The following is a 57,554-nucleotide window of genomic DNA, read 5'->3' as shown; positions in this document are numbered from 1 at the left end:
CGTGTCGATGAAGACGTTCACGGCGCGCGAGCCCGACCACAGCGCGAAGAGGAACCCGATCGAGATGATGTCCGGGCGTCCGCCGCGCATGACGTCCTCGAGGATGGGCCGGGCGATCTCGTTGACGCCCCGGTCGGACAGGACGGTGCGGGACGCCTCGAGCAGGTTCGTCTGCAGGCTGGCGATGGTGTCGGCGCCCGTCCAGTCGTCGACGTAGCCGAGCAGTCCGATCATGCTCAGCAGCAGCGGCGGTACGGACAGCAGCGTGAAGAACGCCGCTTCCGCCGCGAGACCGAGGACCCGGTACTCCATGCACGAGTCGACGGTGTCCTTGATCAGCAGCCAGGCCGTCCTGCGCTTGGACACGTTCCGGTACAGAGCGCGGGCAAGGTGGAGACGGCCGGACGGCCGTTCAGGTGTTTCTTTTGCCTGGTGCACCTCCTTACCGTATCGATATGGCAGCCACCACTCACACAGTGACCAACCAGCCTCCGCCCCTGGTCGGACATGACGTCTTCGCGGTCGACCGGGCCCTGACCGAGGCGGTCGAGCGGCACGTCGATCCGGAGCTGCTCGACGAGGTACGGGACGAGCTGTCAGGCCTCGGCCGGACCGCGGGCTCCGCGCAGGCCCAGGAGTGGGGAGTACAGGCCAACGACAACCCGCCGAAGCTGCGCACCCACGACCGGTACGGGAACCGCATCGACGAGGTCGAGTTCCACCCGTCCTGGCACCGGCTGCTCGCCAAGGGCGTCTCGGCGGGCCTGACCGCGGCCTGGACGCGGCCGGCCGGGCATGTGCGGCGCGCGGCCGGCTTCGTGGTGTGGTCGCAGGTCGAGGCCGGGCACGGCTGCCCGCTGTCGATGACGCACGCGGCCGTGCCCGCCCTGCGCGCGGAGCCGAAGCTGGCAGCCGAGTGGGAGCCGCGGCTGACCTCGCTCGTCTACGACGAGGGGCTGCGGCCCGCCGCGCAGAAGGCAGGCGTGCTCTTCGGCATGGGGATGACGGAGAAGCAGGGCGGCAGCGACGTACGGGCCAACACGACGGCCGCGCGGCCGCTGGCGGTGGACGGCGAGTATCTGCTGACCGGGCACAAGTGGTTCTGCTCCGCGCCCATGTCGGACGGCTTTCTGGTCCTGGCGCAGGCGCCCGAGGGCCTGACGTGCTTTCTCGTGCCGCGGGTACTGGAGGACGGGACGCGCAACCCGTTCGCGATCCAGCGGCTCAAGGACAAGCTGGGCAACCGCTCGAACGCGTCGAGCGAGGTCGAGTTCGACGGGACGTGGGCGCAGCGGGTCGGCGACGAGGGCCGCGGGGTGCGCACCATCATCGAGATGGTCGCGGCCACGCGCCTCGACTGCGTCCTGGGCGCGGCCGCGATCATGCGTCAGGCCGTCGCGCAGGCCGTGCACCACTGCACCTACCGCGAGGCCTTCGGCGGCACGCTGATCGACAAGCCGCTGATGCGCAACGTACTTGCCGATCTGGCACTGGAGTCGGAGGCGGCGACCACGCTCGGGATGCGGCTGGCCGCGGCGTACGACCGGGCGGACGGGAGCGCCGGCGAGCAGGAGAGGGCGTTCCTGCGGCTCGCGGTGCCGGTCGCCAAGTACTGGGTGACCAAGCGCTGCACACCGGTGGCCGCCGAGGCGCTGGAGTGCCTGGGCGGCAACGGGTACGTGGAGGAGTCGGGCATGCCCCGGCTGCTGCGCGAGTCGCCGCTGAACTCCATCTGGGAGGGCTCGGGGAACGTACAGGCCCTGGACGTCCTGCGGGCGCTGCAGCGCGAGCCGGGGGCGCTGAACGCGTTTCTGCAGGAGGTCGGCCGGGCCCGCGGCGAGGACCACCGCCTCGACGCCGCCATCAAGGACCTCCTGACCGAACTCGCCGACCTGGACGGCATCGAGGCCCGGGCGCGGCGGCTCGTGGAGCGCATGGCGCTGGTGCTGCAGGGCTCCCTGCTAGTGCGGTACGCGCCGCCCGCGGTCGCCGACGCGTTCTGCGCGTCACGCCTGGGCGGCGACTGGGGCGCGGCCTTCGGCACGCTGCCGCACACCCTGGACCTGGGCTCGGTGGTGGAGCGGGCGCGGCCGGTGGCGTGAGAAGGCGCCGTGGCATCGGGTTTCGGCCCGTGTGCGGGCCTGGCGCGCGCGTCCGCCCGTGCCGCGCGCGCCGGATCTGTGGGGGCTCCACCCGCAGCAGCGGCGTGCTCATGCCCGCAAGGTGATGCGTCACGGGGGTGGTGCTGCGCCGACACGGCACCACCCCCGCAGCCGTGGCTCCTTTCCCAGGAGCAGCCCCAAGCTTCCGACACCGGACGGCCGTTCGCCAGAGTTGCAGAAGGTTGCAACGTATCCGCGGACTGACGCCCTTTCAGGGGGTGTGAGAGGGGAGGATGTGTAGCGGGCTCACAGCCCGCTCCGTGCCCGGGAGTCGACGGCTTTGGGGAGGATCCGGTGACGACTCCGACGATCGACCTGGTCAGGATTGCCGCGATGGACGCGGCCCAGGCCGCGCGTCTGCTCAAGGGCGTGCGCGCTGCCACTCTCTCCGGGCAGCAGCCGCCGCTCGTTCCGCGTCCCGTGATCGGGGAGTCGTGGGACCGCATGCTGCACAGCGGTGTCGACCCCGACCACGACTTCCGTACGGGCCTGCTGTCCGTGGAGGAGATCGAGCAACGCCGCAGATCGTCGCCGGTCACGCAGGTCCTGCCGGTGCTGCGGGAAGGGCTCGTCTCGGTCGCGGACGCGGCGCAGCACATCATGGTCGTGACGGACGGCGAGGGCCGCGTCCTGTGGCGGGAGGGCAGCACGTCGGTCCTGCGGAAGGCCGACGGGTTCGGTTTCGAGATCGGCGCGGAGTGGACGGAGGACGTCGTCGGCACGAACGGGATCGGCACGCCGCTCATCACCCGCCGGCCCGTACAGGTCTTCTCGGCGGAGCACTTCGTCCGCACGCACCACTCCTGGACGTGCACCGGCGCACCGCTGACCGACCCGCGGGACGGCCGGCTGCTCGGGGTCATCGACATCAGCGGCCCGCTCGACACGATGCATCCGTCGACGCTGGCGCTGGTCACGTCGGTGACCCGGCTCGCCGAGGCGGAGCTGCGCCATCTGCACCTGTCGTCGCTCGACCGGCTCCGCTCGGTCGCCGCTCCGATGCTGGCCCGGATGACCGGACGCGCCCTCGCCGTCGACGTACACGGCTGGACGGCGGCCGTGACCGGGATGCCGCCGGTACGCAGGCTGGCGCTGCCGAGGACGTTCGGTGCCGGCAGTACGTGGCTTCCCTCGCTCGGCACGTGCACGGTGGAGCCGCTGCCGGGCGGCTGGCTGGTACGGGCCGTGGAGGGTCCCGATCCGGAGAGCGTCACCCGGGTCGTGCTGGACGTGAGCAACGCCCGCCGCTGGTCGGTCACGGTGTCGGGCGGCGCGGGCACGTGGTCGCACGAGCTGAGCCCGCGCCACGCCGAGCTGCTCTACCTCCTGGCCACGCGCCGGTCCGGGCGCAGCGCGGCCGGTCTCGCCGAGGACATGTTCGGCGACCGGGCCCGCACGGTGACGGTACGCGCCGAGGTGTCACGGGTCCGCCGCTACCTGGGCCCGCTGCTCGCCCACCGCCCGTACCGCTTCCGCGAGGACGTCGACGTACAGGTGATCACACCGGACCACCCGGCGCACCTGCTGCCGCACTCGGTGGCCCCGGCGGTGCGCCGCGCACGCGTCGGCGCACTGTGAGGGCCGCCTGGAGCGCGAGGCGTCCTGCTCATGACCGGGGCGCTTGAGGTGGGCGGCGCGGACGGCGGTACGGTCGTGGCGGATAGGGAGGCCGCGCGGGCGGCCGGAGTCGACTGACCGCTGCCTCCCGGTCGCGACGGCCCTTCGTGGAAACTGGTGATGATGGCGAACGCCCGCAAGAGCCGGAGGCCCACTCTGGCAGATGTCGCCCAGCGGGTCGGCGTGAGCGCCAAGACGGTCTCCCGGGTGCTCAACGAGGACGGCCCGGTCTCCGAGTCGACCCGAGTGAAGGTGCTGGCGGCGGTCGAGGAGCTGGGTTTCCAGCCGAACCTCATGGCCCGCAACATGCGGATGGGCACCCGGGACTCGACGGTCGGCCTCATCGTGCCCGAGGTGGGCAACCCGTTCTTCGGAGCGCTCGCGGGCGGTGTGGAGGGCGCCGTCCGCGGACACGGTCTGACGCTTCTGATGGCCGCGTCGGAGGAGGACGAGCAGCAGGAGCACACCCTCGTCACGGCCTTCCTGGCCCGCCGTATCAGCGGTCTGCTGGTGGTTCCGGCCGCCGGCAGCAACCACCGCTATCTGCGGCGCGAGCGCGACAGCGGTCTGCCGCTGGTGTTCGTCGACCGGCCGGCGACGGGCCTGTCCGCGGACGCGGTCGTGTCCGCCAACGAAGAGGGGGCACGCACGGGCGTGGCGCACCTCGCCGCCCACGGCCACCGGCGTATCGCCTTCATCGGCGACCGCCCTGCCACGCTGTACACCAGGAAGATGCGGCAGCGCGGCTACGAGTCCGCGCTGGAGGCGGCCGGCATCCCTTACGACCCGTCGCTCGTCGTCTCGGCCCACGATCCGTACACGGCGGGCGTCGCGGTACGCCGGCTGCTGGATTCCCCCACCCCTCCGACGGCGGTCTTCACGGCCAACAACGTGGCATCCCTCGGCGTCCTCCCGGCCCTCGCGGAGGCGGGCCGCCGGGACGTCGCCCTGGTCGGCTTCGACGATCTGCCGCTGGCAGGGGTCCTGCAGCCCGGCCTCACGGTGGTGGCCCAGGATCCGGCGGCCATCGGGCGGGCGGCAGCCGAGCAAGCGCTGGCGCGGCTGCGCGGCGAGCGGGGCGCGGCCAGGACCGTGACGGTGACGGTCCGCCTCGTCGAACGCGGTTCGGGTGAGCTGCCGCCGCCGAAGGCCCAGCCGTAAGGCCGAGGGCCCGCCCTAAGGCCGAAGGCCCAGCCGTAGCGCCTCGGCCGTCCCCGGGCCCGGGACCGTACCGGTGTCGGCCCGTGCCGCCTCATTCCGAGCCGCAAGGCAAGAGGCGCGTGTCGTGCGCCACGCTCCCCCAATCGGTCAACAGCGCCCCACGATGCCGCCGCGTCCACTTTGGAGCGAGGGGTGGCCACGTGGTTCCCTGGCGCGCATGAGCATCACTGTGACCACGTGGTCCCTTGAGCAGACCTCTCCGGCCGATCTGCGGCCCTCGGCCGCCCCGGAGGGCGACGTCCGGATCGTACGGGCCGAGGTGCCTTCGCCCGAGTTCAGCAGGTTCCTCTACACGGCGGTCGGCGGGGACATCCGCTGGACGGACCGGCTGGGCCTGACGTACGCCCAGTGGCAGGAGATCCTGAACCGGCCGGGGACGGAGACCTGGGTCGTGTACGAGAAGGGCACCCCGGCCGGATACGTGGAGCTGGAAGCCCAGGACGAGGGCGTCGTCGAGATCGTCTACTTCGGGCTGATCCCGGCGTTCCGCGGCCGTGGACTGGGCGGCCATCTGCTCAGCCACGGCGTCGCGCGCGCCTGGGACCTGGCCGAGCGGTGGCCGGGGCGCACGCCGACCAAGCGGGTGTGGCTGCACACCTGCAGCAAGGACGGCGAGCATGCGATGGACAACTACCTCCGGCGCGGGTTCACTCTGTTCGAGACCAAGGTCGAGGAGGAGCCGGAGGTACCGATGCCGGGCCCGTGGCCGGGGGCGCACGCCATCTGAGCCCGTCCCGCACGTCCCTCCCCGGCCTTCTCCGCCCTCTGGCGCCTCTGCAGCCCTCCGGCGCGCACGGCGGCGCGATGTGACCGGCGACACCCTTGTCTCGCTGACCGAGACAAGGGTGTCCACATTTTGGATGACGGTGGACTGTCCGGAGATCCCCGTGACACGCTTCCGTCATGTCTCGAGCTGGAATTGCCTTGGTGAGTCGGCGGCACGTCGACCTCGGCCGCATGTCCAGCGCGATCTGTCCGGCGGGCTGACAGTCCAGCAACGCCGCGATCTCCCCCTGCCTCACACATTCCTGCGCAATGACGCGCCCGCCTCGAGCACCTCGAGCATGCGCCCATACGCACAGGTCAGAGCCGCTTTCCCGCTGTCCCGAAGGACGTACAACCATGGCCGCCACCCCGCCGAACCCCTCCGCCGCGCCCCGCCGCAAGGCGAGCCGTCACCGTGGTGAGGGCCAGTGGGCCGTGGGCCACTTCACCCCGCTCAACGGCAACGAACAGTTCAAGAAGGACGACGACGGTCTCAATGTGCGGACACGCATTGAGACGATCTACTCCAGGACCGGCTTCGACTCGATCGACCCCAACGACCTGCGGGGCCGTATGCGCTGGTGGGGTCTCTACACCCAGCGCAAGCCCGGGATCGACGGCGGCAAGACCGCCATTCTCGAGCCGGAGGAGCTGGACGACGAGTACTTCATGCTGCGCGTGCGCATCGACGGCGGCCGGCTGACCACCGAGCAGCTGCGCGTCATCGGTGAGATCTCCCAGGAGTTCGCGCGCGGCACCGCCGACATCACCGACCGGCAGAACGTCCAGTACCACTGGATCCGTATCGAGGACGTTCCCGAGATCTGGAACCGCCTGGAGGCCGTGGGTCTGTCCACGACCGAGGCGTGCGGCGACACCCCGCGTGTCATCCTCGGCTCGCCCGTCGCCGGGATCGCCGAGGACGAGATCATCGACGGCACCCCGGCCATCGAGGAGATCCACCGCCGGATCGTCGGCAACAAGGATTTCTCGAACCTGCCGCGCAAGTTCAAGTCCGCGATCTCGGGTTCGCCGCTGCTCGACGTGGCGCACGAGATCAACGACGTCGCGTTCGTCGGTGTGAACCACCCCGAGCACGGCCCCGGCTTCGACGTCTGGGTCGGTGGCGGCCTGTCCACCAACCCCAAGATCGGCCAGCGTCTCGGCGCCTGGGTCCCGCTGGACGAGGTCCCGGACGTCTACGAGGGCGTCATCTCGATCTTCCGCGACTACGGCTACCGCCGGCTGCGCACCCGCGCCCGCCTGAAGTTCCTGGTCGCCGACTGGGGCACGGAGAAGTTCCGCCAGGTCCTGGAGGACGAGTACCTCAAGCGCAAGCTGATCGACGGCCCGGCGCCCGCACAGCCCGTGGAGCGCTGGCGTGACCACGTCGGTGTGCACCGGCAGCAGGACGGCCGGTTCTACGTCGGTTTCGCGCCGCGGGTGGGCCGCGTCGACGGCACCACGCTGACGAAGATCGCGGAGCTCGCCGAGGCGCACGGCTCCGGCCGGGTCCGCACCACCGTCGAGCAGAAGATGATCGTGCTCGACGTGGCGGAGTCGCAGGTCGAGTCGCTGGTCGAGGGCCTTGAGGCGCTGGATCTCACCGTCAAGCCCTCCCCCTTCCGGCGCGGCACGATGGCCTGCACGGGTATCGAGTTCTGCAAGCTGGCCATCGTCGAGACCAAGGCGCGCGGTGCGTCGCTGATCGACGAGCTCGAGCGCCGCATTCCGGACTTCGACGAGCCGATCACGATCAACATCAACGGCTGCCCGAACGCCTGTGCCCGTATCCAGGTCGCGGACATCGGTCTCAAGGGCCAGCTGGTCCTCAACGACAAGGGCGAGCAGGTCGAGGGCTTCCAGGTGCACCTGGGCGGTGCGCTGGGCCTGGAGGCGGGGTTCGGCCGCAAGGTGCGCGGTCTGAAGGTCACTTCCGAGGAGCTGCCCGACTACGTCGAGCGTGTCCTCAAGCGCTTCCAGGCGGAGCGCGAGGAGGGCGAGCGGTTCGCCACGTGGGCGGCCCGGGCCAGCGAGGAGTCGCTGTCATGAGTGAGCGTGCCGCCCCGTTCTACTGCCCGTACTGCGGCGACGAGGACCTTCGGCCGAGTGAAGCCGCCGAAGGCAGCCACGGCGCGTGGGAATGCGCGGCATGCAATCGAGCCTTCCAGTTGAAGTTCCTCGGACTGCTGGCCCGGGGCGTGAGCCAAAGGAGCGCGACGGTGTCGAGAGGCCGAGCGCGCGGAGGCCCCGACGAAGGAGGGGCTGAGCACGGTCGGCCTCTCGACACCGGCTTTGGCGCTTCGGAGGCGAACGCCCCTCGAAAAGGCAGCCTTCAGCGCCATGACGGCGGAGGGGACGAGATATGACGACGATTCAGGCAGACCCGGCCACAGACGACCTCAAGGCGCTCGCCGAGCAGGCCGGGCGCGACCTCGAGGATGCCTCCGCTCCAGAGATCCTCCAGTGGGCCGCCAAGACCTTCGGTAAGCGTTTCTGTGTGACCTCTTCGATGGAGGACGCGGTGGTCGCCCACCTCGCGTCCCGCGCGATGCCCGGCGTCGACGTCGTGTTCCTCGACACCGGCTACCACTTCCCGGAGACCATCGGCACCCGGGACGCGGTCGAGGCCGTGATGGACGTCAACGTCATCACGCTCACGCCGCGCCAGACGGTGGCCGAGCAGGACGCCGAGTACGGCCCGAAGCTGCACGACCGCAACCCGGACCTGTGCTGCGCGCTGCGCAAGGTCAAGCCTCTGGAAGAGGGGCTGGCCAAGTACGACGCGTGGGCGACGGGCCTGCGTCGCGACGAGTCCCCGACCCGCGCGAACACGCCGGTCGTCGGCTGGGACGAGAAGCGGCAGAAGGTCAAGATCTCGCCGATCGCCCGCTGGACGCAGGACGACGTGGACGCGTACGTCGCCGAGCACGGCGTCCTCACCAACCCGCTGCTGATGGACGGCTACACGTCCGTCGGCTGCGCGCCCTGCACGCGCCGCGTGCTGGAGGGCGAGGACGCGCGCGCCGGCCGCTGGGCGGGCCGCGCCAAGACCGAGTGCGGGCTGCACGAATGACGAGCACGGCGCACGAGACGAACGACACCTACGACCAGGGGCAGGAGAAGCACGTGACTGGGGCCACCATCTGGCTCACGGGTCTGCCGAGCGCCGGCAAGACCACCATCGCGTACGAGCTGGCGGGCCGGCTGCGCGACGAGGGCCACCGCGTGGAGGTCCTGGACGGTGACGAGATCCGCGAGTTCCTCTCGGCGGGCCTCGGCTTCAGCCGCGAGGACCGGCACACCAACGTGCAGCGCATCGGCTTCGTCGCCGAGCTGCTCGCGTCGAACGGCGTGAAGGCCCTGGTCCCGGTGATCGCCCCTTACGCGGACAGCCGCGACGCGGTGCGCAAGCGCCACGAGACCGAGGGCACCCCGTACGTCGAGGTGCACGTCGCCACGCCCGTCGAGGTCTGCTCCGTCCGTGACGTCAAGGGCCTGTACGCCAAGCAGGCGGCTGGCGAACTCTCGGGCCTCACCGGGGTCGACGACCCGTACGAGGAGCCGGAGACGCCGGATCTGCGTATCGAGTCGCACAACCAGAGCGTGCAGGAGTCCGCTGCCGCGCTGTACGCGCTGCTCACCGAAAGGGGTCTGGCATGACGACCGCGGCCACTGTCCACGAGGCAGCCGGCAACTCCGAAGGCGCCGGCCCCTACGCCCTGAGCCACCTGGACGCTCTGGAGTCCGAGGCGGTGCACATCTTCCGTGAGGTGGCGGGCGAGTTCGAGCGGCCGGTGATCCTGTTCTCCGGCGGCAAGGACTCCATCGTCATGCTGCACCTCGCGCTGAAGGCGTTCGCGCCCGCGGCGATCCCGTTCTCGCTGCTGCACGTGGACACGGGGCACAACTTCCCCGAGGTGCTTGAGTACCGCGACCGTACGGTCGAGAAGCACAACCTGCGGCTCCATGTCGCGTCCGTGCAGGACTACATCGACCGCGGTGTGCTCAAGGAGCGTCCGGACGGCACCCGCAACCCGCTGCAGACGCTGCCGCTGACCGAGAAGATCCAGAGCGAGAAGTTCGACGCGGTCTTCGGCGGCGGGCGGCGCGACGAGGAGAAGGCCCGCGCCAAGGAGCGGGTCTTCTCGCTGCGCGACGAGTTCTCGCAGTGGGACCCGCGTCGTCAGCGGCCGGAGCTGTGGAACCTGTACAACGGCCGGCACGCGCCGGGCGAGCACGTGCGCGTGTTCCCGCTGTCGAACTGGACCGAGCTGGACGTGTGGCAGTACATCGCCCGCGAGCAGATCGAGCTGCCCGAGATCTACTTCGCCCACGAGCGCGAGGTGTTCCAGCGCAACGGCATGTGGCTGACCGCCGGTGAGTGGGGCGGGCCGAAGGACGGCGAGACCGTCGAGAAGCGGCTCGTTCGCTACCGGACCGTCGGCGACATGTCCTGCACGGGCGCCGTCGACTCGGATGCGGTGACCCTGGACCAGGTCATCACCGAGATCGCCGCGTCCCGGCTCACCGAGCGCGGCGCGACCCGCGCGGACGACAAGCTCTCCGAGGCCGCGATGGAAGACCGTAAGCGCGAGGGGTACTTCTAAGCATGAGCACGATCACGCCCGAGGAACTCTCGGCCACCACCCTGCTGCGGTTCGCCACCGCGGGCTCCGTCGACGACGGCAAGTCCACGCTCGTCGGCCGGCTGCTGCACGACTCCAAGTCGATCCTCACGGACCAGCTGGAGGCCGTGGAGCGCGCCTCGGCCAGCCGCGGCCAGGAGGCCCCGGACCTCGCACTGCTGACGGACGGCCTGCGGGCGGAGCGGGAGCAGGGCATCACCATCGATGTCGCCTACCGCTACTTCGCCACGCCCCGGCGCCGGTTCATCCTGGCCGACACGCCGGGCCATGTGCAGTACACGCGGAACATGGTCACGGGCGCGTCGACGGCCGAGCTGACGGTGATCCTCGTCGACGCCCGCAACGGCGTCGTCGAGCAGACCCGCCGCCACGCCGCGATCGCGGCGCTGCTGCGCGTCCCGCACGTGGTGCTCGCCGTCAACAAGATGGACCTGGTCGGCTACCAGGAGTCCGTGTTCGCCGCGATCGCCGAGGAGTTCACGGCATACGCCACCGAGCTGGGCGTCCCGGAGGTCACCGCGATCCCGATCTCGGCGCTCGCCGGAGACAACGTCGTGGAGCCGTCCGCGAACATGGACTGGTACGGCGGCCCGACCGTCCTGGAGCACCTGGAGACGGTCCCGGTCAGCCACGACCTGAGCCACTGCCACGCGCGGCTGCCCGTGCAGTACGTGATCCGCCCGCAGACCGCCGAGCACCCCGACTACCGGGGCTACGCGGGCCAGATCGCCGCCGGTTCCTTCCGCGTCGGCGAGGCGGTCACCGTACTGCCGTCGGGCCGCACCTCGCGGATCTCCGGCATCGACCTGCTGGGCAAGCCGGTCGACATCGCCTGGACCACGCAGTCGGTGACCCTCCTCCTCGAGGACGACATCGACATCTCGCGCGGCGACCTGATCGTGCCGAGCAAGGACGCGCCGTCGACCACGCAGGACGTCGACGCGACCGTCTGCCACGTCGCCGACCAGCCGCTCACCGTCGGCCACCGCGTGCTGCTCAAGCACGGCACCCGCACGGTCAAGGCGATCGTGAAGGACATCCCGTCCCGGCTGACCCTCGACGACCTGTCCCTGCACCCGCACCCGGGACAGCTCGTCGCGAACGACATCGGCCGCGTCACGATCCGTACCGCGGAGCCGCTGCCGCTCGACTCGTACGCCGACTCCCGCCGCACCGGCTCGTTCATCCTGATCGACCCGGCCGACGGCACCACGCTCACCGCGGGCATGGTCGGCGAGTCGTTCGCCTCGCCGGACCCGGTCAAGGACGAGGCCGACGACGACGGGTGGGACTTCTAGTCATGACCACCATCGACATCTTCTCGACGTTCGCGAAGGAGGGCGGCCGCGTCGGCAGCGGCGCCCTCGGCAGCGGGCAGGGCGGAGTGGCGCGATGTGCGTGACGCCCGCAGCGGGGAAGGGGCACACACACTGCCTGCGCGGCCGCACCCCCCACGCCCTGAACAGACGAAGACCTGCCGACCTCCCGGCCACGACCTGAGAGTCCGTGACCGCCGGGCCAACGAGAGGAACGCCTCCCGTGCCTGCCAACCGCTCCACCGCCGTACGCCGCGGCCTCGCCGTCATAGCGACCCTGCCCCTTCTCGCCCTCGCCGCCTGCGGTTACGGCTCTGAGGCGAAGGACGACAGTGCGAAGGCCAATGTCGCCTCCGGCGCCAAGAAGATCGACGGCCTCGACTCCGTCAAGATCGGCTACTTCGGCAACCTGACCCACGCCACCGCCCTGGTCGGCAACCAGAAGGGCTTCTTCCAGAAGGAGCTCGGCGGTACGGAGGCCAAGTACTCGGTCTTCAACGCGGGCCCCTCGGAGATCGAGGCGCTGAACTCCGGGTCCATCGACATCGGCTGGATCGGCCCCTCACCCGCGATCAACGGCTACGTCAAGTCCAACGGCAAGAGCCTGCGCATCATCGGCGGTTCGGCGTCCGGCGGCGTGAAGCTGGTCGTCAACCCGAAGAAGATCAAGTCCCTGAAGGACGTCAAGGGCAAGAAGATCGCCACGCCGCAGCTCGGCAACACCCAGGACGTCGCGTTCCTCAACTGGATCGCCGACCAGGGCTGGAAGGTCGACGCGGAGAGCGGCAAGGGCGACGTGTCCGTGATCCGCACCGACAACAAGGTCACGCCGGACGCCTACAAGTCGGGTTCCATCGACGGCGCCTGGGTGCCGGAGCCGACCGCGTCGAAGCTGGTCGCCGAGGGCGCCAAGGTGCTGCTCGACGAGTCGACGCTGTGGCCCGACAAGAAGTTCGTGATCACGAACATCATCGTGTCGCAGAAGTTCCTCACGGAACACCCGAAGGCCGTCGAAGCCGTGCTGAAGGCCTCGGTCGAGACCAACAAGTGGATCAACGCCAACCCCGACGAGGCGAAGGCGGCGGCGAACGCCCAGCTCAAGGTCGACTCCGGCAAGGAGCTGCCGGCCGACGTGCTCGACCCGGCGTGGAAGTCCATCCAGATCACCAACGACCCGCTGGCGTCGACCCTCAACACCGAGGCGGAGCACGCGGTCAAGGCCGGTCTGCTGGAGAAGCCGAACCTGAACGGCATCTACGACCTGACCATCCTCAACAAGGTCCTGAAGGCCGAGGGCGAGCCCGAGGTCGACGACGCCGGTCTCGGCGCCAAGTAAAGCCGTAGCCCGTAGTCCGTAGTCCGTGAGTTCCCAGGAGGTGACGACCATGGCCACCACCCTCGCCAAGGCCGCCGACAGCGACACCGCAGCGGTGGACCACGCCGCCCGGATCGAGCACGTCTCGAAGTCCTTCGCAGGCCCGACCGGGCAGCAGCTCGTCCTGGACGACATCACGCTCGATGTCGCGCCCGGAGAGTTCGTCACCCTCCTGGGAGCCTCCGGGTGCGGCAAGTCGACGCTGCTCAACCTCGTCGCCGGCCTCGACAGGCCGACGGCGGGCAGCATCAGCACGGACGGCCGTCCGGCGCTGATGTTCCAGGAGCACGCCCTGTTCCCGTGGCTGACCGCGGGCAAGAACATCGAACTCGCCCTCAAGCTGCGGGGAGTTCCGAAGTCCGAGCGCCGCGAGCGGGCCGAGGAGCTCCTTGAGCTCGTACGGCTGAAGGGCGCGTACGGCAAGCGCGTCCACGAGCTGTCGGGCGGTATGCGCCAGCGCGTCGCGCTGGCCCGCGCGCTGGGCCAGGACAGCAAGCTGCTGCTGATGGACGAGCCGTTCGCCGCGCTCGACGCCATCACCCGCGACGTCCTGCACGACGAACTGACCCGTATCTGGCGCGAGACGAACCTGTCGGTGCTGTTCGTGACGCACAACGTGCGCGAGGCGGTGCGGCTCGCGCAGCGCGTCGTGCTGCTGTCGTCGCGGCCCGGGCGGGTGGCCCGCGAGTGGCGTGTCGACATTCCGCAGCCGCGCCGCATCGAGGACGCCGCCGTGGCGGAGCTGTCCGTCGAGATCACCGAAGAACTGCGTGGGGAGATCCGCCGTCATGGCCAGCACTGAGACGTCCGTCGACAAGACCGGACCGGTCGACGAGGCCGAGAAGCAGGCCAGGGAGGCCGGCAGGACCGGCAGGGACCACCACGACCTGGCCGGTCTGGAGGCAGGCCTCGACGCGCTGGAGACGGTCCAGTCGAGCCGTACTCCCCTGCGGGAGACACTGGTCCGGAAGGTGCTGCCGCCCGTCGTGGCCGTAGCGCTGGTCCTGGTGGTGTGGCAGGCGCTGGTGTCGTTCAAGGTCGTCGACGACCCGAGCAAGCTGCCCTCGCCGGGCGCGGTGTGGGGCGAGGTGACCGACGCCTGGCTGCAGGGCACACTCCTCGACTACATCTGGACCAGCGTCTCCCGCGGCCTGCTCGGCTTCCTGATGGCACTGGCGATCGGCACGCCGCTCGGTCTGATCGTGGCCCGCGTGAGGTTCGTGCGCGCGGCGATCGGCCCGATCCTGTCCGGTCTTCAGTCCCTGCCGTCGGTGGCGTGGGTGCCGCCCGCGGTCATCTGGCTGGGCCTGGACAACAAGATGATGTACGCGGTGATCCTGCTCGGCGCCGTCCCCTCGATCGCCAACGGCCTCGTCTCCGGCGTCGACCAGGTACCGCCGCTGTTCCTGCGGGCGGGCCGCACCCTCGGTGCCACGGGCCTGCGCGGTACCTGGCACATCGTGATGCCGGCCGCGCTGCCCGGCTACCTGGCCGGTCTGAAGCAGGGCTGGGCCTTCTCGTGGCGCTCGCTGATGGCCGCTGAGATCATCGCGTCCTCGCCCGACCTGGGCGTGGGTCTCGGCCAGCTGCTCGAGAACGGCCGCAACACCAGCTCGATGTCGATGGTCTTCCTGGCCATCATCCTGATCCTGATCGTCGGTATCGCCATCGACCTGCTGATCTTCAGCCCGCTGGAGCGGTCGGTGCTGCGCAGCCGCGGTCTGCTCGTGAAGAGCTGAGTCCCATGCACCGCCCGGTCCGCCCCGTCTTGGTAGTCGTCGCCCACGGCAGCCGCGACCCGCGGCACGCGGCGACCGTGCACGCCCTCGTCCGGCGCGTGCGGTCGCTGCGGCCGGGGCTGCGCGTGGAGACCGGCTTCCTGGACTTCAACATCCCCTCGGTGGCGGGCGTCCTGGAGTCCCTGGCGGCGGAGGGAGTACGCGACGTCGTCGCCCTTCCCCTGCTGCTGACCCGCGCCTTCCACGCGAAGGCAGACATCCCGGCGGTGCTCCGCGAGGCCCCGCCGCAGCTGCGCATACGCCAGGCCGAGGTGCTGGGCCCCTCGCCTCTCCTCCTGTCGGCGCTCGAACGACGGCTGTACGAGGCCGGGCTGACGCCGGAGGGCAAGCCCTCGACCGGCGTCGTCCTGGCCTCGGCGGGATCCACAGACCCGGAGGCGATCGCAGTGATCGCTGAAATCGCGCGGGAGTGGCGGCACACCGGTTGGTGCGCCGTGCGACCTGCGTTCGCCTCCGCATCCCTTCCCCGCACGGAGGACGCGGTCCGGGAACTGCGTGCCCTCGGCTGCGCCCGGGTCGCCGTCGCCCCGTACGTCCTCGCCCCCGGCTTCCTGCCGGACCGCATCGCGCGGGGCGCGACCGAGGCGGACGCAGACGTACTGGCGGATGTGCTGGGCCCGGCGCCGGAGGTGGCGCGGGTGGTGCTGGAGCGGTTCGACGAGGCACGGGTGCCGACGCTGGCGGCGCTGGGCGCCTGACACACACCTGCTCGGGTGCGATCACGGCCGGCCGAACGCGGTCGTAGCCGCCGGAGTGTCCATCAATCCGTCGGCTTGTCGCCGCCCCCGTCGAACGGCGTCGCCTGGTGGAAGTACAGCCGCCAGCTTCCCTCGGTGTACCGCCACAGGGAACTGCGGTGTGCCCGCCTGCCGTTGTAGTCGGTGTCGAACGTGAGGTGGACGACGTCCGGGGCGAGCTGGACGCCCTTCATGCGGGAGATGGTGAAGGGGCGTACGCGCGGCTCGGAATCGCAGGTCAGGGCGTCGATGATCGAGGCCCGGTCCCAGCGGCGGCCCGAGGCGCCGAACTCGGTGAAATCGGGGTGCAGCAGCGCACCGAGCCGCGTGGGCGAGCGGCGGACCTCGGCGTCGAGGAGGCTCAGTTCTCGTTCGATGACGGCGTCGACGGCGGGGTTGCGCTCAGGCACCGGTCAACTCCACGAGCTTGGTGACGGTGTTCCAGTTCCGGCTCGTGGCGACGATGCCCTTCAGGACGCGGGGACGTGACAGGGCTTCGGCGAGCTTGGAGCGGCCGAGGCCCTCGGGTGCGTACAGGTAGAGGGCGCGTTCGCCGAGGCGGAACTCCTCGGGAAGGTAGGCGGCCGGGTCGATCTCCGCGAACCGTTCTGGGCCCACCTGCTCGGAGAAGAACGTGACGTGCAGCTGCTTGGCCTCCAGGGACGCGGCGGGGAAGGGGCAGGCGTCGGCGACCCTACGCAGATACGTTCCGTCGCGTACCAGGCAGTCGACGGTGAAGCCGAACCGCTCCGCTATGGCCTTCTCCAGCGCGTCAGCGACCGCCTGCTCGTCGTCCGAGTCGCTCGTGAAGACGGCGTTCCCGCTCTGCAGGTAGGTGCGTACGTCGCGGTGGCCGAGCGCCTCGATGACCGTGCGCAGCTCCGCCATGGGGAGCTTCTTGTTGCCGCCTACGTTGATCCCGCGCAGCAGCGCCGCGTACCTCGTCGTCACGCTCACACGATAATGCGGCCGCCGTGCCCCGTGGGGGTGGGCACGGCGGCCGCGGTACAGGGGGCTTACTCGAGGATCTTGAGCAGCTTGTTCGGGGTGCCCTCGGTGGCGTTGGAGATCGCGTCCGGGGTCGCGCCGTCGGTCAGGGCCTGGGCGACCTGGTCCGGCGTGGCGTCGGGGTGTCCGGCCAGGTAGACGGCGGCGGCACCCGCGACGTGCGGGGTCGCCATCGACGTACCGGAGATGGTGTTGGTGGCGTCGTCGCCGGTGTTCCAGTCGGAGGTGATCTCCGAACCGGGGGCGTAGATGTCCACCGACGAGCCGTAGTTGGAGAAGGAGGACTGCTCGTCGCCCTCGGTGGAGGAGGCGACGGTGATGGCCTCGGGGACCCGGGCCGGGGAGCCCTGGCCCGCGTCGGTGGCCTCGTTTCCGGCCGCCACGGCGAAGGTGACGCCGGAGCCGATGGCCTTCTGCACGGCCGCGTCGAGCGCCTCGTCGACGCCTCCGCCGAGGCTCATGTTCGCGACGGACGGGCCCTGGTGGTTCGCGGTGACCCAGTCGATGCCCGCGATGACCTGCTCGGTGGTGCCGGAGCCCTCGTCGTCGAGGACACGCACGGCGACGATCTTCGCCTTCTTGGCGACACCGTGCGCCTCACCGGCGATGGTGCCGGCGACGTGCGTGCCGTGGCCGTTGCCGTCGTCGGCGCTGTCGTCGTTGTCGATCGCGTCGAAGCCGGAGGAGGCGCGGCCCCCGAAGTCCTGGTGGCTGATGCGCACGCCCGTGTCGATGACGTACGCGGTGACGCCCTCGCCGGCGCTGTCGGGGTAGGTGTACGCGCCGTCGCCCGCGGTCTCGGTCTGGTCGATGCGGTCCAGGCCCCACGACGGCGGGTTCTCCTGGGTGGCGTCGATGTGGAACTTCTTGTTCTGGACCACCTTCGACACCGACGGATCGGCAGCCAGGCGCTTGGCCTCGGTCTCGGTCAGCCCGGAGGCGGAGAAGCCGTTCACGGCGGAGCTGTAATTGCGCTTCAGGGTGCCGCCGTACTCCTGGGCGAGGTCCTGCTTCGCCCCTTTGCTCGCCTTCCCGTCGAGCATGACGATGTAGCTTCCGGCGACGGCGCCCTCGGCGTTCGCGCCGTAGACCTTGCCCTCGGCCGGGGCAGCGGCGCCGGCGAAAGATCCGGCGAAGACGGACACGCCCACTGCGGTGGCAGCGGTGGCTATGGCCGCGGTCAGCTTCATCGAGCGTGTGCGCTTGTGAGTTGCCATGAAGAGGGGTCTCCTCGTGGTTTTTGTGGGGGGAATTGTGTGGGGGGAATTGCGTGGGTTTGCCGGGCGGTGCATCGGGTCGGCGCCGAACACCTCGTCAGGCGGGTCGGCGCCCGCGTCGCCGTCGGCATTACTGCATCAACGCCCGTAGATCCGGAAGATCTCCGGGTGTTGGCACGAAACCCTGGCGGATTGACGCGGCCAGATCAAGACCTTCATACACCTGTGATCCGTTCAACAAGGCTTCGCAATAACAAATCAGCACGGGTGTGGCAGACCGGACAGCCGGGATACGGGGCTTGGGGCGCCGGTACGGCAGTGAGGGCGCCGGCGCGGTACGGGGCCGTCGCGGTCATGCCGCCGTGCGGACTTCGTCCTCCTCGAAGGAGGCAAGCGTCCGGCTGAAATCACGAGTGGAGAGCAGAAGCTTGTAGATGATGGCGAGTTCGAAGACGAGCAGCAGTGCGCCGGAAATGATGGTTGCCGGGATCACCGCGTCGCACAGCGGGCCGATGATGAAAACGCCCATCTGGAACTCGATCCCGCTGATCAGGTGGGTGCGGATGCGGTGACGCAGAAGGAAGGAACGCAGCCGCAGATAGGCGGGGAAACGGTGCCGGAATTCCTGCTGGAGGTCGATGACCTGGGCCTTGGGCTGTTCGGGAAGCCCGAGGTGGTGCGCTGGGTGGTGTGCTGAGTGGTGTTCTGAGGGTGCGAGGTGTGCTGGGTGTGCCGTCACGGACTCGGCGGCCGGGCCTATGTCCTGCGAGCGCACGGACGCCAGATCCTGCTCGACGTCGGCCTCCGGGTTGTGCCGCAGCAGGTCCTCCATGAAGGCGACGCCTGCCTCGTCCTCGCTGCGGCGCGCCTGGCGTATGCGCGCCTTGATCTGCTTCCGCATGGTGTGGCGGGTCTTGAAGATCTCCAGCGAGTTGATGTAGCGCAGGCCGTCGAGGCAGACGACGGCCACCGCCAGCCAGACGTAGAGCAGATCGCCGGTGCGCTCGTACTGGCCTGCCATCAGCGCGATGGCGCAGGCGATCACGCGGATGCGGTCGAAGATGTAGTCGAGCCAGGCGCCGAACACCGAGCCCTGACCGGTGAGTCGGGCGACCTTGCCGTCCATGCAGTCGAGGACGAAGCTCAGGTGGTAGACGAGCGCCCCGGCGATCAGCCAACGCCAGTCGCCCATCGCGAAGCAGGCGGCAGCAGCGAGTCCCAGCAGCAGCGCACCCCAGGTGATCTGGTTCGGGGTGATCCTGGTGCGCAGGGCGACCTGTCTCACGAGCGGCGTGGCGACCGGGTCGACGAGCAGCACGGTCCACCACGCGTCCCGCTTCTTCTGGGTGATGCGGCGCACCTCGTTCAGTGCCGGTATGTCTGAGGGCATGGATCGGCCAACTTCCTGGTGTTCAACTGGAGTTGGTTTCACGTTAGGAAGCCGGTAAGAGAAGGAACAAGAAGGTGCCTGTGCAACCTTTCTCGGGGGTAACGGGTCGAAAAGAGCAGGCCGAGTCCATGGCGGTCGAGGGCCGGGCCTGCGTTATCCGAGCGTTACCGAATGACCCGACCGTTATCGAATGTGCGCTATCGCTTCACCGCCGATGTGCAACCAAAGCGGCAACCTTCCCCACCGCCGCGAAAACCACAGATGACAGGTGTCCGAGTGGCACTCATCGGGCGAGTGCCGCATGGAGCGCGAGCCACTGCCCGGGCGGCACCTCGCCGACGAGCACCTGCGGATCGAGTCGCGCCGCACGGAACGCCGCGTCCACGCGGCGCCTCGGATACGCCTGGCGCAGCGAGGCGTGCAGCGATCCGCCGACCCCCGAGAAGCCCAGCTCGATCAGGTGCCGCCAGCTCTGGTACGCGTCCGGCGCCACCAGCGGTGCCCGGCGGCGTTCGATGCGTACGATCCCGGCGTCGACGCGCGGCACCGGCCTGAACCGCGTCCGGCCGACCCGCCCGGCCAACCGCCACTGGTATCGGGGCCAGCTCCGGATCGTCACCAGCGTCCAACTCCCGTAGTCACCTGTGCGTTTGCGGGCGTACTCGAGCTGGGTGAGGAGGGTGGCGTCGGTGAGGGCTGGGGCGCGCAGGCACCAGTCAACGATGGCCGCGGTGCGTGAGAACGGCACGTTCCCTGCCACGGAGAAAGGGGTGTGCGGGGGACGTGCGGCGAGAAAGTCCCCGCCGACGACCCGTACGTGGGGTGTGCCGGAGAACCGGTCGCGCAGCACGGGCACCAGCCGCGGGTCGATCTCATAGGCGACCAGTTCCCGGCAGCGGCGGGCGAGCATCTCGGTCAACGCTCCCTTTCCCGCGCCGACTTCGAGCAACAGACCTGCCTGTTGCGGGCGCGGGACGGCGAGACGGGCGATGCGGTCGGCGGTGGCGCGGTCGGCGAGGAAGTTCTGCGAGAGCGCGCGGGAAACGTGCGTGGGGCGGGCCATGGCCTGCGGTCCTTGTCTTCCGTGAAGGGCATACGGGCAGACGAAGGCCCCGACCGGAGACAGGAGGAGGACGCGCACGGCGGGCACGCGTCGCGTCGGATGCGTGCACGCTCGAAGGCGTACGGGAGAGAAGAGGTGCCGCTGCGGTGGAACCGTCAGCGGGCGTTGCTCCCCGGGCCGGTCAGGGCACCGGGGCCGCGGCGCAGCCGGATGGAGTGCGTGCAGCCCCGGCCGTGACCGGAGTTGATGATCGCGTTGAATGCTGTCACGACCGGCACGCTAGGCGAGACCGGCCGAGGCGGACAACAGGTTTTCCCGGCTCGGTGGCCATGACAGCAGCGGCCGTCACGAGCGCTCGGGGCTGATGGGGCTCGTCAGCGCTGATAGCGTGCAAGGACCAGATTCCCGTCCTCGACGAGCCGTTCGCGCAGCTCGTCCAGTGTGATCGCCCCGCTGTAGTACTCCTGGAACGCGGGCGTGGCCACCTTGTCCTTCCACTCGGGGTACCCGCGGACCGACTGGGCGGGTGCCGAGCGGAGGTGCTCGGCAAGCGCCGTGCCCGTCGCCCAGTCGTACTTCTCGGTGTGCAGCGCCGGGTCGCTCAGTGCCTTCTTCCCTGTGGGCAGCATCCAGTCGCCGAGCGCCAGCCGCACCATGTTCTCCGGGCGGAGGAGGAAGTCGATGAACCGGGCGGCCTCCTTCTTGTGCGGGCTGTCCTCGGCGATCGAGAGCGTCTGCGGGCTCACGCCCTGGGTGAGCCCGTCAGCGCCCGCGGGGGCGGGCAGCACCTGCCAGTCGAAGCCCTTGGGCGCCTGCTGCACGATCTGCTGACGGTACGAGAACCCGAGCGGGACCATCGCGTACTTGCCGGCGAAGAAACCGGGTAGCGTATCGGAACCGCCCATCCCGAGCGTCGTACCGGAAGCACTCCGGTCGGTGGCCACCTGGTCGTGGACCGTGCGCGGCACCACCTCGTCGGCTGTGTCGAAGCGGACCTCGACCCTTCCGTCCTCGCCGCGGTGGAAGATCCGCCCGCCGGCCGAGAGGGAGAGGTTGAGCGTCGCCGACACGGGTTCCTTGAGCGGCCAGGCGACGCCGTACCTGCCGTCGCCCCTCAGCTCCTTGGTGATCTGCCGGAACTCCTCCCAGCTCCAGGGCTTCTCAGGCGTGGGTATGCGGACTCCGGACTCCTTGAGCCACGTGGCGTTGGCGATGAGGACGCGCGGCTCCTGCAGGAACGGCACGCCGTAGATGCCGTCGCCGAACGTCGCCGTCTCCCAGCTGCGGTCCGGGATCTCTTCCCTCAGCCGCTGGGGCAGCAGCTCGCGCAGGTCGGCGAGATATCCGCCGTACGCGAAGTCGGCGAGGTCGTCGGAGGCGTCATGGATGATGTCCGGCGCCTCGCCGCCCTCGAAGGAGGTGAGCAACTGGTCGTGGACGCTGTCCCAGCTGCCCTGGACGTACTCGACCTGCACGTCCGGGTGGGCGGCGTTCCACTCCTCCACCAGCTCCTTGTTGGCCTCGACGGACTCCTTCTGCCAGGCCAGCGACTGGAAGCGGAGCGTGATCCTCCCATCGGAGCCGGAGCCGGAGCCGGAGCCAGAACCGCCGTTGTCGCCCGTGCATCCCGTCAGCAGCAGTCCGAAGACCGCCGCGAGGGCCAGGAGGATTCGGGTACGCATCAGGGCCGGCCGGAATCGGGTATGCATCAGCTCTTCACCGCCCCGGCGAGCATGCCGCTCGTGATCCGCTTCTGGATGATCGCGAAGACGACGAGGGACGGGAGCGTCGCGAGGAAGGCCGCCGCGGCGAGCGGGCCGAGGTCCGCGACGCCCTCCGCACCGATGAAGTGCGTGAGGACGACCGGCAGGGTCTGCTTCTCCGGGGTCTTGAGCAGGACGAGCGCGAAGAAGAACTCGTTCCATGCGCTGATGAAGGCGAACAGCGCGGTCGCCACGAGTCCGGGCGCGAGCAGCGGCGCGACCACCGACACGAGCGTGCGCACCCTGCCCGCACCGTCGACAGCGGCCGCCTCCTCCAGCTCTGCCGGTACGGCGCGCACGTACCCGACGAGCATCCACAGCGCGAACGGCAGCGCCCAGACCACGTACACCATGATCAGCCCCGGCACGGAGTTGATCAGCCGCAGCTCCTTCAGGACGAGGAACAGCGGGATGATCACCAGGACGAACGGGAACGCCTGACTGACCACGACCCAACCGGTGGCCGCCCTCGCCAGCAGGGTCCGGCGGCGCGCCATGACATACGCCATGGGAGTCGCGATGACCACGGCGATCAGAGCGGCCCCGATGGCGGCGACCAGCGAGTTGAGCGCGGCGCCGAGCAGCGGCTGCTCGTCGAAGGCCTGCCGGAAGTTGGCGAGCGTCGGGTCCTTCGGGATCCAGGTGGGGTGCAGACTCGCCAGTTCCCGCGGCGGCTTGAAGGCCGTCGACACCAGCCACAGGAACGGGAAGGCGAGGAAGACGAGATACGCGAGGAGCGCGACGTACTGTCCCGCGCGAGCGGGCCGACTGGTGCGGAGCATGCTCACCGCTGGTCCCCTCCCCTCAGCCGGCCCACGAGGTGGAAGGCCAGGACGACCGAGATCACGGCGACCATCACGCAGCCCATCGCCGCGGCATAGCCGAACTGGCCGTAGCGGAAGGCCTCTTCGTAGGCGAAGAGCATCGGCAGCCTCGTACGTCCGCCGGGACCACCGCTGGTCAGTACGTAGACCAGCGCGAACGAGTTGAAGTTCCAGATCAGGTTGAGGGCGGTGATGGCCAGTGCGACCGGCCGGAGCGCCGGCCAGGTGACCGTGCGGAAGCGGCGCCAGGCGCCCGCGCCGTCCATGGCCGCCGCCTCGTGCAGCTCGCGCGGCGTGTTCTGCAGCCCGGCGAGCAGTACCACCGTGGTCTGCGGCATGCCCGCCCAGATGCCGACGACGATCACGGCGGGCAGGGCGGTCGCGAGGCCCGTGAGCCAGTCGCGTCCGTCGCCGAGGCCGAGGTCGCGGAGGGTCTCGTTGAGGATGCCCGCGTCCGGGTTGTAGACGAGGCGCCACATGATGCCGACGACGACCTCGGGCATCGCCCAGGGGATGATCGCGAGCGCCCGCGCCAGCCACCGCAGCCGGAGATCCTGGTTGAGCAATAGCGCAAGCCCCAGCGCGAGCAGGAACTGCGGGACGGTGACCCCTGCCGCCCACACCAGGCCGATGCGGAACGACTCCCAGAACAGCGTGTCGTGCAGCAGGTCGCGGAAGTTGAGCAGCCCGATCCACTGGGTGGGTGCGGTGCGGCCCGACTGGGCGTCGGTGAACGCGAGCGCTATGCCGTACAGCAGCGGGCCGACGCTGAGCACCAGGATGGGTAACAGCGCGGGCAGCACCAGGAACCAGGCGCCGTGGTCGGTCGGGCGCCGGTCGCTGCCGGGTCCGGGCGCGTGCTTCGTTGACCGCGCCGTTGCGGTCGCCAAGGTCACGGGAATCGGCTCCTTTGGGCGGCTCGTACGGTCCGGATGCGGTTCTGCAGCGGTCCGGCCGCCCACGCGGCCTCCGTCATCGTGGGGGCGGACCCCCGTGCCGTCAAGGCGTCGCGCAGGCACTTCTCGGACCTTCTCACCGGTCTCCACCTGTGCAAATGCGAGACTGGGCGGGCGTACGGCGTGATCGGGCGTACGACGTGATCGAGTGGAGGCGGATGATGGACGAGGCCCGGGCGCGGGACGTGCTGGCGGCGGCGGGCGTGCTGCCGGATGCGGCACGGGACGCGGCACTGCTCGCGCTGGGCGAGAACGCGGTGTTCGCGGCCGGTGACCTGGTGGTCAAGGTGGGCCGGAGCGCCGAACTCCTCGACCGCGCGCGGCGCGAGCTGCGCATCGCGGGCTGGCTCGCGGAGGCGGGCGTACCTGCGGTGCGGGCCGCGGAGCCCGATCCTCTGCTGGTCGACGGCCATCCGGTGACGGTGTGGCACCGCATCCCGGTGGCACTCCGCCCCGCCGAGCCCCGCGATCTGGCCGAACTGCTGCGGATGGTGCACGCACTTCCCTCCCCCTCTTTCGCGTTGCCGCGCCGCGAGCTGCTCGGCGGCGTCGAGCGCTGGCTGCGGCTCGCGGGCGACGCGATCGATCCGGCCGACGCGGCGTATCTGCGCGAGCGCCGCGACGGCTTCGCTGCGGCCGCGGCCGCGCTGAAGCCGCATCTTCCGCCCGGGCCCATCCACGGCGACGCGCTCCCCCGCAACGTCCATGTCGGCCCCGACGGCCCGGCCCTGGTGGACCTGGAGACGTTCTCCTCCGATCTGCGCGAACACGACCTGGTGGTCATGGCCCTGACCCACGACCGATACGGCCTGCCGGATGACGCGTACGACGCCTTCACGGACGCGTACGGCTGGGATGTGCGCAAGTGGGAGGGCTGCACCGTGCTGCGCGGCGCCCGCGAGACGGCGAGCTGCGCGTGGGTCGCCCAGCACGCACCCACGAACCCGAAGGCGCTGGCGGAATTCAGGCGCCGCGTGGCCTCCCTGCGGGACGGGGACGAGACGGTGCGGTGGTATCCGTTCTGAACCGGCCAGGTCCCGGGCGCGTTCGGGTGCCGCTCAAGGAGGCCGTTTTTCTTCCCCCACCCCGCCCCTTCCCGAAACTGGGGGCTCCGCCCCCAGACCCCCGATCGCCCTGACGGGGTCGTCCTCAAACGCCGGACGGGCTGTTCCCCGCCAACTCCCGTACGGGCCAGGCCCCGTCCACCACCGCCTCCGCGTCCCCCTGTTTCCGCAGGAAGCCCTGGAAGTCGGCGGCCCACGCCGCATACCACCCGATCTGGCGGCGGTGCAGCTCCGCCGGGGCGAGGCCCGCGATCTTCGGGTGGCGGGCGGCTATCGCGCAGGCCAGACGGGCCGCGGCCACGGCGTCCGCCGAGGCGTCGTGCGCCGTGTCCAGCGCTACGCCGTACTCCGTGCAGACGGCTTCGAGGTTGCGCTTGCCGCGGCGGTAGCGGTCCACGGAGCGGTCGATCGTGTACGGGTCGATGACCGGGGCCGGATCGATGCCGCCGAGGCGGTCGCGCAGCGACGGCAGACCGTACCGCCGGAGCTCCGCGGAGAGCAGCGTCAGGTCGAAGGCCGCGTTGTACGCCACGACCGGAACGCCCGTCTGCCAGTACCCCACGAGGACCGAGGCGAGCGCGTCGGCGACCTCGTCGGCCGGCCGGCCCTCAGCGGCTGCCCGTTCGCCGGTGATCCCGTGCACCGCCACCGCCTCGGCGGGGATCGGGACTCCCGGGTCGGCCAGCCATTCGCGGTGCCCCAGCAGCTGCCCGTCTCTCAGCTCGATCACGGCTCCTGTGACGATGCGCGCCTCGCGCGGGTCCGTCCCGGTCGTCTCCAGGTCGAAGCCGATCAGCAGCTCCCGGTGCCAGCCCATGCGGCCCCTCCTTCGTAGTGCTTTCCCCCAGTGACCATCACGATCGCATCCGCCACTGACAATCAGACGAGCGCGTTCCGCTTCCCTCCGCCGCCGGGATCCAGCACCGGCCTCAGGACACCGGCCGCGAATCCACCCACGCCGCCTCGAACTCCTCGCGGTACGTGGCGAAAAGCCCACTCTCGCCCGTTTCGCCCGCCTTGACCACCCGGCCCCCGCCGCGCAGCACCAGCACCGGCGCCTCCATCCCCCGCGTCCTGCGCAGATACGACTGGACGACGGCGATGCCGTCCGAGCCGTCCCCGTCGACCAGATACGCCGTGAAGCGCGGGGTCTCGTCGAAGACCTGGATCTCGAAGGCGCCGGGATCACGCAGCTTGGCGCGCACCCGCCGCATGTGCAGGATGTTCATCTCGACCGAACGGCTCAACTCGCCCCGCTTCAGGCCGAGTTCGCGTTCCCGCCGCTTCACCGCGCTGGACGCCGGGTTCAGGAACAGCAACCGCACCCGGCAGCCGGACTCGGCGAGGCGCACGAGGCGCCGGCCCGAGAAGTTCTGCACGAGCAGGTTCAGGCCTATGCCGATCGCGTCGAGGCGGCGGGCGCCGCCGAAGATGTCCTCGGCCGGGAACTGCCGCAGCAGCCGCACCCGGTCCGGATGCACGGCGACCACGTCCGCGTACCGGTCGCCGACGAGGTCCTCGACGGCGTCGACGCGCAGCCGGCGCGCGGACGGCACGTCCGAGCCCGCCCCGAGTATGTCGAGGAGGCGGGACGATGCGCGTTCGGCCTGGGCGAGGACCGTCTCGGACAGGGCGCGATTCCGGGACACCACGTTGCGGGTGACCTCGAGCTCGTCCAGGGCCAGTTCTACGTCGCGCCGGTCGTCGAAGTAGGGCTCGAAGCACGGCCAGTGCTGGACCATCAGCTCGCGCAGCTGCGGCAGCGTCAGGAAGGAGAGGACGTTGTCGTCCGCCGGGTCGAGCAAGTACCCCTTGCGGCGGCTGACTTCGCGTACGGCGACGGCGCGCTGCACCCACTCCTGACCGGCCGGCCCGGCGGCCGCGACGACCCAGTCGTCCCCGTGGACGGGCTCGTAGATGGGACGCAGAACGGCCGCCACGACGGCGCGCAGCCGCTGTTCGACCAGGTTCAGCCAGATGTAGGCGCGCCCGGCACGCTGTGCGCGCGTACGCACCTCGCTCCAGGCGTCGGCGCCCCAGTCCAGTTCGGGTCCGATCTGAGATCCCATGTCCATCGGCCGCGCCAGGGACACCGCACCCGGTGGGGCGTCCGCGGAGCTCCCCTCGTGACCGCTGTCACCAGGGGGCAGCTCCAGCCCTCCCGAGCTCACCCGCGCACCGCCTTCCGCTCCCCCGAGCACTCCCCCGTTCAACGATCAAGGAAGGGTACTCCGGGAGCGGGCGGCGGTGCAGCCGGATGCACAGGGTCCTTTCTCAACTCCCTTCTTCCGGCTGGCCGTTCTCGCCCGCGAGATCCGCCGGAGTGAGCGGATTCATAGCCGTCACATCGCGCGGGACCAGCGCGAAGCCCTGCCAGTGGACCGGCATGGGCTGCTGGTCCTCGTCCCGGGCGATGTGGTGGAAGCCGATGTTGATCCAGGTGATGGGGTGCTTGAGGGTCTGGCCGTTGACCCATTTGTCGACACTGGTCGGTGCGCCGTCCCTGCAGTTCGGGTTGTCGGACGCGTACTGCTCGCACTTCTTGTACTCGGTGAAGTACACGTCGTGCCGGGTGAAGGAGCGGCCGGGGAACTTGTCGGTGTGGCCGGGCACGATCTCGTAGCTGCGCGGATGGCCGTCCTTGTTCTTGCCTGCGGTGCTGACGACCCGCCACCAGCGCATCGACTTGGCGTCGCCCGCGAGTTCCTTGGTCACGGCTGTCCGGGTGGTCTTGGTCTTCGGGATGCCGTTGCCTCGGGGCGGGGTCACCTTCGAGTCGTACTGCTCGACCTTGGCCTTTGACGAGCCGTCGAGGCCGAAGTCGAGCCGCCAGAAGACGTTGTGGGCGTGGCTCTCGGCGTATCCGCGGGCGCCCTTGCCGATGGGCCAGCCGCGGCCGTCGCCGCCGTTGTAGTCGTACGGCGAGAGGCTGCCGGTGGCGCCTTCGTTCGCCGTGATCGTGCCGTCCGAGCCGAACCGCCACTCGGTGATGTACTCGTACCAGGACGCCTTGTTGACCGTGTACACGAGCAGGTCCTTGCCCTGGGCCTGCCAGACCTTGGTGCCCTCGTCGTTCGCCAGGCGGTACGCGTGGCCACGCGCGCGTGTCGTGGTGCACAGGCCCTTCACGTTGCCCATGTCCGGGACCTTGACGGTCTTGATGGTGCCGCCCGGGCACTCGCCGGGCCTGAGGCTCTGCAGCGCCAGGCCGAAGTCGGTGCCGGTGACGTCGTCGTACTCCTCCTGGCCGTCGTCGTAGGGGACGTGGATCTGCGCCAGGCGTGCGCTCGTGAGCACGGGTATGGGCTTGGGCTCGCCCTTGGGCTGGTAGCTGACGTTGTCCAGGACGAGCCCGGAGAGGGTGTTGTAGTGCCAGCACATGCGCCAGGTGGTGCCGCCGTCGAGGGTCTGCTCGATGCGGTAGGCGGCACTGCAGCCCGGGGCTGCGGCGGGGGCTTCGGGCGTCTGTTCGGGCGCGGCGGATGCGGGGCTCCCGGCGGTCACGGCGGTGCCGAGGAGCGCGGAGACGGCGAGGGCGAGGGCTGCTCGCCTGCGGGCGCGCGTCCGAAGGGGCGCGCCGGGGGCGAGCCGATGGTGCTGTCTGTCGACGGGCATGCGGAAATGACTCCTTCGTGGAGGAGAAGATCGCGTACGGGAGAAGAAGACGACGAGAGGAAGCGGACGAACCGCAGGTCAGCCGAGGCGGCCGACGGTGCGGGCGCTGAGATCGATGACCATGGCCCGGGTGTCTATCCACGGGCCGTTCTTGACCTTGGCGACGATCCGCAGGCACCGGTGCCGTCCGCAGTCGGCGAGACCGGACGGCACCTGCCGGGCGGTCTCCTTGCGGAAGACCATGCCGCTCAGCTCGAGCTGGTCCGGGCTGGTCAGCTCCTTGTCCGTGGCGTGCCGGTAGTCGTTCTTCAGGTCCGCGCCGAGCGGGTCGGCGATCAGCAGCTGTGCCGCCTCGCGCAGCTCCTCCCTGCTGGGCGGCGGCTGCACGCCGTGCGCGACGTCCGTCTGTTCGACCGTGCCTGTGGTGAGGTTCACAGTCTTGGTGATCACGGCGTCGCTCTTGTAGTCGTAGAGGACGACGTCGGCGCGGCGCTGCTGGGGCGCGCCGGTGCCGTCGTCCGGCGCCGGATCGCTGAGATTCGTGGACAGCCGCTGCGGTCCGCGGTCCCCCTCGACGTCGCGTGCGTCGGACCGCAGGGCCCTCGTCACGGCGATCCGCTCGGCCCGATTCAGCTCGTCGTCGGTGAGCGGATCGCTGCCTATGCCCTGGTCAGCCTGGGTGGGTGCGGCCTCGACGACACCCTCGGGCGGTACGGCGTCCTGCTGCGCGGCGCCCACGGACGTGCGCCTGTCCGCCTGCTCGCCCGCGCCGGCCTCGCCCGGCAGCGTGACGGCGGCCATCAGGGCCGTACCCGCCACGGCGATCGCCGCGCCGGCCACCACCTTCCCCAGGTGGCGTCTTGCTAGTTCGCGCACATGTTCCCCCTGTGTCCCTGCAGTCTCTGCAGTCCCCTAAGACGCATACCGGCTGGTCAGTACATGTGCCGGGTGTGCGTGGTCACCCTCTAGGACGGCACGAAGTCCTAGGAGGTTCACTCACTTTCAGGGAGACTCGAAGCCGAGTGGCCCCCCGTACCCGGGCCGGAAATGGAAGAGTCGTATCCATGCAGGTCTGGCCTGGACAGGCGTACCCCCTCGGCGCGACGTACGACGGCGCCGGTACGAACTTCGCGGTCTTCTCCGAGGCCGCGCACCGTATCGAGCTGTGTCTGCTGCACGACGACGGCTCGGAGACGGCCGTCGAGCTGCGCGAGAGCGACGCCTTCGTGCGGCACGCGTACCTGCCCGGGATCATGCCGGGGCAGCGTTACGGCTTCCGTGTGCACGGGCCGTACGCACCGGAGCGCGGGCAGCGGTGCAACTCGGCGAAGCTGCTCCTCGACCCGTACGCGCGCGCGGTCAGCGGCCGCATCGAGTGGGGCGAGGAGGTCTACGGCTACCACTTCGGCGAGCCCCACAAGCGCAACGACCTGGACTCGGCGCCGCACACGATGGCGTCCGTCGTGGTCAATCCGTACTTCGACTGGGGCGACGACCGGCTGCCGCGCACCGACTACCACCGGACGGTGATCTACGAGGCCCATGTGAAGGGCCTGACCATGATGCATCCGGCGCTGCCCGACGAGCTGCGCGGCACGTATGCGGCGCTGGCACACCCGGCGATCCTTGAACACCTGACCGAGCTGGGCGTGACGGCCCTCGAGCTGATGCCGGTCCACCAGTTCGTGAACGATCACCGTCTGGTGGAGATGGGCCTGAACAACTACTGGGGCTACAACACCATCGGCTTCTTCGCGCCGCACAACGCCTACGCCTCGTGGGGCGACCGCGGCCAGCAGGTGCTGGAGTTCAAGTCGGCGGTGCGCGCCCTGCACCAGGCCGGCATCGAGGTCATTCTGGATGTGGTCTACAACCACACGGCCGAGGGCAACCATCTGGGCCCGACGCTCTCCTTCCGGGGCCTGGACAACGCGTCGTACTACCGGCTGGCGGATGATCCCCGCTACTACATGGACACAACGGGCACCGGTAACTCGCTGCTCATGCGCTCGCCGCACGTGCTGCAGCTGATCATGGACTCGCTGCGGTACTGGGTCACCGAGATGCATGTGGACGGCTTCCGGTTCGATCTCGCGGCGACGCTCGCCAGGCAGTTCCACGAGGTGGACCGGCTGTCGTCGTTCTTCGACCTCGTGCAGCAGGACCCGGTGGTGTCGCAGGTCAAGCTGATCGCGGAGCCCTGGGACGTCGGCGAGGGCGGTTACCAGGTGGGGAACTTCCCGCCGCTGTGGACCGAGTGGAACGGCAAGTACCGCGACACGGTGCGCGACCTGTGGCGGGGTGAGCCGCGGACGCTCGCCGAGTTCGCATCGAGGCTGACCGGTTCGTCCGATCTGTACCAGGACGACGGGCGCAGGCCGCTCGCCTCGATCAACTTCGTGACCTGCCACGACGGCTTCACGCTGCACGATCTCGTCTCGTACAACGAGAAGCACAACCAGGCCAACGGCGAGGACAACCGCGACGGCGAGAGCCACAACCGGTCCTGGAACTGCGGCGCGGAGGGCGAGACCGACGACCCTGAGGTGCTGGAGTTGCGCATGCGCCAGATGCGCAACTTCATCGCGACGCTGATGCTCTCGCAGGGCGTGCCGATGCTCAGCCACGGCGACGAGTTCGCCCGCACGCAGCGCGGCAACAACAACGCGTACTGCCAGGACAGCGAGCTGTCCTGGGTGCACTGGCCGGAGGACGGCGAGAACGAGCTGCTGGCCTTCACGCGCGCGATGGTGTGGCTGCGGCGCGACCACCCGGTCTTCCGCCGCCGCCGGTTCTTCCACGGGCGGCCGGTCCAGGGCACCCACGACGAGCTGTCGGACATCGCCTGGTTCACGCCCGAGGGCGAGGAGATGACGCAGCGCGACTGGAGCGCGTCCCAGGCGCGGGCCCTGACGGTGTTCCTCAACGGGAACGCGATCTCCGAGCCCGGCCCGCGCGGCGAGCGCATCTCGGACGACTCGTTCCTGCTGATGTTCAACGCGTCTCCCGAGGAGCTGGAGTTCGTGGTGCCCGTCAACCACGGGCGGCAGTGGGAGGTCGTGGTGGACACGGCACGGGGGGACGGCGTACCTCCGGGGACGGGCGTGAAGGTCCAGGCGGGTGACCGGCTGACGCTGGTGGACAGGAGCCTGGTGGTTCTGCAGCGGCCCGCGTAGGGGTGCGCTGGTCCCGTTGTGGGCAGGCGTTCCGCAGGGCGGAACGGGTGGGCACAACCCACGACGCAGGGTGCCCTCGCGTACGGCCCGCGCACCGGCGCACTCGGGCGCACCTCCCGGCGGGCATGACACGAATGCCCGCCGACCGGGTACGTACGTTCCCATGACGCCTCAGCCGATCCCCGCGCCGCCCACCGCCACGTACCGGCTCCAGCTCCAGCCCGCGTTCCCGTTCGCCGCGGCCGAGGCGGCCGTGCCGTATCTCGCCGCACTCGGCGTATCTCACCTGCACCTGTCGCCGGTCCTCGAGGCCGTCCCCGGCTCGCTGCACGGCTACGACGTCGTGGACCACGCGCGCGTGCGCGAGGAGCTGGGCGGCGAGGAGGGGCTGCGGGCGCTGGCGCGTGCCGCCCGGGAGCACGGACTGGGGCTGATCGCGGACATCGTGCCGAACCACATGGCGGCGGTACCGAGGTTCAACCGCGCCCTGTGGGAGGTGCTGCGCGACGGCCCGCAGTCGCCGTACGCGCGCTGGTTCGACATCGACTGGGAGGCGGGGGGCGGCCAGGTGCTGATGCCGGTCCTGGGCCACCGGATCGGCGAGGAGTGGGACCGGCTGAAGGTCGACGGGGACGTCCTGCGCTACCACGGGCACGCGTTTCCGCTGCGCGAGGGCACCGAGAAGCTGCCGCTGCCGCAGCTCCTCGACGCGCAGTGGTACCGGCTCGTCTGGTGGCGGCTGGCCCGCACCGAGCTCAACTACCGGCGGTTCTTCACCATTTCGGATCTCATCGGGGTGCGTGTGGAGGACCCGGAGGTGTTCGCCGCCACGCACGGCAAGATCCTGCAACTGCTGCGCGAGGGCGTCCTCGAGGGCCTGCGCATCGACCATCCGGACGGGCTCTCCGACCCCGGCGCGTACCTCCAGAGGCTGCACGAGGCGACCGGCGGACGCTGGACGGTCGTGGAGAAGATCCTCACGGACGGCGAGCAGCTGCCCGCCGCCTGGCCCGTGGCCGGCACCACCGGCTACGACACGCTGCGGCACATCGACGGCCTCTTCACGGATCCCGCGGGCGCGGGCGAACTCCTCGGCCAGTACCGGCGCTTCGCGGCCCCGCCCGCCGACCAGGGCGGCGACTGGGCGGCCACGGTGCGCCGCGCCGCGTACAAGGTGGTCACCCGTGAGCTGGCCACGGAGGTCGACCGTCTCACGCGCGTGGGCAGTGTCATCTGTGCCGCCGATCCCGCTCTGCGCGATCACGCGCCCTGGGCGCTGCGCACCGCGATCCGCGAACTGCTCGTCCGCCTGCGCGTCTACCGGCCATACGTCAACGGGGGCGCCGAATTCGTCCTGGCCGAGGAGGCCGCCGAGGAGGCGAAGGCCGTCTTCGCGGTGCCCGAGGAGGCCGCGGCGGTCGACGTCGTCCGGAACCTGGTGATCGGCCGGCTCGGCCACGGCCCCGACCAGGTGGCGTTCGGCACCCGGTTCGGGCAGATCGCGTCGGCGCTGCACGCCAAGTCGGTCGAGGACACGGCGTTCTACCGCTATGTGCCGCTCATGTCGGCGACCGAGGTGGGCGGGAATCCCGGCTGTCCTGCCGTGTCGCCGGAGGCCTTCCACGCGTACTGCGCGCGCGTGCAGCGCGACTGGCCGCTCACCGGGACGGTGCTGTCCACGCACGACACGAAGCGCAGTGCGGACGTACGGGCCGGCATCGCCCTCCTCACCGAGTGCCCGGACCGGTGGGCGGGCCTGCTGGCCGAGGTGACCGAGCAGACCGCGCGCGGGGACGCGCCCGCGCCCGACCTCCAGGCGGCCTGGGCGGCCTGGCAGACGGCGGTCGGCTTCGGGCGGGGCTTCCCGGAGGACCCGTCCGGCGGGCACGGCGACCGGCTGCAGCAGGCGATGCTCAAGCACGTGCGTGAGGCGGGGCTGCACACCAGCTGGACCGAGCAGGACCCGGCGTACGAGGAGGCGGTGGCGCGGTTCGTCGAGGCCGGGCCGGGCGGGCCGCCGCTGCATACGGTCGAGGAGTTCGCGGGCGCGCTGCGTCCCCATCTGCGCGCCAACGTCCTCGGGGCCGCACTGCTGCAGCTGACGATGCCCGGGGTGCCCGACGTGTACCAGGGCACGGAGAGCGAGTACCGGGCGCTGGTGGATCCGGACAACCGGCGGCCGCCGCGGTTCCGGCCGGAGCTGCTGCGGCGTCTGGACGCGGGGAGCGGTGGCGCGGAATCAGCGGGCCCCCCGGAGGGTCCCTCCGGGCCTCCGGACCTCTCAGCCGAGAAGCTGGCGCTTACCGCGGCCGCGCTGCGGCTGCGCAGGCGTCACGCGGAGCTCTTCGGCGACGCGGCGACGTACGAGCCGCTGGACGCCCAAGGGCCGGGTGCCGCGCACTGCGTCGCGTTCGTACGGTCCGGAGAGGTGATCTGCGCCGTGACGCGGCTGTCGCTGCGGCTCGCCGATGCCGGCGGCTGGCGGGACACGCGGCTGCCGCTGCCGGAGGGACAGTGGTCCGATCTGCTCTCCCGGGGGCGGAGCTTCGCGGGGCACGCGCGCGTGGCGGAGCTGTTCACGGACCTGCCGGTGGCTCTGCTGGTGCGGGTCGAGACCGGAACCGAACTGTAGTTGCGCGGTTGGTGCCTGTTGTTGCGCCTTATTGACAGCGGCTTCACAGCGTGGGGTACTGCGGGTGCGCACAACGGGGGCGCAGCGACCGGCGGATGGGGGCGTGTGTTCCCTCCGTCCGGCGATTGTTCGGCTAGGCCAGCGGGAGGAGCCGGGGTGCGTGAGCGGCAGACGCCCTCGTAGGGCCCGATCAGCCGGTATGCCGGTTCCGGACCGGCCCCACGGGGGCCGGGCGCAGAAGGGCGGCGGCAGTCCGCCCCATCCGCCCCTGCGGTACCGAACCGGCCACCAGCGTGTCCAGCACGGCTCCGGACGCGCGCCGAGCGCACGTCCTTACGCCCGTGGCTGCTCGGCGAGGAGGAGCGGTGACCCACCCGATAGACGAGCGCTATCCCAGCGTGACGGAACTCACCTGGGCCGCCGGGGAGTTGTCCGCTCACCGGCCTGATCTGTGTGTGCTGCGGCAGATCGGCACCTCACGCGCGGGAAGACCGCTGCACCTGCTGTCCGTCGGCCGGTCGTCGCGCGCGGTCCTGGTCGTCGCGGGTGCCCATGCCAACGAGCCGACGGGCGGGTCGACACTGCTGTACCTCGCCGAACAGGCCCTGCACGACCGGGCCTTGCGCGCCGACGTCTCCTGGCACTTCCTGCTGTGCGCCGATCCGGACGGCGCGAGCCTCCACCGCACTCCTGCGCCCCGCTCGCTGCTGGACTACCACCGGGGCTTCTTCCGCCCCGCTGGCCCCGAGCAGCCCGAATGGTCGCCGTCCGTGCTGCCTCCCGACCGGCTGCCGCCCGAGACGCTGGCCCTCACCGGCGTCATCGACGAGCTGCGGCCCTACCTCCAGGTGTCGCTGCACGGCACGGATCTGGGCGGCACCTGGGTGCAGCTGACGAAGGACGTTCCCGGGCTCGCCGAGCCGTTCGCCAAGTCGGCGGCGGAGTTGCACATTCCGGTCGAGACGGGGGCGTCCGACGCCGCGGGCTGGCCGGCCTCGGGACCCGGGGTCCATGTGATGCCGGCCGCGGAGTCGGACGCGGCCTTCCCGAGCCTGCCCGACGACGCACGGCACAGCACCTGGCACCACGCCCACCGGTACGGCGGGCTGACGGCGATCGTCGAGGTGCCGATGTGGGCGAGCGACCTGGTCGGCGACCCGGCGCCGCATCCGGCGCCCGCCGAGGCCATGCGGCAGCTGTCCCGGCGGCTGCGCCGGGACACGCTTCTGGTGGAGGAGATCCTCGAGGACGCGGCGCCGCGCCTGGCCGGGGCCGAAGGGCCCCTGCTGCGGGCCGCCAGATGGGCGCTGGAGCTGGTTCCCGGGCTCGCCGACGACTGGGGCCGGCCGCCGCCTCCGGGCGCCACGCGGGCGTACATCAGCAGCATCGACGCGTTCGGCCGCCGGCTGCCGCTGCGCGCCGCCGCGATGCTGCTCCGGGTTCTGCGAGAGCGCGAAGACCAGGCGGCGGCGCGGCTCGACGAGCTGGTGGCGCACTGGTGTGCCGCCTTCACGGAACGGTTCCGGGCCCGCTGGGTGCCGATGGACCACCAGGTCGAGCACCAGTCCCGCACGGTGGTCGAGGCGATGCGGCAGGCACTCGCGGTCACCGGCTGACCGTACGCGCCGCGGCTGACCGACATCGTGGCTGACCGCCCGCGTCGACCGACCCGGCGGGCTCAGCCGGCCGACAGACGGAACGACATCTGGCCGAAGCTCACTTGGTCGCCATCCCGGACGACGACCGCGCCGGTCACGCGCCGTCCGTTCACGGACGTGCCGTTGGTCGAGCCCAGGTCCCGCAGCACCCAGGTGCCGCCCTGCCGGCTGAGTTCGGCATGCACCCGGGACACCGTCTCGTGGCTGAGCCGCAGGCCGTTCGCCGGGTCCCGGCCGATGCGCAGCGGGTAGGGGTTGTTCGGCGCCGGCAGCAGCAGCTTCGGCAGACGCTCGGCCTGCCAGGCCCTGCGCAGCCGCACCGTGAAGCCCGAGACGGCGCCGACCGCGCCGAACACCCAGCGCGACCAGCGGCCTTCGGTGTGCAGATCGGCGGTGAGCACCGCGAGTTCGTCGGGCCTGCGGGCGGCCAGTACGAGTTCCATGCGGCGTACGAACGTGTCGTGCGACAACCGGCCCAGGGCCACGCCGTTCCTGAGCGCCTTCAGTGCCCTGTCGCGTTCGGCGTCGGAGAGCCGCGCGGGATACGTGTGGAACTCGAAAGACGACGTCACGCTCGTGATTGTCGAGCAGCACCGGACAGGGTGTCCAGGAAACGCCGGACTTCCCGGCCCTGAGCTCCCGCCCGCACCGACCAGGGACGACAACCGGCATGTGGCAAACGCGCATGTCCGGTGAAACAGGACTCGGCGCGGCATACGGCGATTTCAGAAGCGCATCGATCCCGCGTGCAGCACCATGGACACCGATGCCACAGCCGGGAGACGAGGGGATACCGTCCGTGCAGCAGTTCGAGGTGTGGGCACCGCAGGCCGACCGTGTGACGCTCCACCTGGAGGGCGCCACGCGTGCGATGGAACGCGATCCGGACCGCGCCGGGTGGTGGACGAGCGACGCGGAGGCGGAGGACGGCGCGCGCTACGGCTACTCGCTCGACCACGGCCCGGTGCTCCCCGACCCGCGCTCGCGGCGCCAGCCGGACGGCCCCGACGGGCTCAGCGCCGTGGTGGACCACGGCCGGTACGCCTGGCGCACGGAGTGGACCGGGCGCGGTCTGCCGGACGCGGTGCTGTACGAGCTGCATGTGGGGACGTACACGCGCGAGGGCACGCTCGACGCGGCCGCCGACCGCCTGGGGCATCTGGCGGAGCTCGGCGTCACGCATGTGGAGCTGATGCCTCTGTGCCCGTTCCCGGGGCGGCACGGCTGGGGGTACGAGGGTGTCTCGCTGTGGGCGGTGCACGAGCCCTACGGAGGCCCTGAGGCGCTGAAACGCTTTGTCGACAGAGCACATGACCAGGGTCTGGGTGTCGTGCTCGACGTCGTGCACAACCACCTAGGCCCGTCCGGCAATCATCTGCCCCAGTTCGGGCCCTACTTCACGGACGCGTACCACACCCCCTGGGGCGTCGCCGTCAACCTCGACGGCTCCGGTTCGGACGAGGTGCGGGCGTATCTCATCGGCAGTGCGCTGGCCTGGCTGCGCGACTACGGGATCGACGGGCTGCGGCTCGACGCGGTGCACGAGCTGCACGACAAGCGCGCGCTCCACTTCCTCGAGGAGCTGTCCACCGAGGTCGACGGGCTCGCCGACGAGCTGGGCCGGCCGCTGTTCCTGATCGCCGAGTCGGACCTCTGCGATCCGCGCCTGATCACACCGCGCTCGGAGGGCGGCCTGGGACTGCACGCGCAGTGGAACGACGACTTCCACCACGCGCTGCACACCGCGCTCACCGGCGAATCGCAGGGCTACTACGGGGACTTCGCCCGGGCACCGCTGGCCGCGCTCGCCAAGACGCTGACGGGCGGGTTCTTCCACGACGGTACGTATTCGAGCTTCCGCGGCCGCCGCCACGGCCGCCCGCTCGACCTCACGCGCATCTCCGCGCATCGCCTCCTCGGCTACTCGCAGACCCACGACCAGGTGGGCAACCGCGCCCAGGGCGACCGGCTCGCCGCCTCGCTCTCCCCCGGCCTGCTCGCCTGCGCGGCGGTCCTCACCATTGCCGGGCCGTTCACGCCGATGCTGTTCATGGGCGAGGAGTGGGCCGCGAGCACGCCCTGGCAGTTCTTCACCGACCACACCGATCCCGCCCTGGCGGAGGCGGTCAGGCGGGGCCGGCGAAGGGAGTTCGCAGCCCACGGCTGGGCGGAGGAGGACATCCCGGATCCCCAGGACCCGGCGACCCGGGACCGCTCGTGCCTCGACTGGTCGGAGCGCGAGCGCGAGCCCCACGCGCGCGTGCTCGCCTGGTACCGGGAGCTGATCGCCCTGCGGCACGGCCTTCCGGACCTCTCCGACCCGGACCTGGCGGCGGTGCGGGTCTCGTACGACGAGCAGGCGCGCTGGTTCGCCTTCCGGCGCGGCGACGTCCGGGTCGCCGTGAACCTCTCCAAGGAGCCCGCCGCGATCCCGCTGAGCGCGAGCAACGCGCGCGTGCTGGCCTCCTGGGAGCCGGTCGGGGCGCCGGACGAGGAGGGCACGCTGGTCGTGCCGGGCGAGTCGTGCGCGGTCTTGGTGCAGGGCTGACCTCGGCTTCCAGCCCGGCCCTGGTCAAGGGCCCTGGTCAGGGGCCCGGTCCGGTACATCCGTAAGGCGTTCCAGAAGGATCGCCTCCCAGGCGCGCCGCAGCTGTGCGCGCAGCACCGGCAGCGAGCCCTCGTCCGGGAGTCCGGAACCGTGGAGTCGGCCCGCGAGGCGGATGACGGTGTCGCAGCGGGCCAGCCACAGACCGCGCAGGCACACCCGGGCCTCGTATCCGGCCAGGGTCGCGGCCCGGACCGCGGCGGGGGCGCCCACGGCGACGGCGAGGCCCGCGATGTCCTCGGCCGGGTCGCCGATGACCGCGTCGGCCCAGTCCAGGACGCCGCACACCCGTCCGTCCGCGGTCACCCTGAGGTGCTCGCCGGTGAGGCCGTGGTGGACGAGGACACCCGTGCCGGGCATCGGGGCAAGCTGCTGCATGGCGCGCGGGGTCAGCCGGTCGAGCCGTCCGGGATCGAACTCGCCGTCCGCCGCGAGCCGCCCCGCGCCCCGGACTGCCAGCGACCGCAGCTTCTCCAGCGACCGCGGCGCCGTCACCCGCACGCCGAGGGCCGCGGCCGCGCGCACGGGAACCTCGCGGAGCCCGGAGAGGAGCCCCGCCAGGTCCGCCTCGCCCGCAGGAGAGACGGCACGTCCTTCCGCGGAGGCACCCGGCAGCCGGGTGTCCAGCGTGAAAGCGAGCCCGTTCCCCCACTCACCGGCCGCGAAGCTGGCCGGTACCGGGACGCCGACGTGGGGCCGTACGAGGTCGCGGAGCCGGACCTCGCGCCGCTGCCGGGCGGAGGCGGCCGGGTCGGGGGCGAGCCGCAGCACATGCCGCGTGCCGATCCACCAGGAGAGATGCTCGCCGCCCTCCTCGACGGGGCGCACGTCGAGGCCGTCGCCGACCCCCGCCGCGTCGCCGAGGGCGGTGCGGACGAGTCCCCGAACGGTGTCTGCTGTCGGTGGCCGGTGCATCCTCGCGTCGCTCCCAGTCCACGATCTCCACGATCGCCGGTTACCCGGTTCCACGATGTCCGACCGGCACCCGTCCCGCACGGCCGCGCCTCCCCGCAGTCGGCCGCCTAGTGCACGATCGGTCCCTAATGCACGATCGCCATCTCCCGTGCCGTGTTGTTGAGCCGTCGCCCGCCGTCCTCCGTGACGGTCACGATGTCCTCGATACGCACCCCGAAGCGGCCAGGCAGATAGACGCCGGGCTCCACCGAGAAGCACATCCCCGGCACCAGCGTCTGCTGTTCGCCCTCGATCATGTAGGGCGGTTCATGCGTGGTGACGCCGATGCCGTGACCGGTGCGGTGGATGAAGAACTCGCCGTATCCGGCCTCGGTGATGTACGCGCGGGCGATCCGGTCGACCTCCTGGCAGGCGATACCCGGCCGCACGGCCTTGACGGCCTCCTCCTGGGCACCGCGGACCACGTCGTGGACGCGCTGCTCCTCGGCGCTCGGCTCTCCGACGTGCACGGTACGGGAGGTGTCCGAACCGTAGCCGTGCATCAGGCCGCCGAAGTCCAGGACGACCATGTCGCCGTGTGCGATGACGCGGTCGCCCGCCTCGTGGTGCGGATTGGCGCCGTTGGGTCCCGAGCCGACGACGGTGAAGTCGACCTGCTCGTGCCCGCACTGCCGCAGCAGATGCGCGAGATCCGCAGCGACGTCCGCCTCCCGGCGGCCCTCGAACTGGACTCTCTTGATCTCCTCGTACGTCAGGTCGGCGGCCGCACCGGCAGCCGCGAGACGTTCGAGTTCGGCAGCGTCCTTCACGGCGCGCAGCATCGGCAGGGCGTCGGTGAGCGACACGTAGGACGTGCCCGGCAACTCCTTCTGGAGTCCGAGCAGATGCAGCGCCCAGGTGTTGTCGCTGATGCCGAACCGGCCGGAGGCGTCGAGGAAGGGGGCGGTCGCCGCGTAGGGGTCCTTGCCGTCGGTCCAGTCGTGCAGGGTCAGCGCGGGTGCGCCCGCCGCCTCGGCCGCGTCCGGCGCCTCGAGCGTCGGTACGACGAGAACGGGGTCCTGCCCGGCGGCGAGCACCAGCAGGGTGAGCCGCTCGGTCGTCGCGGGCGGCCGGTAGCCGGTGAGCCACACGAGATCGGGGCCGGGCGCGACGAGCAGGCCGGCGAGGCCCGCATCCGCCGCCGCCTGTGCGGCGCGTTCCATACGGGTCTTGTAGTCGTCGGCGGTGAAGGGCGCGGGCGTGCCGGACATCAGGACCTCCAGGCCTCAATGGCTCACGCGTCTAAAACGGGCCTACGGGTTCTTCGAGGGTTCGCGGATCTACAGCTCTAACCCTCTACGGGTCTACGGGTCTACGGGTCTACGGGTCTACGGGCAGCATCCTGCCCGCCCACCTGGGTCCGCGCGAGCGGGCACGCGCGGCTTCCGGGGTGGCCGGGAGCGGCCGGGTGCGGCCGGTCGAGCCCACCAGTTCATATGCGTCAGCTCTCGAGTCCGAGCCGAATCCCGAGGAGCACGAGCACTCCGCCCGAGACCTGCTCCAGCCGGCGCCGGACTCCCGTACGCGAGAGGACCTGCTTCATCCGGCCCACGAACCACACGTACACGCCGTACCAGCCGACTTCATAAACGGCCCACAGCGCCGCGAGGCCGACCATGGTGGGCAGATGAGGGGCGCCCTTCGGCACGAACTGCGGCAGGAACGACATCGCGAAGATCGCGCACTTGGGATTGGCGAGGTTGAGCAGCAGTCCGTCCCGGTAGGAGGCCCGGCCGGACTTCTGTGTGCCGTGCCACCCGTCGTCCGCGGCGCCGGCTCCCTTGTGGCGGCGCGCGTGCCACAGCGTCTGGACGCCGAAGACGACCAGGACGACGGCGCCCACGATCCGCATGACGTCGTACGCGATCTGGGACGCGGCCAGCAGCGCGGTCAGCCCGAACGCCGCGACGACGCCCCAGATGAACACCCCGGTCTCGTTGCCGAGCACGGTGAGGAATCCCGACCGCCTGCTCTGCAGCGACTGCTTGATGATCAGCACGGTGCTCGGGCCCGGCGAGGCGGCGATCAGCGTACAGGCGCCGAGAAAGGCGAGAAGGGTGCTCAGCATGGGCCCATCGTGGTGCCCACCGCAGCTGCCGGACCAATGGTTTTCCGCTCACGTGACGACGCGTTCACGTGACGACGCCCGGTGTCGCCGACAGCTCCCGCCGGTCGCCGTCGGCGCGCCGGACGGTGAGGGTGACGGCCTTTCCGGGCTGTGCGGCGGCGACGGCCGACGCGAGGTCGGCGGCCGAGTCGATGCGGGTCCCGCCGAACGCGGTCAGTACGTCCCCGCGTACGAGACCCGCTGCCTGGCCGGGTCCTGGGACGTGTACACCGACGAGCATCGCGCCGCCGCCCTCGGGAGCGTCGACGGCCTCGACTCCGAGGGTCGAGCGTGCTGCCCCGGCGGGAACGGGCACGGCGGCGGTCAGGCTCGGCTCAGGGGCGGACGCGGGGCCTCCACCGGCGAAAGCACCGGCCGAACGACCGGCGGAGGGCTCGGCACCGTCCGCGTGCGGGGTCAACGGCGGTTTCTGCAGCTCGGCCATCTTCGTCATGCCGATGACGGCGGCGCTCACGGTGCCGAGGCCCACCCCGGAGAGCACCAGAACGGTCCCGAAGAACAGCCCGAACAACAGACTCACCAGGCGCCGCCCCCGCCGCCGGGCGGCATGCGGACGGCGGCCCGCACCGGCCTTCCGGCCCCCTCCGCACTGCCGATCCCCGCCGGTCTGGCGGTCCACGCCGGGCTGGCGTTCCCCGCCAGGGTCCGACACCGTCTGTTCCGTCAACGCACTCTGTTCCATGGCTCGCCTCCGGCACGTGCTCTACCCGGCGGCCTCCCACGCCAAGATCCACGAACGGGTGACAAGCAGAAAGCCGCAGATGACAAGGGTGAACGGACCCCGCTGAGCCATGGCGCAACACGATCGAGTAAAAAAGATGGCGAATACAAAGACTTGGTCAAGATACAAAAGACTCGGTCAAGCGCCCCGGAGGGGGTCCGCCGTACCAGACAGGGGAGAACACCGTGCCCGCACCACGCCTGCGTCAGACACCACTGCCCGGCATCGGCATCCGCTACGACCTCACCACCCGCGAACACAACCGCCTGTCGGTGATCGCGCACCGTGACGGGGCCCGCACGCTCAGCGCCTACCGGTCCGACGACCCCGACGCCTGTGCGCTCTCGTTCAAGCTGACCGCCGGAGAATCGGCATCCCTGATCGACGCGCTCATGCCGGCGCATCACAGTCCGAGCCTCCTCCACACCACCGATCTGGGGCTCGTGGCCGAACGCATCGAACTGTCCCCCACCTCGTACTGGAACGGGCGGCTGCTCGGCGACACCCGGATGCGTACCGAGACGGGCGCCTCGATCGTGGCGGTGCTGCGGCGCGCGGAGGCCATCCCCTCGCCCGCCCCGGACTTCCGGCTGGCGGGCGGCGACACGCTGATCGTCATCGGCACCCGCGAGGGCGTCGAGGCGGCCGCGGACATCCTCGGACGGGAGTGATCGCGTGCACTCCGCTGTCTTTCTCATCGAGTTCGGCGCGATCATCCTCGGGCTAGGGCTGCTCGGACGGTTCGCCGCTCGTTTCCGGTTCTCGCCGATCCCGCTCTATCTGCTGGCCGGACTCGCGTTCGGGGAGGGCGGGCTGCTGCCCCTCGGCGCGAGCGAGGAGTTCGTCGCCATCGGCGCCGAGATCGGCGTCATCCTGCTGTTGCTCATGCTGGGCCTGGAGTACACGGCGAGCGATCTGGTCAGCAATCTCAAGACGCAGTACCCGGCCGGTCTCGTCGACTGCGCCCTCAACGCGCTGCCCGGCGCCGCCGCCGCCCTGCTGCTCGGCTGGGGCCCGGTGGCCGCCGTCGTCCTCGCCGGCGTCACCTGGATCTCGTCGTCGGGCGTCATCGCCAAGGTCCTCGGCGATCTCGGCCGGCTCGGCAACCGCGAGACGCCCGTCATCCTGAGCATCCTGGTCCTCGAGGACCTGGCCATGGCCGTGTATCTGCCGATCATCACCGCACTGCTGGCCGGTGCGGGCTGGGCCGCGGGGGGTGCCACGCTCGCCATCGCGCTGGGTGTGGCCGGGCTCGTGCTCATGATCGCCGTCCGCTACGGCCGGCACATCTCGCGGTTCGTCTCCAGCGACGACCCCGAGAAGCTGCTGCTGGTCGTGCTGGGCCTCACCCTGCTGGTCGCGGGCATCGCACAGCAGCTCCAGGTCTCCGCGGCGGTGGGCGCGTTCCTCGTGGGCATCGCGCTGTCCGGGGAGGTCGCCGACGGCGCGCACACGCTGCTCAGCCCGCTGCGGGACCTGTTCGCCGCGGTGTTCTTCGTCTTCTTCGGGCTGCACACCGACCCCGCCAGCATTCCCCCGGTCCTGCTCCCGGCCCTCGCACTGGCCGTCGTCACCGCGCTGACGAAGATCGCCACCGGTTACTGGGCGGCCCGGCGGGCCGGGATCTCCGCCAAGGGCCGCTGGCGGGCGGGCGGTGCGCTCGTCGCGCGCGGCGAGTTCTCCATCGTCATCGCGGGCCTGGCTGTCAGCGCCGGGATCGAGCCCTCGCTCGGCCCGCTGGCCACCGCGTACGTACTGATCCTCGTCGTACTGGGTCCGCTCACCGCACGGTTCACCGAGCCGGTGGCCATGGCGCTGGCGGCGCGGCGCCGCACGACGGACGGGCGCGGGCGGACCGCCCGGTCGACGGAGGTGCCCGCACCCGCGTCGGCGCCGGAGTCGGAGTTGGAGTCGGCCCCGGTTTCGGCTTCAGCCTCGGCTCATCCTCCGGCCGCGGACGACTCGCTCGCGCCCGAAGACAGCGACAGCGACGAGGCGGCCCTTGGCCGTCCGTGACGTGACCTGCGGCATTACTCAAGTATCACTCCCCGCAGCAGTCCCGGAGGCCACGTCACAGCGCGGCGGAGGCTGAAGTCCCGGCTCCCGTGGGCGCTCCGAGCTGCGCAGACATCAACTACCGTAAATCCTGTAACAGTTCGACGCTCGGGATGGTCATGCGCGAAGACGCCCTCGTCCAGGTCGCCACCGGCGTGCATCTGGTCCACGGCTCCCACACGAACTGGATCGTCCTGACCGAGGGCGACGCCGTCACCCTGGTGGACACCGGGTACCCGGGAGACCGCGCGCAGCTGCTCGAGTCGCTCGCGGCACTCGGCCACGCGCCCGAGGCGGTGACGGCCGTGCTCATCACGCATGCGCACAACGACCACATCGGTTCGGCGGAGTACCTGAGCCGCACCTTCGGCACGCCCGTCCTCCTGCACGAGGCCGAAGCACCGCACGCCCGCCGCGAGTTCCTGCACCGGATCTCGGTCGGCCGGGTCCTGCTGAACGCGTGGCGGCCCGGCGTGCTGCCCTGGGCGGTGCACGCACTGCGCTCAGGCGGCACCGCCAAGGTCCCCGTCACCGACCCACGGCCGTTTCCCACGCAGGGTCCGCTCGATCTGCCGGGCCGCCCGGTCCCCGTGCACACCCCCGGCCACACGGCGGGCCACTGCGCGTACCACCTCCCGGACGCCGGCATTCTGATCTCCGGAGACGCCCTCGTCAGCGCGCATCCCACGGCACGCGCGCGTGGGCCCCAGCTGCTGCCCGCCATGTTCGACACCGACCGCCGACGCGCCCTCGCGGCGCTCGAGGTCATGGAGCCCCTCGCGGCCGACGTCCTGCTGCCGGGCCACGGGCCGGTGCACCACGGTCCGGTGGCCGAGGCGGCGCGCCGCGCACGGGAGCTCGCTACGTGAGCACGTGGGCTAGTTGTCGGGGTACTCGGGCGTGGTTCCGATGACGACGGTGGCGTAGAGCTCCTCGGACGCGACGACCTGCGGGGTCAGCCCGCCCAGGGCGAACGCCTCGCAGGCCGCCGGTGCCTGGCGCTCGGTCGTCTCGACGAGCAGATGACCGCCCGGCGCCAGCCACTCAGCCGCTTGCCCAGCCACGCGCCGCAGGACGTCGAGTCCGTCGGCGCCCCCGTCGAGCGCCACCCTCGCCTCATGGACACGGGCCTCAGAGGGCAGCAGGTCGATGTCGTCCGTGGGGACGTACGGCATGTTGGCGAGCAGGACGTCGATGCGGCCCCGCAGGTCGGCGGGCAGCGGCTCGTACAGATCGCCCTCGTAGACCCGGCCGCCCACCGCGGCGAGATTGCGGCGGGCACACCGCACCGCGGCAGGGTCGATGTCCGCCGCGTGCAGCTCGACCCCCGGCTGGGACGCGGCCACAGCGGCGCCCAGCGCCCCCGAGCCGCAGCCCAGATCGACGACGACGGCGCCTGGACGAACCCGGGCGGCTGCCTGCCGTACCAGGAACTCGGTACGGCGGCGGGGCACGAAGACGCCGGGGTCGACGGCGATCCGCAGGCCATGGAACTCGGCCCAGCCGACGACGTGTTCGAGGGGAAGTCCGGCGGCGCGCCGGTCCACCATGTCGGAGAGATCGTCGGGTGTGCGCGCTGCGGAGACGAGCACCTGCGCCTCCTCCTCGGCGAAGACGCAGCCCGCGGCGCGGAGCCTGGCGACGACGGCGGAGAAGGAGGTGAGGGGCACGGAAGCGGAGAAGGGAGGAAGGGACGGCGAAGCCGACATGAGAGCCTTTCGAGAAGCCGAAGGGCGCTCTCGCGCTCGCCTATGCCTGATCGACCGTACGAACACGAGATGAGAGCGCCCAGCCTGCTGCAGCGGTAATGGGTCTCACCCCCTCGGTCGTCCTCTGGTGCTGCGGATCTCCGGTGCTGGAGACGGCACACAGTACCCGAGCAGGAACCCACGGGGGCAACCCCTTTTGAACGGCCCTTGCCCTTGTGAACGGCTCTTGCGCTTCACGTGCATCGGCGTAACGTTAATTACATGATTACAGCCGACCAGCGTGAGAAGCTACGCGGCTGGTTCGCCGGCCGCCTGCCGGACGATCTCTTCGAGAGCCTGCTGGACGTGACAGTGGACCGCGAGGAGATCACCGTCATCGGACGCATCCCCGAACCCCGGCTCGCCGAGGACGCCTCGGACGCCGAGCGGGAAGCGGCCGTCCAGGGCCGTATCCAGGAGTTCCGTGAACGCACCCGCGAGGACCGCGTCGCCGTGGCCCGCGAGGCCGAGCACCGCTTCCGCCGGAAGGTCTCGTGGGGCGTGGAGTGCGGAGGTGAGCGGGCTCTGTTCACCCATGTCGCCGCGCCGGTGATGACCCGGCTGCGGCAGCCCGAGCGCCAGGTCCTCGACACCCTGATCGCGGGCGGCGTGGCCCGCAGCCGCAGTGAGGCGCTCGCCTGGTGCGTACGCCTGGTCCAGCAGCACACGGACGACTGGCTGACGGAGCTGCGCGAGTCCCTGGAACACGTCCAGCGCGTGCGCGCCCAGGGTCCGGACGCGCAGCCGCGCGGCCGCGGGGATTCCGGTCCGGAGGAGGAAGGTTCGAAGGGCCGGGCGGACGGTCCGGAGGAGGGACGTTCGAGGGGCCAGGAGGCTGGACCGGCGGAGGGCGAGTCCGGCACGACGGGATGACTCGGGTGTACGGCGTGATGAGGCGTGGTGGCGTGGGGGTGGTGGCGTGCGGGAGCCGTGTGAGCCGCCGGTAAGCTGAGGCGGCTGCGGCTCCCCCAACTCCCACGTCCGTGGGTGAAGTGCGTTCCGTGGCCGTCGAGTTGGCTGCTGTCCGGAACGAGGTGGGTGCGCAAGTGCTGGTGGCTGATCGATACCGGTTGCACTCCCCCATCGGCCGGGGCGGCATGGGCGAGGTGTGGCGTGCCACCGACGAGGTGCTCGGCCGGGACGTCGCCGTGAAGCTGCTGCTCGGCCAGGAGTCGGACCCGTCGGCCACCGCCCGCTTCCGGCTGGAGGCGCAGACCTCGGCACGGCTGAGCCATCCGCACGTGGTGGGCGTCTTCGACTTCGGCGCCTGGGACGGGCGTTTCTACCTCGTCATGGAGCTCGTCGAGGGCGGCAGCCTCGCGCAGGAGACCTCGGGCGGGGCCCGCCTCGCACCCGAGCGGGTCGCTGCCATCGCCGCGGGGGCCGCGGCGGGGCTGGCCGCGGCGCACCGCGAGGGCGTGGTGCACCGGGACATCAAGCCGGGCAATCTGCTGCTCGCCGCCGACGGCACGGTCAAACTGGGCGACTTCGGCATCGCCCGCTTCCTCGACGATCCGGCGGCCGCGCTCACCAGCACCGGGCAGATCGTGGGCACCGGCCTCTATCTCGCCCCCGAGCGCGCCCTCGGGAAGCAGGCGGGCCCGCCCTCCGACGTGTACTCGCTGGGCTGCGTCCTGTACCAACTGCTCGCCGGGCAGCCCCCGTTCGCGGCGGACACCGCCACCGCCCTGCTCTACCAGCACGTCGACACCCCGCCCGTGCCGCCACGGGAGCTGGGGGTCGCCGTGCCGCCCGCCTTCGAGAACTATCTGCTGGGTCTGCTCGCCAAGCAGCCCGAGGACCGGCCGTCGGCGCAGCAGGTCGCGGACTGGTTCCGGGCGGACGCATGGCGCGGGCGGCCCGAGCCACTGCCTGCGGCGACGCCCACGCACACGGCGCCCACGTCCGGGGCGGTGCCGTCGCACACAGAGGCCTACACGGCGTCGGCGGCGACGTCCGGAGCAGCGCGCTCCCATGCGTCTCGTTCCGATGCCGGGCCCGCCGGGGCCGGGCACACCGTCTCGTACGGTCCGCCGACCACCGGGGGTACCTCCCATGCCCTCAAGGCGATGGCGGAGGGCCGGTCGACCCATGCCCGGCAGCGTCCCGCGGCTGGGAGCGGCAGTGGTCTGCGTGCCCTGGCACGGCGACGGCCGACCGTCACGGGCCTTGTCGCGGGCGTCGCACTCTTCGTCGCATCGCTGCTGATCGGCATGGCCTGGTTCGCGCCCGACAGCAGCTCCGGCGAGCAGCCGACGGCCGACCCGGGGGCCACGACGGACGCCGGTACGAGCTCCGCGGCTCCCACCTCGGCGGCCACCGGCAGCCCTGCGGCTACGGAATCGGTCGGCGGGCAGGTGCCGGATTCCGCCTCGCCGGTCGCCACCGCCGCGCCGACCATGGCGGAGGTCAAGGACGAGAAGCAGGACGAGAAGCAGAAGGGGCACCACAGGGACGAGGACGAAGAGGACGACTGAGGCGGCACTCGAGCGTCGCGGGTCCGTGACCCGTTCGGCGGGATCCGGCGGTCCGACCAGCGGGGATGGTTCCCACCAACCCGTACGGACAGCCCCGCCCGCGACGTCGGAGGACCACCGCCATGCACGACAGCACCCTCCGTCTCTCCGGCCGGCGTCTGCGCGGGCTGCTCGCGCAGCCCAACGTGGTGTTCGGTGGTGTGTACGGGGCGGTGCTGGCAAGTACCCTGGCCGCCGCGCTGACCGAGTACGGAGAGACGTCCCGTGCCGACCGCCTGTACGACTCCGCTTGGGTGCTGTTCACCGCGTGCGCCTCGGCCCTGGCCCACGGCTACGCGCACATCATCGCGCGGCGCGGTGAGCAGGCGGCTCGTCTCAGCGCCCGGACCGCGTTGCGCGTACTCGCGGACGAGTGGCCCCTGGTGGTGGCCGCGCTGCCGACGGTGCTGATGCTCTTCGGCGCGGCTGAGGGCTGGTGGGGGTCCAAAGGCATCGAGTACGTCGCCTTCGGGTTCAACATCCTGCTGCTCTTCGGCTGGGGCCTGTTCACGATGCGCGCCGCGGGACGGACATGGCGTTCCTCCCTGGTGGTCGCCTGCGTCGACGCGCTGCTCGGCGTGATCGTCGTGATCGCCAACGCGCTCATCAAATAGCCGTCCGGCGTGGCGATGCGCCACGGGACAGGGCCGGCCTGCGCACGTTCGCGCCGGCCGGCCCTCCCCCGATGCGGTTGACGGTCGAGGCAGCGATCAGAAGGTCAGCTTCCAGCTGTTGATCGTGCCCGTGTCCTGGGCCGCCACGTCCTGGACGCGGAGCTTCCACGTGCCGTTGGCGGTCTCGCTGGAGGCGTTGACGGTGTAGGTGGTACTGACGTTGTCCGCGGAGTCCGAGCTGCTGGAGGACTTCAGGCGGTACGTCGAGCCGTCGGGCGCGACTAGGTCGATCACGAGGTCACCGCGGTAGGTGTGGGTGATGTCCACGCCGACCTGCAGGGCCGAGGGGGCGTTGCCGGTACGCCCGCTGACGGTGATCGGGGACTCGACCGCCGAGCCGGCATCCGGGATGGAGACGGCCGCGGTGCTCGTGTAGGTGGTGCCGCCGGTGCCGCCCGAGCCGCTCACCGCCTGGACCGTCTTCGTCGCGTCCGCGAGACCGGCGCCGCAGCCGCCCGTGCAGGTGCCGGGCAGGGCACGGGCGTTGCTCTTGATCGCCGACTCGATCTGGGCCGGGGTCAGCGAAGAGTTGGCGGACTTCATCAGCGCGGCGAGGCCCGCGATGTGCGGGGCGGCCATGCTGGTGCCCTGGTAGTACTCGTAGCTCTCGGTGGACGGGCCCTGCGCGCCGCTGTTGAGCGTGGACAGGATGCCGTTCGCGGTGCCGGTGCTGGTCTGGCCGCCGGGGGCCGCGATGTCGACGACCGAGCCGTAGTTGGAGTACGAGGCCTTGGAGCCGCTGCGGTTGGTGGCGGCGACGCTGATGACGTTGTTGCAGCTCGCCGGGGAGTAGTTGGCCGCGTTGGCGTTGCTGTTGCCCGCCGCGACGACGACCGTGGTGCCGCGGTTGACGGCGGCGTTGATGGCGCTCTGGGTCGCGGAGGTGCAGGAACCGCTGCCGCCCAGGCTCATGTTGATGACCTTGGCAACGTTGGTGTTGGCCGGGACGCCCGAGACCGTACCGCCCGAGGCCCAGGTGATGGCGTCGATGATGTCGGAGTCGTAGCCGCCGCACTTGCCGAGGACGCGCAGCGGGGAGATCTTCGCGTTGTACGCGATGCCCGCAACGCCCTTGCTGTTGTTGGTGACGGCGGCGATGGTGCCCGCGACGTGCGTGCCGTGCCAGGAGGAGTCGCTGGCGGGGACACCCGCGCCGCACTCGTTCGCCGCGTACCAGTCGCCCGGGTCGGCCGGGTTGCTGTCGCGCCCGTTGCCGTCGACGGAGACGGCCGTGTCGGAGATGAAGTCGTAGCCGGCGACGATGTTGGCGGCCAGGTCGGAGTGGGTGACGTAGCCGGTGTCGATGACGGCGACGGTGACGCCGCTGCCGGTGGCGATGTCCCAGGCGCCCGGCACGCGCATGCCCGCGGTGGCCTCGAACAGGTCCCACTGCTTGCTGTACTCGGTGTCGTTCGGGTCCGCCAGCGGCTTGTTGAGCCGGTCCGGGACGACGTACGCGACCTGCGGGTCCGCCTCGTACTCGGCGATGACGTCGGCCACCTCGGCCTTGCTGAGCCTGTCGCCCAGGTCGACGAGGGCGGCCCCGGTGCCGAGACGGCGCTGGAAGTCCAGGTCCTCGCCGGCCTCGCGGCCCTTGGCCTCGGCGTCGGCGGACGCGGCGGAGTTCGACTTGGCCTCGGCGGCGGTCGACTTGTAGCCGACGATCAGCCGCTCGGCCGGAGCCGCGGTCGAGGCGGCCGGGGCTGCGGCCTCGGCGGAGGGCGTCCCGGCGGCGGCCGGGCCCGCCAGGGCGACGGCGGTGGCGGTGCCGGACAGCAGGGTCGCGGAGATCGCGGCGACGGATATCAGCTTCCGTCTCGCGGCACGCGAAGTACGTGGAGTACGCAAGGGATTGCCTTTCGTGGCCGGCTCCGGGCAGCACGGAGCGACGATCGATTCGCCTCGTTGTCGAAGCGGAGGGGGGTCCAATCGAGCAGGGCGCGAAGGCCGGCCTGGCGCGAGCGACCGTCAAGGGGTTACCTGTGGGTCAGCTGTGACCGAACGATAGACAGAGCGCGGGGGTGCGGGATACAGGGGAAACCCTCGATCCTGCGAGGGGAGCGGCGGGAAGTCCCTCGGCATCCAGAAGAGTCGATGGGATACATGCCGTTTCGTCAGCCCAAGTCGTGCTTGCACCGGCACGCTCGGTACCGATCGGCACACCCCGGGACGGTGCGGACCGCGTACGGCGTTCGTCAGGAGCGCGTACAGCGGCCGGTGACCCCGCCTTCCCCGTCCGGCTCACACGTCAGCGGGGAGTCCGCCGAGTCATGGCTCAGATAGCGGCCCGTGCACGTCTCCTTCGTGGTGCGGCCGCGCGCCACGCAGTGGTTGACCGCCTCGGTGCCACTGCTGAACGACCGGGGCACGTAGATCACCCAGTAACCCGCCCCCAATGAGGCGAAGTCGTCGCTGCCCAGCACCTCGGCCTCGGGTATCTATGTGCGTACGGCCGCCAGGCGCTGGTCCCGGGTCGCCGTGCCAGACTCTGCCCAGATCGTGTCCAGCTTCGCGATCCACCCGTCGGCGAAGTCCTCCGGGTCGATCGGGGCGGGAGACGCCGTGCCTCCGCCCATGCCCGGCTTCGGCGTCGAAGCGGGGCTCGAGGCCGGCGGGTTGGTGCCGTGCGGGGTCGGCCGGATCCTTGGAGCCGGGGCTCCCCGTGGCTTTGGAGCCAGGCCTGCGGAGTCTTTCGAGCCAGGGCTCGGGGTGGAGCTCTTGCCCGGGCTTCCGCTCGCCGTCGGTCCGGCGACGGTCGCGGTCACCGTCGCGGTGTGTCCGGTCTCTGCCGCCGATTGGTCCGTGACGTCAGCGGACGACGTCAGGGCCATGCCCGAGGCCGCGGCGGTCAGTGCCGTGGCGACCACGGCGACCGCCGCGATCAGCGGTCCCCGCCGAGTGGTGCCGCGGGACGTCCCGGCTCCCGGCCGGACGGCGGGCGCATCGGGGGCTTGGGGGACATCGGGCACACTGTGCGGCCTGTCAGTCCCCCCATCGTGCGACTGGTCCCGCGCCGGGCTCTTCCGCCGAGGGGGCTCGGGAGCCGACGCGAACGGCGCGTGCGGTGGCGCCGTGGCGGCAGCCGGACGGCCCGTGCCGACGTCCGCCCCGCCGACCGCTTCGGCGAGCAGCGCGTCCAGCCGGGCGGCGTCCGGCCGCGCGCGGGTCCGGTACGAGGAGTTCGCTGAGGACCTGGGTCAGCGGACCCGCCTGCTGCGGTGGCGGCACCGGCTCGTCGAGTACCGCGGCGAGTGTGGCGAGGTGGGTGCCGCGCTGCGCGGCCGGCGCGGACGGACCGGCGACCCGGAATGGAAGGCCCGGCGCCGCCTGCTGCCCAACCGCGAAGACCTCACCGACACCCAGTTCGGCACGATGTGGAACCAGCCCATCGGCACCGGCGGCATCGGCATGACGCTGCTGACCGCGTGGATCGCCAGGGAGAAGCTGCGTGACCTGCTCGCACACGCCCGCACCACCGACCGGCACCGAGCCGGCCACCTGCGCTGGAGGTTCCTCACCTGGTGCGCCGACGGCGACATCCCCGAAGTCCGCACCATCGACCGCTGGTGGCCCGAGATCAAAGCGTTCGTCGCCACCGGCCACAGCAACGCCAAGAGCGAAGGCATCAACCGCATGATCAAGCTCGCCGCGCGAGCCGTCCACGACTTCCGCAACCCCACCAACCAACGCCTACGCACACGCTGCGTCACCCACCCGCTGAGCCCGAGCCCGAGGCCACCTCCACCCCGCCTGAATTCGAAGCCTTCGCAAACCTTCCCGCCGGAATTTGTCGTTCGAGGCCCGGCGGAAAGGTATGCGTTTCGGAATCGCTCCGGCGTTCGTCTCTATGCGCGGACGGAGTGCACCGTCGAGTCGCGCGTATTGCGGCTAGATGCTTGATCCGCCGCCGGAGGTGTTGCTCCACCAGGCGCTGTAGGCGTTCAGCGAGTACCGCTTCTGCACACCGCTGGTCGAGGTGATCTCGAGGCCGAACTGCATCGTGTCGAAGGTGGTGTTGCGCAGGAGGTTCCGCGACGCGGCCCAACGCCAGACCGCCGAGGCGTCGATGGTGCCGGTGTTGCTCTGCTGGGCGGGGATGAGCTGCAGGACGTTCCAGCCGGGATCGGCCTGCCAGACAGACGCGTACAGGACGCCGCCGATGGTCACGTTGGACGCGATCTGCCTTCCCCAGCCGCCTGCCGTCCCCCCGGACCAGCTGGTGAAGACCATGATCTCGTCCTGGTTGCCGGTCGACCAGATGTCGCTCGTCCAGTTCCAGTGGTCACTGCCGCCGACGGGAGCCGACGACGTGTTGTACCAGAAGCCCGCCGAGTTCAACTGCGACAGCGGCGTCTGGGGCCGGACCGAGGTGTTCGGGTAGGACTTGATCCCGCCGCCGGAGTGGTTGGCATCGACGTACCAGGATTTGATGCTGTCGACGGTCAGGCACTGCGTGCCGTGGTTGTCGCCCCAGATGTTGTTGTAGATCGTCCAGGTGCCCTGGGTGTACTGACCCCACCGGTCGCAGGTGGAGTACACCTGGGCCTGCGCCGGAGACGCGAAGCTCAGGAACCCGGCGATCAGGGCGACGATCAGGGCCAGCCGACCGAACCCGGCCGACTTGCTGCTGATGGAACTACGGGCTTGCCATCTCATGTGTCCCTCCAAGGACGGCGGTGCGTTGTTCCGGATCCCCCGGTCTGGTGGCGGACTCTGGCGCCGCGAGGTGTCGCTCGCCGGCGAGTCCGGGCTCGGGACGGCGCGACTCAGCTCCGTCCGAGGTACTTGCGCAGTTGGCCGACTGATCGGCTTGATGGCCGGCCCTCGGCGAAGTGGTTCCTTCCCCTGCTCACAGTTGGAGTCCCCGCCGAAAGCGAGGCGGCCCAGACGGTCGATCAGCTGACGTGTTGACACCTTCGCTCCGTTCGCATGCGGTGCTGCTCGCGATGGTGGGTGGCTCGTGTCGTCGAGGTGGCGCGCTCAAGAACTGCGGGAACGGTGCTCGGTCCCCTTGCTTCCAACCAACGGGCTTGCCAGACACAGGTGCCAAGTGTCGAAGCGCTTGCGTCTGCGGGGACAGTAATGATGGGACCCTATGAACAGCAAGGCTCTGCACAGGAGAAGACACATTTCTTTCACCTGCGGACATCATTGTCGAATCGCTTCGAATAGCATTCGGCCCCGCCCGCCACCTGGCCTTCACGAAACCGCTAATGGCCCTGGTGGATGTGGCGGAAGGTGCCGGGGCAGGCCCGCGCCTGGTCGTCGGCGGTGATCAGGTGCACCCGCCGGGCCCCCAACCGCTTCACCCGCTCAACGACCAGGCCGTCCAGGTCAAGCAGCACCGTCGCATCGGTATCGTTGTCCAAGCCCGTGGTTCCTGAACGATCGTTCTGCGTCGAGAACAGAAATGATCACTCACGACCACGGGCGTCCTGCTACCAGGGCCGCCCCCACCACCCCTGACACTCACCAACGTGACAGCCGGTCAGCCTCTCAGGATCAGCGCACCGCTCAACTTCGAAGAGCCGGTTTACGTCCCTCGCTCACTGAGCAGTTGGTGCCCTGGGCGGGGTGACGGCCCCGCTCGCCCAGCCTGCCGAAAAGCTATGAGTAGATATCACGCCAGCCCCGCCCTTCAGGGCATAAGGCCAGAAGAACTCGAAGATGGACGTGACCGCGTCCCCGTCGATGCTGCTGAGGCTGATGCCGAACAAGGACCGGGTTTCCGCCGGGACCGCATGCTCCACTCGTGCGCATTCGGCCCAGGTCTTCGCCGCCCGCAGTCGCCCAGGCGTGATCGGCTTCATGAACAGCGAGGCCAGCGCCTCGCCGTGGATTACGCGACTCGGTTACGTGGCCCGATTACGTAGTTCTACGGATTCCACAACACGGGCTATGCGGCACGATTGCCCGAACCCGCAATAGATGAACTCAAAATGACGAGATCTCAACCCTCGTCGGGGGTCAGACGCAGGGAGATGCTGTTGATGCAGTACCGCTGGTCCGTCGGCGTCGGATACCCCTCGCCCTCGAAGACGTGCCCGAGATGGGAGCCGCAGCGGGAGCACCGTACCTCCGTGCGCACCATTCCGTGGGACCGGTCCTCGATGAGTTCGACCGCGTCGGTGTCCTTCGGGTCGTAGAAGGACGGCCAGCCGCAGTGCGACTCGAACTTCGTGTCGGAGGTGAAGAGCTCGGCGCCGCAGGCGCGGCACGAGTAGACGCCCTTCGACTTGGTGTTCGTGTACTCGCCCGTGAAGGCTGGCTCCGTGCCGGCCTGGCGCAGCACCGCGTACTCCGCCGGGGTCAGCTCCGCCCGCCACTGCTCGTCCGGCTTTTCGACGTCGTACGACATGAAGCTCAGCCCCTCACTCACGGCTACTTCGACAGGTGGTCCAGACGCAGTTTTTCCAAGATGTACGGGCCGAGCTCCGTCACGTCGCCCGCGCCCATCGTGAGAACAAGATCACCGGGCTTGGCCATTCCCGCGACGACCGCCGGCGCCGCGGCCTTGTCGTGCACGGCCTGGACGTCCGCGCCTGCCGCCCGCGCCGCGTCGATGATCAGGGCGCTGGTGACGCCCGGGATCGGGTCCTCGCGGGCCGGGTAGATGTCGAGGACCACGGAGGCGTCGGCGAGGGCCAGCGCCTCACCCATCTCCGTGCCCAGCTCCTGCGTACGCGAGAAGAGGTGGGGCTGGAAGAGGACCAGGATCCGGGAGTCCCCCGCAGCGGCACGCATCGCCTCGAGGTCGGCGGTCATCTCGGTCGGGTGGTGGGCGTAGGAGTCGATGACCTGCACGCCCGCCGATTCGCCCTTGAGCTGGAGGCGGCGCTTCACGCCGGTGTACGAGGCGAGTGCGGGGGCGAGGTCGGCCGCCGGGATGCCGAGCGCCACGCCCGCGGCCAGGGCGGCGACGGCGTTGTGCGCGTAGTGGCGGCCGGGCACGGACACCGTGAAGGTCAGCTCGGCACCGTCGAGCAGGACCGTGACCTCGCTCTTCAGGCCCTGGGCGACGACGGAGAGGACGCGGACGTCGGCGTCGTCGGACTCGCCGTAGGTCACCACCCGGACGCGGTCCCCGATCCGCCGCGTCAGCTCGCGCGCGCCCTCGTGGTCCGCCGAGATCACCAGCGTCCCGCCGGGGACGATCTTCCCGGCGAACGTCTCGAAGGACTCGTAGATCTCGTCCATGGACGCGTAGTTGGCGTGGTGGTCGAGCTCCACGTTGAGCACGATCGCGACCTCGGGGGCGTACGTGTGGAAGCTGCGGTCGCTCTCGTCCGCCTCGGCCACGAAGATCTCGCCGGTGCCGTGCTGCGCGTTCGAGCCGGGCGCGTCCAGGTCGCCGCCGATCGCGTACGACGGGTTCAGCCCGAGGGAGGTGAGGGACACCGCCAGCATCGATGTCGTCGTGGTCTTGCCGTGCGTACCGGCGACCGCGATCGGACGCAGGCCGTCCATCAGCGAGGCCAGGGCGTCCGAGCGGTGGACGACCGGGATGCCGAGCTCGGCGGCGCGGACCAGCTCGGGGTTGTCGGCGCGGATCGCGGACGAGACGACGACGCAGGTGGCGTCGTCCGCGAGGTGCGCCGCGTCGTGGCCGATGTGCACGGTGGCGCCGAGCGCGCGCAGTGCGTCCGCGGTCGCGGACTCCTTCGCGTCACTGCCCGCGACCTTGGCGCCGCGCTGGGTGAGGATCTTCGCGATCCCTGACATTCCGGCGCCGCCGATGCCGATGAAGTGCGGTCGGTCCATGGCGGTGGGAAGGCCGGGTGCCATGCGCGTGTCTCCCAGGTGACGAGTGGTACGGGTGGGTGGGCAAGGTATACGGCTGGGGCCGCCGCTTCCGGCGGGACATCGCCGGAGCGGGTCCCCAGCCTATGCCTTGCGGGGGGCGGGCAGCGCCCCGGCCGTCGTGGGCTGCGCCCACCCCCGCCGGGGGTTCGGGTACCAGCGTGCAGGTACTGGACCAGGGCGCCCGCCGTCGTGGGTTGTGCCCACCCGTTCCGCCCTGCGGAACGATTGCCCACAACGGTAGCGGCGGCGCGGCTGCCCACAGGTGGTACCGGCCCCCAGCCGATCGTCGCCCGCGTGCCGAAGGGGACGTGGCGGGATGTGCGCCCGCAGCGGCTGGCGCAAC

52 protein-coding genes (1 of these 52 running past the window's edge) are annotated in these 57,554 nt (G+C 70.7%); 26 read left to right on the top strand and 26 right to left on the bottom strand.

Annotated elements, in window-relative coordinates; translation table 11 throughout:
* Positions 1–438: the start of a YihY/virulence factor BrkB family protein gene (locus STSP_RS27485; protein WP_078067555.1), read on the bottom strand. Its footprint begins 882 nt before the window's first position; 438 of the gene's 1,320 nt are visible here — the first part of the coding sequence; the start codon lies at positions 436–438; its stop codon lies beyond the left edge, outside the window.
* Positions 439–455: 17 nt separating this feature from the next.
* Here STSP_RS27485 and STSP_RS27480 point away from each other — a divergent pair, with 17 nt between their 5' ends.
* The 14 genes from STSP_RS27480 (at position 456) to STSP_RS27420 (ending at position 15,602) form a co-directional block, all read left to right on the top strand.
* Positions 456–2,102 carry an acyl-CoA dehydrogenase family protein gene (locus STSP_RS27480; protein ID WP_067283420.1) on the top strand — a complete coding sequence of 549 codons (1,647 nt, stop codon included), beginning with the start codon at positions 456–458 and terminating at the stop codon, positions 2,100–2,102.
* A gap of 393 nt (positions 2,103–2,495) precedes the next feature.
* Complete coding sequence (locus tag STSP_RS27475) at positions 2,496–3,740, top strand: GAF domain-containing protein (protein WP_067283428.1); 1,245 nt, start codon at positions 2,496–2,498, stop codon at positions 3,738–3,740.
* Between the two features lie 159 nt (positions 3,741–3,899).
* Entirely contained in the window at positions 3,900–4,940 is a 1,041-nt protein-coding gene (locus STSP_RS27470) for a LacI family DNA-binding transcriptional regulator (protein ID WP_067283419.1), read from the top strand.
* A gap of 217 nt (positions 4,941–5,157) precedes the next feature.
* Positions 5,158–5,727, top strand: a complete 570-nt coding sequence (locus STSP_RS27465) for a GNAT family N-acetyltransferase (RefSeq protein ID WP_067283417.1) — start codon at positions 5,158–5,160, stop codon at positions 5,725–5,727.
* Between the two features lie 176 nt (positions 5,728–5,903).
* Entirely contained in the window at positions 5,904–5,987 is an 84-nt protein-coding gene (locus STSP_RS41030; RefSeq protein WP_309471194.1) for a putative leader peptide, read from the top strand.
* A 135-nt stretch (positions 5,988–6,122) separates the two neighbouring features.
* A complete protein-coding gene (locus STSP_RS27460) occupies positions 6,123–7,817 on the top strand; it encodes a nitrite/sulfite reductase (protein ID WP_067283416.1) in 1,695 nt (564 codons plus the stop codon).
* A 313-nt stretch (positions 7,818–8,130) separates the two neighbouring features.
* Positions 8,131–8,841: a phosphoadenylyl-sulfate reductase gene (locus tag STSP_RS27455; RefSeq protein WP_067283414.1), complete on the top strand. Its 711-nt coding sequence runs from the start codon at positions 8,131–8,133 to the stop codon at positions 8,839–8,841.
* Positions 8,838–9,428 (top strand): adenylyl-sulfate kinase, encoded by a 591-nt coding sequence (cysC, locus tag STSP_RS27450; RefSeq protein WP_067283413.1) that lies wholly within the window; start codon positions 8,838–8,840, stop codon positions 9,426–9,428. The genes STSP_RS27455 and cysC overlap by 4 nt, the downstream gene beginning before the upstream one ends.
* Positions 9,425–10,375, top strand: a complete 951-nt coding sequence (gene cysD / locus STSP_RS27445) for a sulfate adenylyltransferase subunit CysD (RefSeq protein WP_067283411.1) — start codon at positions 9,425–9,427, stop codon at positions 10,373–10,375. Before cysC ends, cysD begins: the two co-directional genes overlap by 4 nt.
* 2 nt (positions 10,376–10,377) lie before the next feature.
* The gene (locus STSP_RS27440; protein WP_067283409.1) at positions 10,378–11,712 is read left to right on the top strand and encodes a sulfate adenylyltransferase subunit 1; all 1,335 of its coding nucleotides are present in this window, start codon (positions 10,378–10,380) and stop codon (positions 11,710–11,712) included.
* A gap of 241 nt (positions 11,713–11,953) precedes the next feature.
* Complete coding sequence (locus tag STSP_RS27435; RefSeq protein WP_067283408.1) at positions 11,954–13,066, top strand: aliphatic sulfonate ABC transporter substrate-binding protein; 1,113 nt, start codon at positions 11,954–11,956, stop codon at positions 13,064–13,066.
* 49 nt (positions 13,067–13,115) lie between these two features.
* Positions 13,116–13,907: an ABC transporter ATP-binding protein gene (locus tag STSP_RS27430; protein ID WP_067283406.1), complete on the top strand. Its 792-nt coding sequence runs from the start codon at positions 13,116–13,118 to the stop codon at positions 13,905–13,907.
* Entirely contained in the window at positions 13,894–14,844 is a 951-nt protein-coding gene (locus STSP_RS27425) for an ABC transporter permease (protein WP_067283404.1), read from the top strand. The genes STSP_RS27430 and STSP_RS27425 overlap by 14 nt, the downstream gene beginning before the upstream one ends.
* Before the next feature lie 5 nt (positions 14,845–14,849).
* Positions 14,850–15,602, top strand: coding sequence for a sirohydrochlorin chelatase (locus STSP_RS27420; RefSeq protein ID WP_067283402.1), 753 nt, complete (start codon positions 14,850–14,852; stop codon positions 15,600–15,602).
* Between the two features lie 62 nt (positions 15,603–15,664).
* Here STSP_RS27420 and STSP_RS27415 read toward each other — a convergent pair whose 3' ends face one another.
* From STSP_RS27415 to STSP_RS27380, 8 genes are all read right to left on the bottom strand, one after another.
* Positions 15,665–16,051 carry a nuclear transport factor 2 family protein gene (locus STSP_RS27415; RefSeq protein WP_067283400.1) on the bottom strand — a complete coding sequence of 129 codons (387 nt, stop codon included), beginning with the start codon at positions 16,049–16,051 and terminating at the stop codon, positions 15,665–15,667.
* The gene (locus STSP_RS27410; protein WP_067283398.1) at positions 16,044–16,592 is read right to left on the bottom strand and encodes a DUF1697 domain-containing protein; all 549 of its coding nucleotides are present in this window, start codon (positions 16,590–16,592) and stop codon (positions 16,044–16,046) included. Before STSP_RS27410 ends, STSP_RS27415 begins: the two co-directional genes overlap by 8 nt.
* Before the next feature lie 65 nt (positions 16,593–16,657).
* Positions 16,658–17,866 carry a S8 family peptidase gene (locus tag STSP_RS27405; RefSeq protein WP_067283396.1) on the bottom strand — a complete coding sequence of 403 codons (1,209 nt, stop codon included), beginning with the start codon at positions 17,864–17,866 and terminating at the stop codon, positions 16,658–16,660.
* A 352-nt stretch (positions 17,867–18,218) separates the two neighbouring features.
* Positions 18,219–19,256 (bottom strand): CDP-alcohol phosphatidyltransferase family protein, encoded by a 1,038-nt coding sequence (locus STSP_RS27400; RefSeq protein ID WP_067283394.1) that lies wholly within the window; start codon positions 19,254–19,256, stop codon positions 18,219–18,221.
* A 283-nt stretch (positions 19,257–19,539) separates the two neighbouring features.
* Positions 19,540–20,319: an ErmE/ErmH/ErmO/ErmR family 23S rRNA (adenine(2058)-N(6))-methyltransferase gene (gene erm / locus STSP_RS27395; protein ID WP_067283392.1), complete on the bottom strand. Its 780-nt coding sequence runs from the start codon at positions 20,317–20,319 to the stop codon at positions 19,540–19,542.
* A gap of 374 nt (positions 20,320–20,693) precedes the next feature.
* Positions 20,694–22,001: an ABC transporter substrate-binding protein gene (locus STSP_RS27390; RefSeq protein ID WP_067283426.1), complete on the bottom strand. Its 1,308-nt coding sequence runs from the start codon at positions 21,999–22,001 to the stop codon at positions 20,694–20,696.
* Positions 22,002–22,027: 26 nt separating this feature from the next.
* Positions 22,028–22,864, bottom strand: coding sequence for a carbohydrate ABC transporter permease (locus STSP_RS27385; protein ID WP_067283390.1), 837 nt, complete (start codon positions 22,862–22,864; stop codon positions 22,028–22,030).
* Positions 22,865–22,866: 2 nt separating this feature from the next.
* Entirely contained in the window at positions 22,867–23,802 is a 936-nt protein-coding gene (locus STSP_RS27380) for a carbohydrate ABC transporter permease (protein ID WP_067283389.1), read from the bottom strand.
* Positions 23,803–24,023: 221 nt separating this feature from the next.
* Here STSP_RS27380 and STSP_RS27375 point away from each other — a divergent pair, with 221 nt between their 5' ends.
* Positions 24,024–24,887: a phosphotransferase enzyme family protein gene (locus STSP_RS27375; protein WP_067283387.1), complete on the top strand. Its 864-nt coding sequence runs from the start codon at positions 24,024–24,026 to the stop codon at positions 24,885–24,887.
* A 124-nt stretch (positions 24,888–25,011) separates the two neighbouring features.
* Here STSP_RS27375 and STSP_RS27370 read toward each other — a convergent pair whose 3' ends face one another.
* From STSP_RS27370 to STSP_RS27355, 4 genes are all read right to left on the bottom strand, one after another.
* Positions 25,012–25,743, bottom strand: coding sequence for a 3'-5' exonuclease (locus STSP_RS27370; RefSeq protein ID WP_067283385.1), 732 nt, complete (start codon positions 25,741–25,743; stop codon positions 25,012–25,014).
* A gap of 112 nt (positions 25,744–25,855) precedes the next feature.
* Entirely contained in the window at positions 25,856–27,097 is a 1,242-nt protein-coding gene (locus STSP_RS27365; protein ID WP_078067552.1) for an SAV2148 family HEPN domain-containing protein, read from the bottom strand.
* A 103-nt stretch (positions 27,098–27,200) separates the two neighbouring features.
* Positions 27,201–28,541 carry a copper amine oxidase gene (locus STSP_RS27360; protein WP_067283381.1) on the bottom strand — a complete coding sequence of 447 codons (1,341 nt, stop codon included), beginning with the start codon at positions 28,539–28,541 and terminating at the stop codon, positions 27,201–27,203.
* Between the two features lie 78 nt (positions 28,542–28,619).
* The gene (locus STSP_RS27355; protein WP_067283379.1) at positions 28,620–29,417 is read right to left on the bottom strand and encodes a Tat pathway signal sequence domain protein; all 798 of its coding nucleotides are present in this window, start codon (positions 29,415–29,417) and stop codon (positions 28,620–28,622) included.
* A 188-nt stretch (positions 29,418–29,605) separates the two neighbouring features.
* Between STSP_RS27355 and glgX the strand changes: the two genes are divergently transcribed.
* From glgX to STSP_RS27340, 3 genes are all read left to right on the top strand, one after another.
* A complete protein-coding gene (gene glgX, locus STSP_RS27350; RefSeq protein WP_067283377.1) occupies positions 29,606–31,717 on the top strand; it encodes a glycogen debranching protein GlgX in 2,112 nt (703 codons plus the stop codon).
* A 163-nt stretch (positions 31,718–31,880) separates the two neighbouring features.
* Positions 31,881–34,349 carry a malto-oligosyltrehalose synthase gene (gene treY / locus STSP_RS27345; RefSeq protein WP_067283375.1) on the top strand — a complete coding sequence of 823 codons (2,469 nt, stop codon included), beginning with the start codon at positions 31,881–31,883 and terminating at the stop codon, positions 34,347–34,349.
* 365 nt (positions 34,350–34,714) lie between these two features.
* Entirely contained in the window at positions 34,715–35,965 is a 1,251-nt protein-coding gene (locus STSP_RS27340; protein ID WP_067283373.1) for a M14 family zinc carboxypeptidase, read from the top strand.
* A gap of 62 nt (positions 35,966–36,027) precedes the next feature.
* Here the strand turns inward: STSP_RS27340 and STSP_RS27335 are convergent, their stop codons facing one another.
* Positions 36,028–36,579: a DUF1707 and FHA domain-containing protein gene (locus tag STSP_RS27335; protein ID WP_067283372.1), complete on the bottom strand. Its 552-nt coding sequence runs from the start codon at positions 36,577–36,579 to the stop codon at positions 36,028–36,030.
* Positions 36,580–36,773: 194 nt separating this feature from the next.
* On the opposite strand from STSP_RS27335, the gene treZ reads away from it, so the two are divergent.
* Positions 36,774–38,555 (top strand): malto-oligosyltrehalose trehalohydrolase, encoded by a 1,782-nt coding sequence (gene treZ / locus STSP_RS27330; RefSeq protein ID WP_067283369.1) that lies wholly within the window; start codon positions 36,774–36,776, stop codon positions 38,553–38,555.
* A gap of 24 nt (positions 38,556–38,579) precedes the next feature.
* Here treZ and STSP_RS27325 read toward each other — a convergent pair whose 3' ends face one another.
* The 4 genes from STSP_RS27325 to STSP_RS27310 all read right to left on the bottom strand — a co-directional run bounded on the left by STSP_RS27325 (position 38,580) and on the right by STSP_RS27310 (position 42,214).
* Positions 38,580–39,527 carry an aminoglycoside phosphotransferase family protein gene (locus STSP_RS27325; RefSeq protein ID WP_067283367.1) on the bottom strand — a complete coding sequence of 316 codons (948 nt, stop codon included), beginning with the start codon at positions 39,525–39,527 and terminating at the stop codon, positions 38,580–38,582.
* Between the two features lie 125 nt (positions 39,528–39,652).
* Positions 39,653–40,777: an aminopeptidase P family protein gene (locus tag STSP_RS27320; RefSeq protein WP_067283366.1), complete on the bottom strand. Its 1,125-nt coding sequence runs from the start codon at positions 40,775–40,777 to the stop codon at positions 39,653–39,655.
* A 230-nt stretch (positions 40,778–41,007) separates the two neighbouring features.
* Positions 41,008–41,634 (bottom strand): LysE family translocator, encoded by a 627-nt coding sequence (locus STSP_RS27315; protein WP_067283364.1) that lies wholly within the window; start codon positions 41,632–41,634, stop codon positions 41,008–41,010.
* A gap of 64 nt (positions 41,635–41,698) precedes the next feature.
* Positions 41,699–42,214 (bottom strand): PDZ domain-containing protein, encoded by a 516-nt coding sequence (locus STSP_RS27310; protein WP_408646367.1) that lies wholly within the window; start codon positions 42,212–42,214, stop codon positions 41,699–41,701.
* A 386-nt stretch (positions 42,215–42,600) separates the two neighbouring features.
* On the opposite strand from STSP_RS27310, the gene STSP_RS27305 reads away from it, so the two are divergent.
* From STSP_RS27305 to STSP_RS27295, 3 genes are all read left to right on the top strand, one after another.
* Positions 42,601–43,086 carry a cation:proton antiporter regulatory subunit gene (locus tag STSP_RS27305; protein WP_067283360.1) on the top strand — a complete coding sequence of 162 codons (486 nt, stop codon included), beginning with the start codon at positions 42,601–42,603 and terminating at the stop codon, positions 43,084–43,086.
* Positions 43,087–43,090: 4 nt separating this feature from the next.
* Positions 43,091–44,431 (top strand): cation:proton antiporter, encoded by a 1,341-nt coding sequence (locus STSP_RS27300; RefSeq protein WP_067283358.1) that lies wholly within the window; start codon positions 43,091–43,093, stop codon positions 44,429–44,431.
* A 158-nt stretch (positions 44,432–44,589) separates the two neighbouring features.
* Complete coding sequence (locus tag STSP_RS27295) at positions 44,590–45,339, top strand: MBL fold metallo-hydrolase (RefSeq protein ID WP_067283357.1); 750 nt, start codon at positions 44,590–44,592, stop codon at positions 45,337–45,339.
* Between the two features lie 9 nt (positions 45,340–45,348).
* Here STSP_RS27295 and STSP_RS27290 read toward each other — a convergent pair whose 3' ends face one another.
* Positions 45,349–46,179, bottom strand: a complete 831-nt coding sequence (locus STSP_RS27290) for a putative protein N(5)-glutamine methyltransferase (RefSeq protein WP_067283355.1) — start codon at positions 46,177–46,179, stop codon at positions 45,349–45,351.
* Positions 46,180–46,440: 261 nt separating this feature from the next.
* Here STSP_RS27290 and STSP_RS27285 point away from each other — a divergent pair, with 261 nt between their 5' ends.
* The 3 genes from STSP_RS27285 to STSP_RS27275 all read left to right on the top strand — a co-directional run bounded on the left by STSP_RS27285 (position 46,441) and on the right by STSP_RS27275 (position 49,348).
* Positions 46,441–47,091, top strand: a complete 651-nt coding sequence (locus tag STSP_RS27285) for a hypothetical protein (RefSeq protein WP_232789815.1) — start codon at positions 46,441–46,443, stop codon at positions 47,089–47,091.
* A gap of 224 nt (positions 47,092–47,315) precedes the next feature.
* Entirely contained in the window at positions 47,316–48,695 is a 1,380-nt protein-coding gene (locus tag STSP_RS27280) for a serine/threonine-protein kinase (RefSeq protein WP_067283354.1), read from the top strand.
* A 122-nt stretch (positions 48,696–48,817) separates the two neighbouring features.
* Positions 48,818–49,348, top strand: coding sequence for a hypothetical protein (locus tag STSP_RS27275; protein WP_198547444.1), 531 nt, complete (start codon positions 48,818–48,820; stop codon positions 49,346–49,348).
* Positions 49,349–49,444: 96 nt separating this feature from the next.
* Here STSP_RS27275 and STSP_RS27270 read toward each other — a convergent pair whose 3' ends face one another.
* From STSP_RS27270 to STSP_RS39305, 3 genes are all read right to left on the bottom strand, one after another.
* Positions 49,445–51,256, bottom strand: coding sequence for a S8 family peptidase (locus STSP_RS27270; protein WP_067283352.1), 1,812 nt, complete (start codon positions 51,254–51,256; stop codon positions 49,445–49,447).
* A gap of 347 nt (positions 51,257–51,603) precedes the next feature.
* Positions 51,604–51,831, bottom strand: a complete 228-nt coding sequence (locus STSP_RS27265; protein ID WP_067283350.1) for a hypothetical protein — start codon at positions 51,829–51,831, stop codon at positions 51,604–51,606.
* A 15-nt stretch (positions 51,832–51,846) separates the two neighbouring features.
* Positions 51,847–51,984 carry a hypothetical protein gene (locus tag STSP_RS39305; protein ID WP_157902910.1) on the bottom strand — a complete coding sequence of 46 codons (138 nt, stop codon included), beginning with the start codon at positions 51,982–51,984 and terminating at the stop codon, positions 51,847–51,849.
* A 685-nt stretch (positions 51,985–52,669) separates the two neighbouring features.
* Between STSP_RS39305 and STSP_RS27260 the strand changes: the two genes are divergently transcribed.
* Complete coding sequence (locus STSP_RS27260) at positions 52,670–53,308, top strand: transposase (RefSeq protein WP_157902909.1); 639 nt, start codon at positions 52,670–52,672, stop codon at positions 53,306–53,308.
* Here the strand turns inward: STSP_RS27260 and STSP_RS27255 are convergent.
* From STSP_RS27255 to murC, 4 genes are all read right to left on the bottom strand, one after another.
* Positions 53,297–54,064, bottom strand: a complete 768-nt coding sequence (locus STSP_RS27255; RefSeq protein ID WP_067283347.1) for a glycoside hydrolase family 12 protein — start codon at positions 54,062–54,064, stop codon at positions 53,297–53,299. The two genes, STSP_RS27260 and STSP_RS27255, sit on opposite strands and share 12 nt — an antisense overlap.
* Before the next feature lie 554 nt (positions 54,065–54,618).
* Entirely contained in the window at positions 54,619–54,777 is a 159-nt protein-coding gene (locus STSP_RS39300; protein ID WP_157902908.1) for a hypothetical protein, read from the bottom strand.
* A 581-nt stretch (positions 54,778–55,358) separates the two neighbouring features.
* Positions 55,359–55,766: a peptide-methionine (R)-S-oxide reductase MsrB gene (msrB, locus tag STSP_RS27245; RefSeq protein ID WP_067283422.1), complete on the bottom strand. Its 408-nt coding sequence runs from the start codon at positions 55,764–55,766 to the stop codon at positions 55,359–55,361.
* Positions 55,767–55,789: 23 nt separating this feature from the next.
* Positions 55,790–57,193: a UDP-N-acetylmuramate--L-alanine ligase gene (gene murC / locus STSP_RS27240; RefSeq protein WP_067283343.1), complete on the bottom strand. Its 1,404-nt coding sequence runs from the start codon at positions 57,191–57,193 to the stop codon at positions 55,790–55,792.
* Between the last annotated feature and the right edge of the window lie 361 nt (positions 57,194–57,554).

Source organism: Streptomyces jeddahensis (assembly GCF_001642995.1).
Lineage (GTDB): Bacteria > Actinomycetota > Actinomycetes > Streptomycetales > Streptomycetaceae > Streptomyces > Streptomyces jeddahensis.
The sequence above is the reverse complement of the archived record's forward strand: the minus strand, read 5'-3'. Positions and strand labels throughout refer to the sequence as shown.

Coding starts and splice junctions, on each gene's coding strand:
- STSP_RS27480 (WP_067283420.1), top strand. CDS start 456: ATGGCAGCCACCACTCACACAGTGACCAACCAGCCTCCGCCCCTGGTC.
- STSP_RS27475 (WP_067283428.1), top strand. CDS start 2,496: ATGGACGCGGCCCAGGCCGCGCGTCTGCTCAAGGGCGTGCGCGCTGCC.
- STSP_RS27470 (WP_067283419.1), top strand. CDS start 3,900: ATGATGGCGAACGCCCGCAAGAGCCGGAGGCCCACTCTGGCAGATGTC.
- STSP_RS27465 (WP_067283417.1), top strand. CDS start 5,158: ATGAGCATCACTGTGACCACGTGGTCCCTTGAGCAGACCTCTCCGGCC.
- STSP_RS41030 (WP_309471194.1), top strand. CDS start 5,904: ATGTCTCGAGCTGGAATTGCCTTGGTGAGTCGGCGGCACGTCGACCTC.
- STSP_RS27460 (WP_067283416.1), top strand. CDS start 6,123: ATGGCCGCCACCCCGCCGAACCCCTCCGCCGCGCCCCGCCGCAAGGCG.
- STSP_RS27455 (WP_067283414.1), top strand. CDS start 8,131: ATGACGACGATTCAGGCAGACCCGGCCACAGACGACCTCAAGGCGCTC.
- cysC (WP_067283413.1), top strand. CDS start 8,838: ATGACGAGCACGGCGCACGAGACGAACGACACCTACGACCAGGGGCAG.
- cysD (WP_067283411.1), top strand. CDS start 9,425: ATGACGACCGCGGCCACTGTCCACGAGGCAGCCGGCAACTCCGAAGGC.
- STSP_RS27440 (WP_067283409.1), top strand. CDS start 10,378: ATGAGCACGATCACGCCCGAGGAACTCTCGGCCACCACCCTGCTGCGG.
- STSP_RS27430 (WP_067283406.1), top strand. CDS start 13,116: ATGGCCACCACCCTCGCCAAGGCCGCCGACAGCGACACCGCAGCGGTG.
- STSP_RS27425 (WP_067283404.1), top strand. CDS start 13,894: ATGGCCAGCACTGAGACGTCCGTCGACAAGACCGGACCGGTCGACGAG.
- STSP_RS27420 (WP_067283402.1), top strand. CDS start 14,850: ATGCACCGCCCGGTCCGCCCCGTCTTGGTAGTCGTCGCCCACGGCAGC.
- STSP_RS27405 (WP_067283396.1), bottom strand. CDS start 17,866: ATGGCAACTCACAAGCGCACACGCTCGATGAAGCTGACCGCGGCCATA.
- STSP_RS27400 (WP_067283394.1), bottom strand. CDS start 19,256: ATGCCCTCAGACATACCGGCACTGAACGAGGTGCGCCGCATCACCCAG.
- erm (WP_067283392.1), bottom strand. CDS start 20,319: ATGGCCCGCCCCACGCACGTTTCCCGCGCGCTCTCGCAGAACTTCCTC.
- STSP_RS27390 (WP_067283426.1), bottom strand. CDS start 22,001: ATGCGTACCCGAATCCTCCTGGCCCTCGCGGCGGTCTTCGGACTGCTG.
- STSP_RS27385 (WP_067283390.1), bottom strand. CDS start 22,864: ATGCTCCGCACCAGTCGGCCCGCTCGCGCGGGACAGTACGTCGCGCTC.
- STSP_RS27375 (WP_067283387.1), top strand. CDS start 24,024: ATGGACGAGGCCCGGGCGCGGGACGTGCTGGCGGCGGCGGGCGTGCTG.
- STSP_RS27370 (WP_067283385.1), bottom strand. CDS start 25,743: ATGGGCTGGCACCGGGAGCTGCTGATCGGCTTCGACCTGGAGACGACC.
- STSP_RS27360 (WP_067283381.1), bottom strand. CDS start 28,541: ATGCCCGTCGACAGACAGCACCATCGGCTCGCCCCCGGCGCGCCCCTT.
- glgX (WP_067283377.1), top strand. CDS start 29,606: ATGCAGGTCTGGCCTGGACAGGCGTACCCCCTCGGCGCGACGTACGAC.
- treY (WP_067283375.1), top strand. CDS start 31,881: ATGACGCCTCAGCCGATCCCCGCGCCGCCCACCGCCACGTACCGGCTC.
- treZ (WP_067283369.1), top strand. CDS start 36,774: ATGCCACAGCCGGGAGACGAGGGGATACCGTCCGTGCAGCAGTTCGAG.
- STSP_RS27325 (WP_067283367.1), bottom strand. CDS start 39,527: ATGCACCGGCCACCGACAGCAGACACCGTTCGGGGACTCGTCCGCACC.
- STSP_RS27320 (WP_067283366.1), bottom strand. CDS start 40,777: ATGTCCGGCACGCCCGCGCCCTTCACCGCCGACGACTACAAGACCCGT.
- STSP_RS27315 (WP_067283364.1), bottom strand. CDS start 41,634: ATGCTGAGCACCCTTCTCGCCTTTCTCGGCGCCTGTACGCTGATCGCC.
- STSP_RS27295 (WP_067283357.1), top strand. CDS start 44,590: ATGCGCGAAGACGCCCTCGTCCAGGTCGCCACCGGCGTGCATCTGGTC.
- STSP_RS27290 (WP_067283355.1), bottom strand. CDS start 46,179: ATGTCGGCTTCGCCGTCCCTTCCTCCCTTCTCCGCTTCCGTGCCCCTC.
- STSP_RS27285 (WP_232789815.1), top strand. CDS start 46,441: ATGATTACAGCCGACCAGCGTGAGAAGCTACGCGGCTGGTTCGCCGGC.
- STSP_RS27280 (WP_067283354.1), top strand. CDS start 47,316: ATGGGCGAGGTGTGGCGTGCCACCGACGAGGTGCTCGGCCGGGACGTC.
- STSP_RS27275 (WP_198547444.1), top strand. CDS start 48,818: ATGCACGACAGCACCCTCCGTCTCTCCGGCCGGCGTCTGCGCGGGCTG.
- STSP_RS39305 (WP_157902910.1), bottom strand. CDS start 51,984: ATGGGCGGAGGCACGGCGTCTCCCGCCCCGATCGACCCGGAGGACTTC.
- STSP_RS27255 (WP_067283347.1), bottom strand. CDS start 54,064: ATGAGATGGCAAGCCCGTAGTTCCATCAGCAGCAAGTCGGCCGGGTTC.
- msrB (WP_067283422.1), bottom strand. CDS start 55,766: ATGTCGTACGACGTCGAAAAGCCGGACGAGCAGTGGCGGGCGGAGCTG.
- murC (WP_067283343.1), bottom strand. CDS start 57,193: ATGGCACCCGGCCTTCCCACCGCCATGGACCGACCGCACTTCATCGGC.